At 73.8% G+C, this 57671-nt stretch carries 41 protein-coding genes and 1 rRNA gene (1 of these 42 running past the window's edge); 12 read left to right on the top strand and 30 right to left on the bottom strand.

All coding sequences use genetic code 11. From position 1 onward, the window contains the following. From ABTY56_RS14905 to ABTY56_RS14890, 4 genes are all read right to left on the bottom strand, one after another. Window positions 1–1509, bottom strand: partial view of an IucA/IucC family protein gene (locus ABTY56_RS14905; RefSeq protein WP_350629164.1) — the 5' portion only. Its footprint begins 315 nt before the window's first position; the window shows 1509 of its 1824 coding nt (coding positions 1–1509); the start codon lies at window positions 1507–1509; its stop codon lies off the left edge, out of view. Then, entirely contained in the window at window positions 1487–2923 is a 1437-nt protein-coding gene (locus ABTY56_RS14900; RefSeq protein ID WP_350629163.1) for a lysine N(6)-hydroxylase/L-ornithine N(5)-oxygenase family protein, read from the bottom strand. The genes ABTY56_RS14905 and ABTY56_RS14900 overlap by 23 nt, the downstream gene beginning before the upstream one ends. Window positions 2924–3070: 147 nt before the next feature. Further along, complete coding sequence (locus tag ABTY56_RS14895) at window positions 3071–3634, bottom strand: GNAT family N-acetyltransferase (protein ID WP_502893119.1); 564 nt, start codon at window positions 3632–3634, stop codon at window positions 3071–3073. Continuing rightward, window positions 3634–5529, bottom strand: coding sequence for an IucA/IucC family protein (locus ABTY56_RS14890; protein WP_502893118.1), 1896 nt, complete (start codon window positions 5527–5529; stop codon window positions 3634–3636). Before ABTY56_RS14890 ends, ABTY56_RS14895 begins: the two co-directional genes overlap by 1 nt. A 386-nt stretch (window positions 5530–5915) precedes the next feature. On the opposite strand from ABTY56_RS14890, the gene ABTY56_RS14885 reads away from it, so the two are divergent. Further along, on the top strand, window positions 5916–7118 hold the full coding sequence (locus ABTY56_RS14885) for a trypsin-like serine peptidase (RefSeq protein WP_350629161.1): 1203 nt from the start codon (window positions 5916–5918) through the stop codon (window positions 7116–7118). Between the two features lie 54 nt (window positions 7119–7172). After that, window positions 7173–8291, top strand: coding sequence for a trypsin-like serine peptidase (locus tag ABTY56_RS14880; protein ID WP_350629160.1), 1119 nt, complete (start codon window positions 7173–7175; stop codon window positions 8289–8291). A gap of 97 nt (window positions 8292–8388) precedes the next feature. Here the strand turns inward: ABTY56_RS14880 and hflX are convergent, their stop codons facing one another. From hflX to miaA, 5 genes are all read right to left on the bottom strand, one after another. After that, window positions 8389–9891: a GTPase HflX gene (gene hflX / locus ABTY56_RS14875; RefSeq protein ID WP_350629159.1), complete on the bottom strand. Its 1503-nt coding sequence runs from the start codon at window positions 9889–9891 to the stop codon at window positions 8389–8391. A gap of 333 nt (window positions 9892–10224) precedes the next feature. Further along, complete coding sequence (locus tag ABTY56_RS14870; protein WP_350629158.1) at window positions 10225–12405, bottom strand: RelA/SpoT family protein; 2181 nt, start codon at window positions 12403–12405, stop codon at window positions 10225–10227. Between the two features lie 189 nt (window positions 12406–12594). Further along, entirely contained in the window at window positions 12595–13506 is a 912-nt protein-coding gene (dapF, locus tag ABTY56_RS14865) for a diaminopimelate epimerase (protein ID WP_350629157.1), read from the bottom strand. 32 nt (window positions 13507–13538) lie between these two features. Beyond that, on the bottom strand, window positions 13539–14051 hold the full coding sequence (locus tag ABTY56_RS14860) for a hypothetical protein (protein ID WP_350629156.1): 513 nt from the start codon (window positions 14049–14051) through the stop codon (window positions 13539–13541). A 227-nt stretch (window positions 14052–14278) separates the two neighbouring features. Further along, on the bottom strand, window positions 14279–15223 hold the full coding sequence (gene miaA / locus ABTY56_RS14855) for a tRNA (adenosine(37)-N6)-dimethylallyltransferase MiaA (RefSeq protein WP_350629155.1): 945 nt from the start codon (window positions 15221–15223) through the stop codon (window positions 14279–14281). A gap of 197 nt (window positions 15224–15420) precedes the next feature. Here miaA and ABTY56_RS14850 point away from each other — a divergent pair, with 197 nt between their 5' ends. Further along, window positions 15421–15666 (top strand): antitoxin, encoded by a 246-nt coding sequence (locus ABTY56_RS14850; protein ID WP_350629154.1) that lies wholly within the window; start codon window positions 15421–15423, stop codon window positions 15664–15666. Between the two features lie 6 nt (window positions 15667–15672). Here ABTY56_RS14850 and ABTY56_RS14845 read toward each other — a convergent pair whose 3' ends face one another. Beyond that, a complete protein-coding gene (locus ABTY56_RS14845; RefSeq protein WP_350629153.1) occupies window positions 15673–16371 on the bottom strand; it encodes a class III extradiol dioxygenase subunit B-like domain-containing protein in 699 nt (232 codons plus the stop codon). 78 nt (window positions 16372–16449) lie between these two features. Continuing rightward, window positions 16450–17952, bottom strand: a complete 1503-nt coding sequence (miaB, locus tag ABTY56_RS14840) for a tRNA (N6-isopentenyl adenosine(37)-C2)-methylthiotransferase MiaB (RefSeq protein WP_350629152.1) — start codon at window positions 17950–17952, stop codon at window positions 16450–16452. A 140-nt stretch (window positions 17953–18092) separates the two neighbouring features. Between miaB and ABTY56_RS14835 the strand changes: the two genes are divergently transcribed. After that, window positions 18093–19112, top strand: coding sequence for a TAXI family TRAP transporter solute-binding subunit (locus ABTY56_RS14835; RefSeq protein WP_350629151.1), 1020 nt, complete (start codon window positions 18093–18095; stop codon window positions 19110–19112). A gap of 112 nt (window positions 19113–19224) precedes the next feature. Here ABTY56_RS14835 and ABTY56_RS14830 read toward each other — a convergent pair whose 3' ends face one another. Together ABTY56_RS14830 and ABTY56_RS14825 are read right to left on the bottom strand one after the other, a co-directional pair. Further along, complete coding sequence (locus ABTY56_RS14830) at window positions 19225–20649, bottom strand: sensor histidine kinase (protein WP_350629150.1); 1425 nt, start codon at window positions 20647–20649, stop codon at window positions 19225–19227. Between the two features lie 6 nt (window positions 20650–20655). After that, window positions 20656–21414, bottom strand: a complete 759-nt coding sequence (locus tag ABTY56_RS14825) for a response regulator transcription factor (RefSeq protein WP_350629149.1) — start codon at window positions 21412–21414, stop codon at window positions 20656–20658. A 390-nt stretch (window positions 21415–21804) separates the two neighbouring features. On the opposite strand from ABTY56_RS14825, the gene ABTY56_RS14820 reads away from it, so the two are divergent. The 5 genes from ABTY56_RS14820 to ABTY56_RS14800 all read left to right on the top strand — a co-directional run bounded on the left by ABTY56_RS14820 (window position 21805) and on the right by ABTY56_RS14800 (window position 27016). After that, window positions 21805–22578, top strand: coding sequence for an amino acid ABC transporter ATP-binding protein (locus ABTY56_RS14820; protein ID WP_350629148.1), 774 nt, complete (start codon window positions 21805–21807; stop codon window positions 22576–22578). Between the two features lie 118 nt (window positions 22579–22696). Beyond that, window positions 22697–23596 carry a glutamate ABC transporter substrate-binding protein gene (locus ABTY56_RS14815; protein WP_350629147.1) on the top strand — a complete coding sequence of 300 codons (900 nt, stop codon included), beginning with the start codon at window positions 22697–22699 and terminating at the stop codon, window positions 23594–23596. A gap of 50 nt (window positions 23597–23646) precedes the next feature. Next, window positions 23647–24297 carry an amino acid ABC transporter permease gene (locus tag ABTY56_RS14810; protein ID WP_350629146.1) on the top strand — a complete coding sequence of 217 codons (651 nt, stop codon included), beginning with the start codon at window positions 23647–23649 and terminating at the stop codon, window positions 24295–24297. Continuing rightward, complete coding sequence (locus ABTY56_RS14805; protein WP_350629145.1) at window positions 24294–25142, top strand: amino acid ABC transporter permease; 849 nt, start codon at window positions 24294–24296, stop codon at window positions 25140–25142. The genes ABTY56_RS14810 and ABTY56_RS14805 overlap by 4 nt, the downstream gene beginning before the upstream one ends. 122 nt (window positions 25143–25264) lie before the next feature. Continuing rightward, window positions 25265–27016, top strand: coding sequence for an FAD-dependent monooxygenase (locus tag ABTY56_RS14800; protein ID WP_350629144.1), 1752 nt, complete (start codon window positions 25265–25267; stop codon window positions 27014–27016). Window positions 27017–27150: 134 nt separating this feature from the next. Here ABTY56_RS14800 and rny read toward each other — a convergent pair whose 3' ends face one another. The 6 genes from rny to ABTY56_RS14770 all read right to left on the bottom strand — a co-directional run bounded on the left by rny (window position 27151) and on the right by ABTY56_RS14770 (window position 34409). Beyond that, window positions 27151–28620, bottom strand: coding sequence for a ribonuclease Y (rny, locus tag ABTY56_RS14795; protein ID WP_350629143.1), 1470 nt, complete (start codon window positions 28618–28620; stop codon window positions 27151–27153). Between the two features lie 132 nt (window positions 28621–28752). Beyond that, window positions 28753–29880 carry a recombination regulator RecX gene (recX, locus tag ABTY56_RS38835; RefSeq protein WP_502893117.1) on the bottom strand — a complete coding sequence of 376 codons (1128 nt, stop codon included), beginning with the start codon at window positions 29878–29880 and terminating at the stop codon, window positions 28753–28755. A 4-nt stretch (window positions 29881–29884) separates the two neighbouring features. After that, window positions 29885–30997, bottom strand: coding sequence for a recombinase RecA (recA, locus tag ABTY56_RS14785; RefSeq protein WP_350629142.1), 1113 nt, complete (start codon window positions 30995–30997; stop codon window positions 29885–29887). A 194-nt stretch (window positions 30998–31191) separates the two neighbouring features. Then, complete coding sequence (locus ABTY56_RS14780) at window positions 31192–32481, bottom strand: AI-2E family transporter (protein ID WP_502893116.1); 1290 nt, start codon at window positions 32479–32481, stop codon at window positions 31192–31194. A 47-nt stretch (window positions 32482–32528) separates the two neighbouring features. Continuing rightward, entirely contained in the window at window positions 32529–32723 is a 195-nt protein-coding gene (locus ABTY56_RS14775) for a DUF3046 domain-containing protein (RefSeq protein WP_350629141.1), read from the bottom strand. A gap of 114 nt (window positions 32724–32837) precedes the next feature. Beyond that, a complete protein-coding gene (locus tag ABTY56_RS14770) occupies window positions 32838–34409 on the bottom strand; it encodes a S8 family serine peptidase (protein WP_350629140.1) in 1572 nt (523 codons plus the stop codon). Window positions 34410–34617: 208 nt separating this feature from the next. On the opposite strand from ABTY56_RS14770, the gene ABTY56_RS14765 reads away from it, so the two are divergent. Further along, window positions 34618–39354, top strand: coding sequence for an ATP-dependent helicase (locus ABTY56_RS14765; protein ID WP_350629139.1), 4737 nt, complete (start codon window positions 34618–34620; stop codon window positions 39352–39354). A 75-nt stretch (window positions 39355–39429) separates the two neighbouring features. Here ABTY56_RS14765 and ABTY56_RS14760 read toward each other — a convergent pair whose 3' ends face one another. The 9 genes from ABTY56_RS14760 to ABTY56_RS14720 all read right to left on the bottom strand — a co-directional run bounded on the left by ABTY56_RS14760 (window position 39430) and on the right by ABTY56_RS14720 (window position 52752). After that, window positions 39430–39714 carry a hypothetical protein gene (locus ABTY56_RS14760; RefSeq protein WP_350629138.1) on the bottom strand — a complete coding sequence of 95 codons (285 nt, stop codon included), beginning with the start codon at window positions 39712–39714 and terminating at the stop codon, window positions 39430–39432. A 68-nt stretch (window positions 39715–39782) separates the two neighbouring features. Then, window positions 39783–40151: a helix-turn-helix domain-containing protein gene (locus tag ABTY56_RS14755; RefSeq protein WP_049660741.1), complete on the bottom strand. Its 369-nt coding sequence runs from the start codon at window positions 40149–40151 to the stop codon at window positions 39783–39785. Window positions 40152–40468: 317 nt separating this feature from the next. Beyond that, on the bottom strand, window positions 40469–40951 hold the full coding sequence (locus ABTY56_RS14750) for a CinA family protein (RefSeq protein ID WP_465731727.1): 483 nt from the start codon (window positions 40949–40951) through the stop codon (window positions 40469–40471). Window positions 40952–40968: 17 nt separating this feature from the next. After that, window positions 40969–41607 carry a CDP-diacylglycerol--glycerol-3-phosphate 3-phosphatidyltransferase gene (gene pgsA, locus ABTY56_RS14745; RefSeq protein ID WP_350629137.1) on the bottom strand — a complete coding sequence of 213 codons (639 nt, stop codon included), beginning with the start codon at window positions 41605–41607 and terminating at the stop codon, window positions 40969–40971. Beyond that, window positions 41604–43094: a 30S ribosomal protein S12 methylthiotransferase RimO gene (gene rimO / locus ABTY56_RS14740; RefSeq protein ID WP_350629136.1), complete on the bottom strand. Its 1491-nt coding sequence runs from the start codon at window positions 43092–43094 to the stop codon at window positions 41604–41606. The genes pgsA and rimO overlap by 4 nt, the downstream gene beginning before the upstream one ends. 97 nt (window positions 43095–43191) lie before the next feature. Further along, window positions 43192–44055: a helix-turn-helix domain-containing protein gene (locus ABTY56_RS14735; protein WP_350629135.1), complete on the bottom strand. Its 864-nt coding sequence runs from the start codon at window positions 44053–44055 to the stop codon at window positions 43192–43194. A gap of 298 nt (window positions 44056–44353) precedes the next feature. Then, complete coding sequence (locus ABTY56_RS14730; protein WP_350629134.1) at window positions 44354–47035, bottom strand: FtsK/SpoIIIE family DNA translocase; 2682 nt, start codon at window positions 47033–47035, stop codon at window positions 44354–44356. A gap of 147 nt (window positions 47036–47182) precedes the next feature. Continuing rightward, window positions 47183–47821, bottom strand: coding sequence for a response regulator (locus ABTY56_RS14725; RefSeq protein WP_350629225.1), 639 nt, complete (start codon window positions 47819–47821; stop codon window positions 47183–47185). 347 nt (window positions 47822–48168) lie between these two features. Beyond that, complete coding sequence (locus ABTY56_RS14720; RefSeq protein WP_350629224.1) at window positions 48169–52752, bottom strand: HAMP domain-containing protein; 4584 nt, start codon at window positions 52750–52752, stop codon at window positions 48169–48171. A gap of 508 nt (window positions 52753–53260) precedes the next feature. Here ABTY56_RS14720 and ABTY56_RS14715 point away from each other — a divergent pair. Both ABTY56_RS14715 and ABTY56_RS14710 read left to right on the top strand, forming a co-directional pair. Further along, the gene (locus tag ABTY56_RS14715) at window positions 53261–55822 is read left to right on the top strand and encodes a SpoIIE family protein phosphatase (RefSeq protein WP_350629133.1); all 2562 of its coding nucleotides are present in this window, start codon (window positions 53261–53263) and stop codon (window positions 55820–55822) included. Between the two features lie 269 nt (window positions 55823–56091). Further along, window positions 56092–56655 (top strand): acetate uptake transporter, encoded by a 564-nt coding sequence (locus ABTY56_RS14710; RefSeq protein WP_350629132.1) that lies wholly within the window; start codon window positions 56092–56094, stop codon window positions 56653–56655. Between the two features lie 21 nt (window positions 56656–56676). Here the strand turns inward: ABTY56_RS14710 and ABTY56_RS14705 are convergent, their stop codons facing one another. Both ABTY56_RS14705 and rrf read right to left on the bottom strand, forming a co-directional pair. Then, window positions 56677–57522, bottom strand: coding sequence for a phosphatase PAP2 family protein (locus tag ABTY56_RS14705; RefSeq protein WP_350629131.1), 846 nt, complete (start codon window positions 57520–57522; stop codon window positions 56677–56679). A 61-nt stretch (window positions 57523–57583) separates the two neighbouring features. After that, window positions 57584–57671 (bottom strand): 5S ribosomal RNA (gene rrf, locus ABTY56_RS14700); the annotation flags it as partial.

Below are 57671 nucleotides of genomic sequence, written 5' to 3'. Positions count from 1 at the left end.
GACGCCGATGAACAGCCCGGAGTGGATGAACTGGCAGAGCCCCTGCGCTCCCTCCCGCAGCAGCACGTCGGCGACCTCGGCGGGCAGGTCGCGCAGCTCGGGCAGGTCCTGCGAGCTGAGGTTGACGTCGTCCACGAAGTCCTTGACCGCGAGCCGGGTCGGGGTGTCCCGCTCGTCGAAGACCACGATGGCGTTCTCGCCGTGCGGGGAGAAGACCAGCCCGTACCGGTAGAGGAAGTGCAGCAGCGGCGGCAGCATCGCGGCGAACAGCCGGCCGGTCCACCCGGCCGGGGTGAGGCCGGAGCGGGCGATCAGCTCGGCGGCGAGCGCCCGCCCGTCGGAGCCGGTCTGCAGCAGGGCGGCCAGGGTGCGGGCGCGCTCGCCGCCGTCCAGGAAGGGGCCGAGCGGTTCGCGCCAGATCGCGCCGAGCAGTTCCTTGTACTGGTACGGGGCGTCGGGCATCGCGCCGTAGACGGGGTGGTCGACGGTGACGGAGGCGATCTCGCCGAGCAGGATCACCCGGCACTCGTCGCGCAGGAACGGGTCGGCGTCGCGCAGGCCGTGCAGCCAGGCGGTGACGGCGGGCGCGGCCAGGGTGCGTTCGGTGGGCAGGCCGCGCCAGACCAGGGTGTTGAGGATGGACAGCGGCAGCTTGACGGTGCAGCGCTCGGGGTGGGCGGTGTTGAAGAAGGAGCGGATGGACTGCTGGGGCAGCCGTGGGTCGCCGTCCGAGGGCAGCGGGACGATCTCGCCGGAGGCGATCCAGGGCGCGAACAGGGTCAGGATCGTCTCCTCCCACTGCCAGGGGTGGACGGGCAGCAGCAGGTAGTCGTCGGCGTCCGGGCCGAGGGCTGCGCGCAGCGCGTGCACGTCGTCCAGCTCGCGGGCGTACAGCTGCTCCGGGTGTTCCAGGCCGGGCACGCCCCGGTACTCGGCGAGCCGGCGGTGGACGGCGATCCAGGGCAGCGGGCGCGGGCTGCGGGCCTCCGGGGTCCAGCGGGCGGCGTCGCCCGCGGAGAAGCCGATCCGGCCCTTGTTGGGGACGATCCAGGGGTGGCCGCCCTGCCGGCCCTCCAGCGCGGTGTGGTCGAGCTCGGCGAGTTCGGCGGCGGTGAGCGCGGTGGCGAGCTGGCGGGCGTCGGAGGTCAGGGTGGCGGAGAGTTCGCGGATCAGGTGGGCGGTGGTCTCGCCGCGCATGCCGAGGGTCTGCCAGGCGTACGGCAGGAAGCGCAGCGGGTCCAGTCCGTCCGGGCGGGAGCAGTAGATCGAGTCGGGCTCGACCTGCCAGCCGTCGTAGGCGCCGCGCCGGGCGGTGAAGCGGTACTCGACCTCGGGCAGCTTCAGCAGGTACTCGCCGTCGAGGGCCCCGGGGACGGGTTTGAGCAGTTCCTCGTAGGCGAACTCGCCGAGCATCTTGGCGAGCAGGGCGCGGCCGGCCCGCTGCCAGTGCCCGGCGGTCAGGTGCGGGGGTAGGTAGAGCGGCGGTTCAGCGGCCGACGGTTGCGGCACGGGTCAGCTCCTGGGGGCGGGGGAGGACGGGGGTCTGTTCGAGGGGTGCGGGGACGGGCGATGAGGGGACGGGCGGCGCGGGGACGGGCGGCGCGAAGCCGGTCCAGGCGGTGCGGTCGGGCAGCCGGTGGACGGTCCGCCCGGTGACGGCGTTGAGGATCACGGCGGCGCGGTGGGCGCCGAGTCCGAGGTCGGGGGTGCCGACGCCGTGGGTGTGCAGTTCGGCGTTCTGGACGTAGAGGCCGCCGGTGAGCCCGGGCCGGGTGGCGACCCGGTGGTCCAGGTCGACCCGGTAGCGCCCGGCCTCGTCCCAGTCGATGAGGTCGGCGAGCGGTTCGAGCGCGGCCGGGCGGGCGGCCCGGTAGCCGGTGGCGAGCACGACGGCGTCGGTGCGCAGGAGGTGCTCGGCGCCGGAGTCGGTGTGCCGGCAGTGCAGTTCGAGGCCGCCGCAGGGGCCGGGACGGGTGTCGGTGACGGCGGTGCCGGGGGTGATCTCGACCGGGGCGGTGTCGATCGGGCGGCCGATGGTGCGCTCGTAGAGGTGGTCGTGGATCTCGGCGAGGGTCTCGGCGCTCGCGGCCTTGTGGAGCTGCCACTGGGCGGTGACCAGGGCGTCCCGGACGGGTCCGGGCAGTCCGTGGAAGTAGCGGGTGTAGTCGGGGGTGAAGTGCTCCAGGCCGAGCTTGGAGTACTCCATGGGTGCGAGTGCCCGGGTCCGGGTGAGCCAGCGCAGCCGGACGCCGTCGCCTTCGTGGCGGCGGAGCAGGTCGAGGAAGACCTCGGCGCCGGACTGCCCGCTGCCGACGACGGTGATGTCCCGGGCGCCGGCCAGGTCGGCGCGGCGGTCCAGGTAGTCGGCGGAGTGGAAGGCCCGCGGGTGGCCGGCGAGGCCCGCGAAGGCCTCGGGCAGCACCGGGCGGGTGCCGACGCCGAGGGCCAGGTTGCGGGCCCGTACGGTGGACCGCCGGCCGGTCGCGGTGTCGGTCAACTCGACCCGGTAGCAGGGGTCCTCCCCCGGCGCGGCGGCCCAGTGCAGGGCGGTGACCTCGGTGCCGAAGCGGCAGTTGGCCAGCCGCTCGGCGGCCCAGCGGCAGTAGTGGTCGTACTCGCGGCGCGGCAGCTGGAAGCGCTCGGCGAAGTAGAACGGGAACAGCCGGTCCTGCTCGCGCAGGTAGTTGAGGAAGGACCACGGGTTGGTCGGGTCCACCAGGGAGACCAGGTCGGCGAGGAACGGCACCTGCATCCGGGCCCCGTCCACCAGCATCCCGTGGTGCCAGCGGAACTCCGGGCGCTGGTCGCAGAAGAGGGTGCGCAGGCCGGGGACGGCGTCGGCGAGCGCGGCGAGCGAGAGGTTGAACGGACCGATGCCGACGCCGAGCAGGTCGTAGGGCGGCGGCGATGCTGGGGTGTCCACGGGGTGTCCTAGGCGGGGTCGGGGCCGGGCGGATCGGTCGGGGCCGGGGCGGTTCGGGGCCGGGGGATCGGGGGCCGGACGTGGGAGGGGCCGGGCGGGTCGGCCTGGGCGGTCGGGTCGGGGCTGCGCGGGCCTCGCGGGTCGGCGCTACGCCGCCCGGGGTGCCCGGACCCGCACCATCAGGGCGGCGCGCTTGTCGGGCAGGTCGAGTTCGGCGGCCGCCCGGAACCCGGCCCGTTCGAAGGCCCGGACCGAGCGCCGGTTGCGGACGTCCGGTTCGGCGACGACCCGTTCGCAGGCCGGGCGGCGGCGCAGGATCCGCTCGGCGAGCGCGGCCAGCAGGACGGCCCCGAGTCCCCGGCCGCGGCTGGCGGCGGGGCCGAGCAGCAGGTGGACGCCGGTGTCGTGCGGCCGGGCCGGGTAGTGCGCGGCCAGCGGGTCGAGGTCGGCGCGGTAGACCTCCCAGTAGCTCATCGGCTCGCCGTCGAGCAGACCGAGGCAGGGGACGCTGCGGCCGTCGCCGTCCAGCTGCGCCCGGACGTGCCGGCCGGTGGTCTCCGGCGGCCCGGCGAGTTCCCAGAAGGCGGCGACCTCGGGGTCGTTCATCCACCCCACGAGCAGCTCCAGGTCGGCGGGCAGCCGGACCGGGCTGAGCCGGAACTCGCCGGCCGGGGTGGGGATCGCGCCCCACCCGGGCAGGTCGTCCAACATCAGCCACCCGCCACCGGGTTGGGGATGTCCACGTAGACGGACTGGCTGGCGACCGGACCGACCAGTTCGTCCATGCCGTTGATCCGGGTGAGCAGGTTGGCCTTGCAGGGCAGCGTGGGCGCGTCCAGCAGCAGGCCGGGCAGCGCCGAGCCGGTGGCGGCGACCCGCGGCCCGGCCAGGAACCGGCGCAGCGCGGCCAGCAGCACCGTCTCGTCGGCCAGTCGCTGGGAGCCGAGGGCGCCGATCAGGCCGAGGACGTGGTTGATGCCGAGGTAGTAGGCGAAGTGGTGGTCGATGACCGGGTCCGGCAGGAAGGTGTCGCTGTCGGCGCCGAGCCCGGGCAGCCGGGCGGTGAGCCGCTCGGCGGCGCTCTCCCGGTAGTAGTAGCCCTGGTTGTCGCGGTAGCGGCCGCCGCTCGGCCAGCCGTCGCCGTCCAGCAGGACGAGGCTGTTCTGCTGGTGCGCCTCCAGGGCGATGCCGCCCCGGCCGTCCAGCCACAGGATGGGCAGCACCACGGCGTCCAGGTAGCGCAGGAACCATTCGGCGGCCACGGTCGGCAGCGGGCGGCCGCAGCGCGCGGCGAGCGTCCGCAGGGTGTCGCCGAGCCGGGAGGGCACGGTGTCGCCGGTGCCGAGCGGCTGTTCGGCGACCAGTCCGGCGACGCACAGCGCGCGCTCGGCGGGTGCGAAGGGCTGGGCGCGCAGCACGGTGTCCAGGCCGCCCGGGTCGCCCAGCGCCGGGTGGTCGACGCCGATCCAGGCCGGGTCGCGGACGATGTCGAAGCCGGGGTGGGCGGCCCGCCACTCGGCGGCCAGCCCGCGCTCCAGCAGCCGGTGCATCTCCAGGCCGCGGTGCAGTTCCTTGCGCAGGTTCTCCCGGCGGGAGTTGGTGATCCGCAGGCCGAGCGAGAGCTTGAGCATCCAGGGGGTGCCGGGCCGGTAGACGGTGCGCACCGAGGAGGTGGGGTGCCAGGGTTCGCCGGCCGGGCCGAGGTCGTGCAGCAGCCCGTCGGCGAGCAGCGCGGCGACGGCCGGGCGGTGGGCGAGTTCGCGGGCCTGCCAGGGGTGCAGGGGCAGGGCGGCGGTGCCGGGCGGCAGGGCGAGGCGGCCGTCGAGCAGACCGGCGGTGAGCCGGTCGGCGCTCTCGGCGACGGCGGATCCCGCGGCGAGCAGCTCGCGGTCCACGGCGTACCAGTGGAGTTGGAAGGAGCCGTGCAGTTCGGGCGAGTAGGCGGCGCTCTGTGCGGGGCCGAGTCCGTCGCGGCTCTTCGGGGTGGGGTGCAGCGGGTGGCCGAGCAGCAGGGACTGCTCGGCGGCGAGGAAGTGCGAGCGCTCCGGCCCGCCGGGCACGGCGTCGGTGCGGCGGTGGGCGAGGATCTCGGCGGTGCGGACGACCGAGTCGGCGACCCGGGCGGCGAGGTCGGCGACCTGCCCGGGGTCGGGTCGCTCGGCGGCCGCGGCGGCGAGCAGCGCGGCGGCGGTGACGGCGTCCACCGGGGCGTCGGCCCCCTCCCCCACGACGCCGCCCGGGCCGGCCGCGAGGGCGGCCGGGCCGAAGCGGTGCCAGCCGCCGGGCGACCAGTAGCGGACCGGGGCGGTGAGCCGGGCGGCGCCGCCGAGGACGGCGATCCGCAGTCGGCCGTCCGGGCCGGGCCGGGCCCCGGTCTCCCGCGTCCAGCAGCGCAACAGGGCTTCCACGGCGGCCTGTTCGGCGGCGACGGCGGGATCGGGGTGCAGCAGCGGGTCGGGCCCGGGCTGGTGCTCCTCGCGCACGGGCTCCGCCGGCTGCGGCGGTTCGGGCGGGGCTCCGGTGAGGGCGGTGCTCAAGGCTGCTCCTTGGGGCGCGTGGGGGTGCGGACGCGCACTGTGGTGGAGGGGGTCGGCGGGCACTCGCACCGTCGCGTCAGGTAAGGGTTACCTATCCCTGATGGGTGATCACAAGGACGGCTCACTCGTCCGGGTGAAGATCGGGGATTGTCCACCATCGGGGCGAAATGCCCTGCTGTGCCAACGAGTCGACCGGTCCCGCGTCACGGATCGGTGACCTCCGGGCGGGCCCGCAACCGGGGGGCGGACACGGCCGTCCTCGTCCGCGATGGAAGACTCCAGGACGGCGGGCCCGCCCACCGCGGACCGGCCGCGCACGGACGACCCGGCACCGGACGGGCCGGCACGACCGGTCGGCCCGGGACAGCCCGACCGGGCCCGGCACGGACCGACCCGGCAGACCCAGCACAGACCGACCGAGCAAAGACCGACCGAGCACAGGGGGAAGCGCACAGATGCCTACGATCCACCGGTCAGCCCTGGCCGCCGCCGTGGTCGCCGGAGCCCTGCTCGCCGTGAGCGCCTGCGGGCCGGACGGCCCGGCGGGCGACGGCGGAGGCAGCGCCGCCCCGCCGCCCTCCTCGGCCGCGGCGAACGGCGGCAGCGGCGCGGGCGGCGTGATCGGCGGGATCACCCTCCCGTCCGGCCTGCCGACCAGCCTGCTGGAGGGCCTGCCCAGGACCTGGGACGACCTGAAGAAGTGGAAGTTCGAGGACTGGGACGCGTGGGCGTCCAAGCACGTCTTCGACAACCCGGTGGTGAAGGACTTCTGGGACCCGGACAAGATGGGCGACTCCAAGCCCGCCGACCCGGCCCCGCCCGCCACCAAGCCCTCCCCGGCCACCCCTGGGCCCGCCACCGACGACGGCGTGACCGACCCCGAGCCGCCGGTGGTCAACGCCGTCGCGCTGCCCCGCCCGTACACCAAGCAGCCCTCCGGCAAGGTGTTCTTCTCCGCCAAGGGCGGCCGCGGCAACTGCTCGGCGACGGTGATCGCCGACCCGCAGCACCCGGGAAAGAGCAACCTGGTCTGGACGGCCGGCCACTGCGTGCACGAGGGCAAGGGCGGCAGCTTCTACAAGGACCTGGTGTTCGTGCCCGCCTACAACAACTCGGGTGCCTCCAGCGGCGGCAAGCGCGCGCCGCTGTCCGAACTGGCCCCGCTGGGCACCTGGTGGGCCGACCAGGTCACCACCTCGCCGCAGTGGATGGTCGAGGGCGGCGGCACCGGCGACGCCGCCAACCAGTACGACTTCGCCGTCATGCGCGTCCACAACCAGAACGACACCGGCAAGTCCCTGGAGGAGACGGTCGGTTCGGCCGTCCCGGTGTGGTTCGACGCCCCGCGCGACAAGCTGAACGTCTCGGCCGTCGGCTACCCGCTGCTCAAGCCGTTCGACGGCCAGGAGCTGTACAAGTGCGACGGCGGCAAGCCGACCCGGCTCTCCTTCGACGCCAAGCGCCCGTCGATGCTCACGATCGGCTGCACCATGACCCAGGGCTCCAGCGGCGGCGGCTGGTTCGCCACCATGCCCGACGGGAAGACCGCCCTGGTCAGCAACACCTCGATCGGCACCCAGGACCACACCTCGCTCAGCGGCCCGTACCTGGAGACGGTCGCCAAGCAGGCCCTGGACTGGATCTCCAGGAAGCAGTAGCCGCCACCGGGGGGCGGAACGGAAACACCAGCACAGCACGGGGGACGATCCAGCATGCCGAGGAACACCAGCCGGGGGCGCCGCGCCAGGACGGCCGGCGCCGCACTGTTCGCCGCGACCGCCCTGGCCGCGGCCGCCTGCGGCCCGGACGGCCCCGCCCGGCCGGTCGCCCCGCCCCCCGCACTCCCCACCTCCGCTCCCACCAGCCTGGGCGACCTGACGGGCTGGAAGCTGGAGGACTGGACGAAGTACGTCGCCGACAGCAGGTTCAGCGACGAGGCGGCCCCGGGCTTCTGGTCGGCCGCCCGGATGGACGCCGCCAAGCCCCGGCCCACCCCCGAGTACTCGCTCACCGCCCCCGCCGCCCCCGGCGTCGAACGGGACGCCCCGCCCGCCGCCGTCCCGGCCCAGCCCCAGCCGCACCCGTACGGCCAGGCCACCGCCGTGGTCGGCCGGCTCTTCATGACCACGCCGCAGGGCGACGCGGCCTGCTCCGCCACCGTGGTCGCCGACCCGGTCAACCCCGGGCGCAGCAACCTCGTCTACACCGCCGCGCACTGCCTGCACGACGGCAAGGGCGGCGGCTGGCTGAAGAACCTGGTCTTCGTGCCCGCCTTCAACCGGGACGGCCAGGCGAGCCGCGGCAAGCCGCACACCGACGCGCAGAGCGCCCCGTACGGCCGGTGGACGGCGGTGCGCGCACTGGTGTCGCCGACGTGGCTCCAGGAGAGCGGCGTCGGCGCCCACAACCAGTTCGACTACGGGATCCTCCGGGTGCGCGCCGAGAACGGCTCCGGCACGTCCCTGGAGGAGACGGTCGGCGGGTCGGTCCCGATCTGGTTCAACGCCCCGCGCGACCGGATCACCGCGGCCGCCGCCTACGGCTACCCGGCCGAGCGGCCCTTCGACGGCACGGAGCTGGAGCACTGCGACTCCCCGGCCCCGCCGGGCCGGCTCTCCTTCGACCCGACCCGCCCGCCGATGTACGTGATCGGCTGCGCCATGACCGCCGGATCGAGCGGCGGCGGCTGGTTCGTCACCAGGGACGGCAAGCCCAACCTGATCAGCGTCGGCGCGATCGGCGACCGCAGTCCGGCCGGGTACCAGGCCGGCCCCGCGCTGCAGGACCAGGCGAAGCAGGCCTTCGACTTCTTCGCCAAGAACGTCCGGTAGCCCCGGCCTGCGGCCGCCGCCGGGGGCCGCAGGCCGGTGCGGGTACGCGGAAGGGCCCCGGACCGCTGCGGTCCGGGGCCCTTCGTACGCTTCCGCGTCAGCCCTGCAGGGCCACCGCGAAGTGCTCCAGCTCGGCGGCCAGCTCGGCCGGCACCTTGGCGTGCAGCAGCGTGCCCTCGCCGGTGTGCTCGGTGGAGAGCAGCTCGCCCTCCGCGTGCACCCGGGAGACCAGCGCGCCCTGGGTGTAGGGCACCAGGGCCCGCACCTCGACGGCCGGTCGCGGCAGCTCGTCGTCGATGAGCTTGAGCAGCTCCTCGATGCCCTCGCCGCTGCGGGCCGACACCACGATGGCGTGCGGCTCGCGGCGCAGCAGGCGCTGCAGCACGTGCGGGTCGGCGGCGTCCGCCTTGTTGATCACCACGATCTCCGGCACGGCCTGCGCGTCGACCGAGACGATGACCTCGCGGACGGCGGCCAGCTGGGTCTCCGGCTCGGGGTGCGAGCCGTCCACCACGTGCAGGATGAGGTCCGCGTCGGCGACCTCCTCCATGGTCGAGCGGAACGCCTCGACCAGGTGGTGCGGCAGGTGCCGGACGAAGCCGACGGTGTCGGCCAGGGTGTAGACCCGCCCGCTCGGGGTCTGGGCGCGGCGGACCGTCGGGTCCAGGGTGGCGAACAGCGCGTTCTCCACCAGCACGCCCGCGCCGGTGAGCCGGTTGAGCAGGGAGGACTTGCCGGCGTTGGTGTACCCGGCGATGGCCACCGACGGCACCTGGTGGCGCTTGCGCTCCTGGCGCTTGGTGTCGCGGCCCTTCTTCATGTCGGCGATCTCCTTGCGGAGCTTCGCCATCTTCTCGCGGATCCGGCGCCGGTCGGTCTCGATCTTGGTCTCGCCGGGACCACGGGTGGCCATGCCGCCGCCGGACGAGCCGGAGCCACCACCACCCATCTGCCGGGACAGCGACTGACCCCAGCCTCGCAGCCGCGGCAGCATGTACTGCATCTGCGCGAGCGAGACCTGCGCCTTGCCCTCCCGGGACTTGGCGTGCTGGGCGAAGATGTCCAGGATCAGGGCCGTCCGGTCGACGACCTTGACCTTGACCACGTCCTCCAGGTGGATCAGCTGGCCGGGGGTGAGTTCACCGTCGCAGACCACGGTGTCGGCGCCGCTGGAGGCGACGATGTCGCGCAGCTCCTGCGCCTTGCCGGAGCCGATGTAGGTGGCCGCGTCGGGCTTGTCGCGGCGCTGGATGACGCCGTCCAGCACCTCGGAGCCGGCGGTCTCGGCGAGCGCGGCGAGCTCCGCCATGGAGTTCTCCGCCTCCTCCAGCGTGCCGTCGGTCCAGACGCCGACGAGTACCACGCGCTCCAGGCGGAGCTGGCGGTACTCGACCTCGGTGACGTCTTCGAGTTCGGTGGAGAGGCCGGCGACCCGGCGCAGGGCGGCTCGCTCGCTGCGGTCGTACTGGTCGCCGTCGTAGTGGTGGCCGCGGTCCTCGTCGATGGCCGCGAGGTCCTCGTCCATGAGGGCTTCCGCCCGCAGACCGTCGAAGCGGCGCGGAGCGTCGGCGTGGTCGCGGGTGTCGAACGTGGAGGTCATTCTGTCCTTTGGCTCGCTGGTACGGGTGGCTCGGGGGACCGCCGAACGGTCCCCTCAGGAGTCTGCCCAGCTGCCGCCCCGGCTACCGTCCGGGCGGGGTGAGCTACCCCTCGGGTCCTCGGGTGACACCCGGGGCTCCTGTGCCCTGGGAACGCCGCGGACCGGCCGTGAATTCCCCATGATGGTCGCACGCCCGGCGCGGACCGGTCATCCCCATTTCCCCGCAGGACCGCCCGGCCCGGGGCGGGTCGCCTCCGACCGCCCTCCGACGGCCTTCCGAGCCGTCCGGGGGGCGGCGCCCACCCGCCCTCCGGGCCGTACGCCGGCCGGCGCCTACCCGCCCTCCGGCCCGTGCGGACGGCTGACGTCGAACACCCCGGAGACCCGCAGCATCGCCCGCATCAGCCCCGGCAGCGCGCCCGGCTCGGGCAGCTCGACCGTGTAGGTGTGCCGGACGCGTGACTCCTGCGGCGGCTCGACCTCGGCCGACACGATGCCGACCCCCGCGGCGGAGATCGCCGCGGTGAGGTCGGCCAGCAGTCGGGGCCGGTTCAGCGCCTCGGCCCGCAGGGTGGCGCGGTGCCCGGCCGCCGGGGCGTCCTGCGGCTGCCAGCGCACTTCCAGCGCGACCCGCCCGTCGGCCCGCATCCGCTCCCCCGCCGGGCAGCCGGTGCGGTGCACGGCCACCGCGCCGCCGCGGATCGGGTAGCCGGCCACCTCGTCCGGCGGGACGGGCGTGCAGCAGCGCGCCAGCCGCACGGTCACCCCGGGCCGGCCGGCCACCGCGACCGGGGCGGCCCGCTTCTCGGCCGTGCGCCGGCCGGACGGGGCGGGCTGGGCCGCGGCCGGGCCGGTGCGGACCGCCGGCAGCCGGGCCGGCGGGTCGGCCAGCCACCGCTCGATGGCCAGCCGGGCGGCGGGGGTGCGGGCGTGCGCGAGCCATTCGGGGGCGGGGCCGGAGGGCTGGCCGCCGCCGGCCGGGAGGGTCTCGGTGAGCACCGCGATCAGGTCGCCGTCCTCCAGCACGGTGGAGAGCGCGCTGAGCCGGCCGTTGACCCGGACGCCGATACATCGGTGGCCGGTCTCCTCGCCGAGCAGGTAGGCCGCGTCCACACAGGTGGCGCCGGCCCTCAGCTGAAGCGTTTCGCCGCTCTCCGTCACCACGGTGATCTCGCGGTCGCCCGCGAGGTCGGCGGTGAGCGCGGACCAGAAGGCGTCCGGGTCGGGGGTCTCCTGTTGCCACTCCAGCAGTCGGCTGAGCCAGCCGGGCCGGGCCGGGTCGGTGCGGTCGAGCTCGTCGGCGTCCTGGGCGGCGGCGGCCGGGGACGGGTCGCCCAGCGCGACCACCCCGGTCTCGGCGACGTCGTGCATCCGGCGGGTGCGGACCAGCACCTCGACCACCGCGCCGCCGCTCAGCGCCACGGCGGTGTGCAGCGACTGGTAGAGGTTGAACTTGGGCGCGGCGACGAAGTCCTTGAACTCCCCGGGCAGCGGCGTCCAGCAGGTGTGCAGTTCGCCGAGCACGGCATAGCAGTCCGCGTTCTCCTCGACCACCACCAGCAGCCGTCCGAAGTCGGCCGGGCGGGGCCCCTGCGGCCGGCCGTCCGGTCCGGGCGCGCCGGACCGCCTGAGCAGCACCCGGTGCAGCGAGACGCAGTGCCGGGGCCGGACGGTCACCTCGGCGGCCACGCCGGCCTCGGCCAGCTGCCGGGCCAGCTGCTTGGCGAAGGGCTCCAGCACGGTGTCCGGCCCCGCCTCGTGACCGGCCATCAGGGCTCGGGTGCGGGCGTGCTCCTCGGGGTGCAGGGTGGCGAAGACGATGTCCTCCAGCTCCGCCTTGAGCACCTGGATGCCGAGCCGTTCGGCCAGCGGGATCAGCACGTCCCGGGTGACCTTGGCGATCCGCACCTGGCTGGCCGGCTTCATGTGCCGGATGGTGCGCATGTTGTGCAGCCGGTCGGCCAGCTTGATCACCATCACCCGGACGTCGTCCCCGGTGGCGACCAGCATCTTGCGGAAGGTCTCCGCCTCGGCGGCGGCGCCGAAGTCGACCTTCTCCAGCTTCGTCACCCCGTCGACCAGGTAGGCGACTTCGGGCCCGAAGCTCGCGCCCACCTGGTCCAGCGTCAACTCGGTGTCCTCGACGGTGTCGTGGAGCAGCGAGGCGACCAGGGTGGTGGTCCCGGCGCCGAGTTGGGCCAGGATCATGGTGACGGCCAGCGGATGGGTGATGTACGGCTCGCCGCTCTTGCGCTTCTGGCCGCGGTGGCTGGCCTCGGCGAGCCGGTACGCCCGGGCGAGCAGGCCGAGGTCGGCCTGCGGGTGGTGTCGGCGGTGGACCCGGACGAGCGGTTCCAGGGCGTCCGGCACGAGCGGCCGCCCGGTGGCCAGTAACGCGGCCCGTCCGGCCCGGCCGAGGGCGGCCAGGCCGAGCTCCCCGAGGGGCCGCCTGGCCCCGGCCTGCCGTACGGTCGTCGGCTGCCCCGTCAGGGACTGCCCGGCTTCGATGGTCATCGGCACCTCCGGCAACGTCGCCGGGCGCCCCTCCAGAGGGGGTGATCCTGCTACCCCTCCCAGGGGTGATCGACCCGGTGGTCCATGCTACCGAGCAGAGCACGTTCCGCGACGCCGTGGTTCCCGTCCGCGACCGGTATCACCCGATCGGGGGGATTCGTCACCGCACGAAGTGGGCAAACCGGGCCGTCAGCCGCGGCGTACGGACTCCCACCAGCGCCCGTCCAGCCGTCCCTCGGCCACGATCACCGCCGGCCCGGTCATCTCCACCCGGCCGTCCGGGTGCTCGGTGATGACCAGTCGGCCGCCCAGCACGTCCACGGTGTACGCGACGGCCTCGCCGGTGACGGCCGGGTCGACGCCGTCCCGGCGGATGGCGGCCACCGCGACGGCGCAGGCGCCGGTGCCGCAGGAGCGGGTCTCGCCCGAGCCGCGCTCGTGCACCCGCATCGCGACGTGCCGCGGCCCGCGGTCCACCACGAACTCGACGTTGACGCCCTCCGGGTAGACGCCCTCGGGGCTGGTGAGCGGCGCGTCGAGCAGCTTCCCGGCCTGGTCGAGGCTCTCCACGAAGGCCACCGCGTGCGGGTTGCCCATGTTGACGTTCAGCGCCGGCCAGCGCCGCTCGCCGACCGCGACCTCGATGCCGTCCGGCCCGGGCAGCCGGGCGCGGCCCATGTCGATGGTGACGTCGCCGGGCGTGCCGTCCTCGGCGGCCTCCGCGACCGTCGCGGTGAGCACCCCGGAGCGGGTGGCGACGGCCAGCTCGCCGGGCTTGGCCAGGCCGGCCTCGACCAGGAAGCGGGCGAAGACCCGCAGGCCGTTGCCGCACATCTCGGCGATGCTGCCGTCGGAGTTGCGGTAGTCCATGAACCACTCGGCCCGGTCGGCCATCCCCGTCGCGGCCGGGTCGGCGGCCGAGCGCACCACGCGCAGCAGCCCGTCCCCGCCGATGCCGGCCCGGCGGTCGCACAGCGCGGCGACGGTCTCGGGACCGATCTCCAGCGCGCCGTCCGGGTCCGGGACGATGACGAAGTCGTTCTGGGTGCCGTGCCCCTTGAAGAAGGGGATGCCGCCGTGCTGAGGAGAGGATGCGCTCACCCTCCCGATGGTACTGAGCCGGGCGGAGGTGCTCAGCGCAGGTAGGCGACCCGCCAGACGGCGAGCGCGCACGCGGCCAGCGCGATCAGGGTGTAGACGACGATCGCCTTCCAGCCGGCCCGCTGCCCGGAGCCCCGGCGCGGCAGCCCCGGCCACGTGTAGCCCGCGTGCCGGGCGGCCATCGCGCCCCAGCCGACCGAGGCGGCGGTGAGCAGCAGCCCGAGCATCCCGACCATGGTGGCGCGCGCGCCGGCCGAGCCGAACGCGAGCGGGAAGGCGAACATCAGCGAGCCGAGGGTGCCCATCAGGGCGATCGGCAGCGTCTGCCACCAGCGCAGCCGGCGCAGCGGGCGGATCTCCCGCTCGTGCACCGCGCCGCCGGGCGGGGTGCGGGTGTCCAGGGCGGGCACCGCGGCCGCGTACGAGGTCGGCGCCTCCAGTCCGGTCAGCACGGGGAGGTCGCCCATCGTCGACTCGTCGAACTCCTCGGCCGGCGCGGTGACGCTCCCGCTCTGACCGGGCTCGGGGCCGGTACCCGTCGACACACGGCCTCCCCTGACTGTTCGACACGAGCGGACTCGCGGCCGGGCACGGTCGGCCCGTTCGGCCGACCCCTATGGCATCGATGATGGCATGTCCAGGGGGGCGTTCCGGGCCTGACCGGGGTCGGCGGGTGATCCGTGGCCATCACGTGATCGGGCCGTGACCGCCGGTTCGTCCTGCACGCCCACCTGCGCGCGCAGGTGCACCGCCGAATTGGCCGGAACCCGTCCTAGACGGCCGGAACTCCCTGACGCTCGATCAGTTCGAGGGAGCGTCCGAGCAGCTCGACGGGGTCGGTGCCGGCCGGTCGGGAGAGCCAGCTGATCCGGTCGTCCCGGCGGAACCAGGACTCCTGGCGGCGGGCGAAGCGCTTGGTCGCCCGGACGGTCTCGGCCCGCGCCTCGTCCTCGGTGCACTCGCCGGCGAAGTGGTCGAGCACCTGCTGGTAGCCGAGCGCCCGGGAGGCGGTCCTCCCGTCCCGGAGCCCCACCCGCTCCAGCGCCCGGACCTCGTCCAGCAGCCCGGCCTCCCACATCCGGTCGACCCGGAGCGCGATCCGCTCGTCCAGCTCGGGGCGCGGCACGGCGACGCCGATCTGCACCGCGTTGTACACGGCGGTGTTGCTCGGCAGGTTGGCGGTGAACGGCTGCCCGGTGATCTCGATGACCTCCAGCGCGCGGACGATCCGCCGCCCGTTGCCGGTCAGGATCGCCTCGGCGGCCGCCGGGTCCAGCTCGGCCAGCCGCCGGTGCAGCGCGTACGGGCCGGCCTGCGCCAGCTCGGCCTCCAGCCGGGCCCGCACCTGCGGGTCGGTACCGGGGAACTCCATCTCGTCGATCGCCGCCCGGACGTACAGCCCGGAGCCGCCGACCAGGACGGGCGTGCGCCCGGCGGCCAGCAGCCGGTCGATCTCGGCCCGGGCCAGCCGCTGGTACTCGGCCACGCTGGCGGCCTCGGTGACGTCCCAGACGTCCATCAGATGGTGCGGCACTCCGCCGCGCTCGGCCTGGGTGAGCTTGGCTGTGCCGATGTCCATGCCCCGGTACAGCTGCATCGAGTCGGTGTTGATCACCTCGCCGTCGAGGCTGCGGGCGAGGGCGACGGCCAGGTCGGACTTGCCGGCGGCGGTCGCGCCGACGATCGAGATGACACGCGGGGTACGGAGGCTGCTCACCGTTCCAGTCTCGCAAAACCCCCGCGGCGCCGGTGACCGGGCTGCCGCTCGCCCGCCGCCGCGCGACGACATGACCGGTCCCGGGACCGTTTTCCGGCCGTTTCCCCAGGTGATGCCCGGTTTGCGAACGCTTCGCGGGGTACGGACGTTGTGCAGGGGACGGGGACCGACGGACGACAGGGAAGGGTGAGACCGCCATGGGTCTGATGGACAACCTCAAGGGCAAGGCCGAGGAGCTCAAGGAGAAGGCCAGCGAGCTGGCCGGCAAGCACAGCGACCAGATCGACCGGGCCGTGGACAAGGCCGGCGGCGCGATCGACAAGGCGACCAAGGGCAAGTACAGCGACAAGATCGAGCACGGCGCCGGCAAGGCCAAGGACGCCGTCGGCGACTTCGCCCACAAGCCGAAGCCCGGCGAGCCGGGGCAGCCCCCGCAGTCGTGATCCCCGTCAGGACCAGGACGCCACGAAGTACCCGACCCCGTACGGCGCCTCCTGGTAGCCGAGCCGCCCGGTCAGGCCGGCGCCCTCCGCGGCGCCGGCCAGCACCTGCCAGGGCGCCCGTCCCTCGGCCTTGAGCTCGGCGGCCAGGCCCGCGTCCAGCCCGGCCAGGGCCGGCAGATCGGCCGAGCCCAGGGCGGCGGCCAGCGCCGCGTCGAAGCCCTCGGCCCGCTCGTCCAGGTAGCCGGGCGCCTTCACCGAGCGGCAGGCGCTGCCGTCGCCGAGCACCAGCAGGGCGACCCGGTCGGCGAGCCCGGCCAGGCCCTGGCCGAGGCCGAGCATCCGGTCGGCCGGGGCGTCGGCGGGCACCGCGCAGGCGTGCGTCGGCAGGGTCACCCCGGCGCGCTCGAGCAGCCAGGCGCCGACGGTCAGCGAGGGCGCCAGCTCCGGCCCCTCGACCCGCTCCCCCGGCAGCTTGGCAACCAGCGGCACCCCGTAGCGGTGGAAGGAGCCGGCCCCGCCCTCGGTCCACACCTCGGCCTCCGCCCCGGTGCCGACCACCACGACCAGCTGCGGCCCGGCCGCGACCAGCGCCGCCAGCGCCTCGTCGCAGGCGGCGCGCAGCGCGTCCAGCTCGGTCGCCGCCCCGGCGGCGACCTCCGGGACGAGCAGCGGCGGACAGGGGCACACGGCGGCGGCTACCAGCATGTGGATCACTCTAGCCAACGACGACGGCGGCCCGGCGGGACTCGGGAGTCCCGCCGGGCCGCCGGTACGGGCAGCGCGTCAGTCGCCGCAGCAGGCCCCACCCGCCGGCGCCGCCGGCGACAGCGCGGCCGGGGCGCCGACGGACGGCAGGCCGAGCATCACGCCGGCCGGCTTGGCGGCGGGCTTGGCCTGGCGCTTCTCCCAGGCGTCACCGGCCCGGGTGCGGCGCACCGCGAGCGCCGGGCCCTCGGCGAGCAGGTGGTGCGGGGCGGCGTAGGTGATCTCGACGGTCACCATGTCGCCCGGGCGCACCGGCTCCTCGGGCTTCGTGAAGTGCACCAGGCGGTTGTCGGGCGCCCGGCCGGAGAGCCGCCGGGTCTGGTCGTCCTTCTTGCCCTCGCCCTCGGCGACCAGGATCTCCAGGGTCCGGCCGACCTGCTTCTTGTTCTCCTCCCAGGAGATCTCCTCCTGGAGGGCGATCAGCCGGTCGTAGCGGGCCTGCACGACCTCCTTCGGCACCTGGTCCTCCATCTCCGCCGCCGGGGTGCCGGGGCGCTTGGAGTACTGGAAGGTGAAGGCGTTGGTGAAGCGGGCCTCGCGGACGACGTGCATCGTCTCCTCGAAGTCCTCCTCGGTCTCGCCGGGGAAGCCCACGATGATGTCGGTGGAGATCGCCGCGTCCGGCATCGCCTCGCGGACCGATCCGATGATCCCGAGGAAGCGCTCCTGGCGGTAGGAGCGGCGCATCGCCTTGAGCACCCGGTCCGAGCCGGACTGCAGCGGCATGTGCAGCTGGTGCATCACGTTCGGCGTCTCGGCCATCGCGGCGATCACGTCGTCGGTGAAGTCGCGGGGGTGCGGCGAGGTGAAGCGGATCCGCTCCAGGCCCTCGACCTGGCCGGCGGCGCGCAGCAGCTTGGAGAAGGCCTCGCGGTCGCCCAGGTCGGAGCCGTAGGCGTTGACGTTCTGGCCGAGCAGGGTGACCTCGATGACGCCCTCGTCCACCAGCGCCTCGATCTCGGCGAGGACGTCGCCGGGGCGACGGTCCTCCTCCTTGCCGCGCAGCGCGGGGACGATGCAGAAGGTGCAGGTGTTGTTGCAGCCGACCGAGATCGAGACCCAGGCGGCGTACGCGGAGTCGCGGCGGGTCGGCAGGGTGGAGGGGAAGGTCTCCAGCGACTCCAGGATCTCGACCTGGGCCTTGCGCTCGATCGCGGCCCGCTCCAGCAGCGCCGGCAGGTGCCCGATGTTGTGGGTGCCGAACACCACGTCGACCCACGGGGCGCGCTTGACGATGGTGTCGCGGTCCTTCTGGGCCAGGCAGCCGCCGACGGCGATCTGCATGCCCTGGTGGCGGCTCTTGACCGGCGCCAGCTGGCCGAGGTTGCCGTACAGCTTGTTGTCGGCGTTCTCGCGCACCGCGCAGGTGTTGAACACCACCAGGTCCGGGTCGCCCTCGGGCCCGGCCTTGACGTAGCCCGCCTCCTCCAGCAGCCCGGACAGCCGCTCGGAGTCGTGGACGTTCATCTGACAGCCGTGCGTGACGACCTTGTAGCTCTTCAATCCGCTCTCACCGCTCACCAGACCAGGGTACGGGCAGCCGCACGGCGCTTTTCCCGAAGCTTCCCCGTCCCGTCCCGGGAGCCTCCCCAGCCCTTTCACCGAACATTCCCCGTCCCGTTCCACTCCCGTTCGGCCGGAGCGCCTGGCAGTATCCCTGCATGACCCCCACCACCCCGTCCCGCCTCGGCGCCGCCGTCCGCACCGCGGCGCGCAGCCCGCTGTGGCGGACGGTGCTGGTGCTGGTGCTGCTGGTCGCCGGCTTCGGCGGCTGGTGGCTGTCGGCGGGCCGCTCGCCCGGGTACCCGCGCGGGGAGATCCGCTTCGCCACCGGCGTGCAGCGCGGCGTCTACGACCGGTACGGGCAGCTGCTGCAGGCGCACGTCTCCGGGACGATGCCGGGGGTGCGGCTGGCCCTGGACAACACCGAGGGCTCGATAGAGAACCTCAACCGGGTGATCACCGGCCGGGACACCTTCGCGATCGCCACCGCCGACGCGGTCGCCGACTACCAGGGCCCGGGCAAGGACCGGCTGCGGGCGATCGCCCGGCTCTACGACGACTACCTGCAGCTGGTCGTCCCGGCCTCCTCCCCGGTGCACCGCACCGCCGACCTCAAGGGCCTGCGGGTCGGCGTCGGCCTGCCGCAGTCCGGGGTGAACCTGGTGACCAAGCGGCTGCTGGCCGCGGCCGGGCTGGACCCGGAGCGCGACATCGTCCCGGTGCCGAAGGGGGTCGGCGAGGCCGCCGACGACCTGCGCGCGGGCGAGCTGGACGCGTTCTTCTGGTCCGGCGGCCTGCCCACCAGCGCGCTCACCGACCTCTCCGACCACGTCAAGATCCGGATCGTGCCGCTGAGCGACCTCTCCGAGGCCCTGCACAGGGCCGAGGGCGGCGGCACCGACGCCTACCGGGCGGCCACCATGCCCAAGGGCACCTATCCGAACGCCGAGCCCACGGACGCCGTGGCCACGGTGGCCGTGCCCAACCTGCTGATCACCCGGAACGACGCGGACCCGGACCTGGTCGAGGGCATGACCCGCGCGGTGATCGACAGCCGCGACCAGATCGGCGCCCAGGTGCACGCCGCCCAGCTGGTCGACCTGCGCACCGCCGTCTACACCGACCCGCTCCCGCTGCACACGGGCGCGGCGCGCTACTACCGCTCGGTGAAGCCCTGACGGTGCCCGAGACCTGACGGCACCCGGGCCGTTATCGGAGCCCCCGGGCCCCAACGGCACCCGGCCCGTTACCGAGCCCCCGGCCCGGGACGGCGCGGGCCGCCGGGCCCGGCTACTTCTCCGGCCGCGGCACCGCGAGCGTCACCGCGAGCCCGGTCGGCTTGACCGGGGCGAAGCCCAGCGAGCCGCCGCCGGCCGTCAGCAGGGTGCGGGCGATGGACAGGCCGAGCCCGGAGCCGTCCACGTTCTGGTGCCGGGGGCTGCGCCAGAAGCGGTCACCGGCCCGGGACAGCTCGTCCTCGGTGAGGCCGGGACCGGCGTCGGTGACGGTGACCGCGACCTCGTCCCGGCGCACCGCGACCCGCAGGCGCACCTCGCTGCCCGCCGGGCTGAACTTGAGCGCGTTGTCCACCACCGCGTCCAGGGCCGAGCCGAAGCCGATCGGGTCCGCCATCCCGATCGCGAGCGCCGGACCGTCCCAGCGCAGTCCGATCCCGCGCTGCTCGGCGACCGGCCGCCAGGCGTCCACCCGGGCCAGGGTGAGCTCGGCCAGGTCGGTGCGCTCGGGTCCGGGGCGGGCGTGCTCGGCGGTGGCCAGCCCGAGCAGGTCGTCCAGCACCCGGGCCAGCCGGGTGCCCTCCTCCCGTACGCCGCTGAGCTCCTCCTCGTGGCCCTCGGGCAGCTCCAGGCCGAGCACCTCGACCCGCAGCAGCAGCGCCGAGAGCGGGTTGCGCAGCTGGTGGGAGGCGTCCGCGACGAAGGCCTTCTGCTGGTCCATCGCGAGCACCACGTGGTCCGCCATCTCGTTGAACGAGCGCGCCAGGCGCTGCAGTTCGGGCGGTCCGCCGCCGGGGGCGACCCGGGCGGCCATCCGGCCGGTGGCGATGTCGTGGGTGGCCCGGTCCAGGGTGCGCACCGGGCGCAGCACCCACTCGGTGAGGCGGACGGCCAGCAGTACGGCGACGATCATCGCGGCGGCCTCGCCCGCGACCAGCACCAGCCACTTGTGCAGCACCCGGGTGCGCAGCGCCCCGGTGGGGGACTCGCTCAGCACCACCGCGACCACGTCGCCGTCGCGCACCACCGGGGCGGCGACGGTGATCGTCCGGTCCGGGGTCCACGGCCAGACCTGCGGCGGGTTGTGGCTGCGCCGCCCGTCCAGCGCCTCCTGGAAGGCCTGGGCGCCCCAGCCGGCGGCGGGCACCCGCCAGTCGGCGGGCGCCGCGGCGATCGGCAGGCCGTCGCGCTGGAAGATGCCCAGGCGCACGCCGTAGAGGTCGAAGTAGCGGCGGACCTCGGCGTCGATCGAGTGCTGCCGGCTGAGGTCCCCGGGGGCGGGTTCCGGATCGCCCTTGCGCGCCGAGTCGGCGGCGCCGGAGGTGGGCAGGTCCTGGGCGAAGCGGGCGGCGTCGTCGAGCCGGTCGACGACGACCCTGGTCTGCTCGGCCGCCGCGACCGCCGCCGCGAGCGGCAGCCCCAGGGCGGCCAGGACGCAGAGCATGAGGGCGATCAGGATGCCGAGCAGGCGGGTGCGCACGTGCGGTCAGTGCTCCGCGGGGGCGTTCGGGGCCGGGTCCGCCGCGGCGGGTGCCGGGGACTCGGGGATCAGGCGGTAGCCGACGCCGCGGACGGCCTCGACCAGGCCGGGCAGCGCGAGCTTGTTGCGCAGCGAGCCGATGTGCACCTCCAGGGTGCGCCCGTTGCCTTCCCAGCCGCTGCGCCAGACCTCGCTGAAGATCTGCTCGCGCCGGTAGACCACGCCCGGGCTCTGCGCGAGCAGGGCGAGCAGGTCGAACTCCTTGCGGGTGAGCGGCACGTCGCGGCCGTCCACGCTGACCCGGCGGCGCTCCCGGTCGATCCGGATGCCGCGGGACTCCAGCGGGCCGCGCTGTTGCGGCACGGTGTCGGGCGCGGGCACCGACACCGAGGAGGGCGCGGTGCCGCGGCGGGCCACCGCGTGGATGCGGGCGAGCAGCTCGCCCATGTCGTACGGCTTGGTGACGTAGTCGTCGGCGCCCAGGTTGAGGCCGTGGATCCGGGAGCGGACGTCGGCGCGGGCGGTGACCATGATCACCGGCACGCCGCTGCCGGCCCTGATCCGGCTGCACACCTCGAAGCCGTCGCGATCGGGCAGCCCGAGGTCGAGCAGCACCACCCGGTACGGCTCGTTGCCGTCCGGCACCAAGGCGTCGAGGGCCTCGTGCCCGCTGCGGGCGTGCCGGACCTGGAAGCCGTGCCGGCCCAGTACCGCGACGAGCGCGGCGGCCACGCGTTCGTCGTCCTCGACGAGCAGAAGTCGCATCCTGTTCTCCTCCTTCCCCCACGTGATCACCGATGATCGCCGGACCGATCGATCCGGTCCCGGTCCTGCGCAGTATGGGCCAGCGGGCGGCCATGCGCCAGGTTCGACCGCGCACCGGGCCCGTGGGGGACGGGGAGCACCGGCACGGATTCCCGCTGTCACATGCCCCGTCGACGCGTTCGCGAACAGTACGTACCGGGCGTGTGGCCGTTTCGTGATCCTCAAGTTCCGCTCAGATCGGCTGACGGCGCGCGGTCTCGGCTCCTATGGTCGGCCCACCGGGGGCTGCGGCTCCGCCGGTCGCGGCTCCCGGATTCGCACCACCATTGCCTCCCACGGGAGTTGAGACTTCTCAGGTAGGCACGATCCGATACAGAGGGAGCAGGCGCGATGACCGAGAGCCCGGTCCAGGACTCCACCCCCGCAGCCGCCCCGCTGGTCGTGCTGAACAACGTCAACAAGCACTACGGCGCGCTGCACGTCCTGCAGGACATCGACCTGCGGATCGCCCAGGGCGAGGTGGTCGTGCTGATCGGCCCGTCCGGCTCGGGCAAGTCCACGCTCTGCCGGACGATCAACCGGCTGGAGACCATCGACTCCGGCACGATCACCATCGACGGCCGACCGCTGCCCGCCGAGGGCAAGGAGCTGGCCCGGCTGCGCGCCGAGGTCGGCATGGTGTTCCAGAGCTTCAACCTCTTCGCGCACAAGACCGTGCTGGAGAACGTGGTCATCGGCCAGGTCAAGGTACGCAAGGTACCCCGCCCGCAGGCCGAGAAGACCGCCCGGGAACTGCTGGACCGCGTCGGCGTCGGCGCGCAGGCGGACAAGTACCCGGCCCAGCTCTCCGGCGGCCAGCAGCAGCGCGTGGCGATCGCCCGCGCACTGGCCATGAAGCCCAAGGTGATGCTCTTCGACGAGCCCACCTCGGCGCTCGACCCGGAGATGGTCAACGAGGTGCTGGAGGTCATGCGCCGCCTGGCCGCGGACGGCATGACGATGGTCGTGGTCACCCACGAGATGGGCTTCGCCCGCTCCGCCGCCAACCGCGTCCTGTTCATGGCCGACGGCAAGATCGTCGAGCAGAACACCCCCGATGCCTTCTTCACGGCGCCGCGCTCCGACCGCGCCAAGGACTTCCTCTCGAAGATCCTGCACCACTGACGCTTCGAGACCACGCGGGGCCGCCACCGGCAACGGTGCCGATCGGCCCTGCCCGCGCACGACTTCCAGACTCCAGAGCCCGGTGGAAACCGCGGCCCAGCCCCAGGAGAACACCCTCATGAGGACTTCCCGCACCCTCGCCGTCGCGCTCTGTGCCGTCGCGCTCACCGCGACCGCCGCCTGCGGCAAGGACGGCAGCCCCGGTGCCGCCGCCAGCGCGAGCAACGCCCCCAAGCTCCCGGCCTACACGGTCAAGACGGACGTCAAGATCGACTCGCCTGTCATCGCCGAGGCCAAGAAGCGCGGCCAGCTGATCATCGGCGCCAAGGCCGACCAGCCGAACCTCGGCTGGGAGGACGTCGCCAGCGGCGACCGCAGCGGCTTCGACATCGAGGTCGCCAAGATGATCGCCGCCGACCTCGGCTTCACCCCGCAGCAGATCAAGTGGCAGACCCTGGTCTCCTCGCAGCGCGAGCCCGCCATCCAGAAGGGCCAGATCGACTTCTACGTCGGCACCTACAGCATCAACGACGAGCGCAAGAAGACCGTCTCCTTCGCCGGCCCGTACTACATCGCCGGCCAGGACCTGCTGGTGAAGCAGGACAACAGCTCGATCACCGGCCCGGAGAGCGTGGGCGGCAAGAACGTCTGCACCGCCACCGGCTCGACCTCGATCAAGAACATCCAGCAGTACAACCCGAAGATCACGCAGTTCGACACCTACTCGGCCTGCGTCGAGAAGCTCCTCTCCGGCGAGGTCGACGCCGTCACCACCGACGACGCCATCCTCAAGGGCTACGCCTCCAAGTACTCCGGCAAGCTCAAGGTCGTCGGCAAGCCGTTCACCAAGGAGAACTACGGCGTCGGCCTCAACAAGGACGACGCGGTGCTGCGCAACGCCATCAGCGACGCCCTGAAGGCCCACGAGGACAACGGCGACTGGAAGAAGGCCTACGACGCGACCCTCGGCGCCTCCGGCTCCGCCGCGCCGGACGTCCCGGCCCTCGACCGCTACTGATCCACCCTCCGCACGACATTCCCGACCCTGATTGAGAGGAGGGCCGCCGGATGGGGTTCCTGTTCGAGGACGACAACTTCGCGTTGTTCCGCGACGGCTTCCTGCAGACGATCGAGCTGAGCGCCCTCAGCGCACTGCTCGCCCTGCTGCTGGGCACCCTGCTGGCGGCCTTCCGGGTCTCCCCGGTGCCGGTCCTGCGCGCCTTCGGCACCGCCTGGGTGACGATCTTCCGCAACACCCCGCTGACCCTGCTGTTCTTCGCCGTCACCTTCGGCCTGCCGCCGCTCGGCGTGCACTTCAGCCACCTGGCGTTCGCGGTGCTGGCGCTCGGCGCGTACACCGCCTCGTTCGTCTGCGAGGTGATCCGCTCCGGCATCAACACCGTGCCGCTCGGCCAGGCGGAGGCCGCCCGCAGCCTGGGCATGACCTTCGGCCAGACGCTGACCCTGGTCGTCCTGCCGCAGGCCGCCCGCACCGTCCTGGCCCCGATGAGCAGCGTGTTCATCGCCCTGCCGAGGAACTCGGCGATCGCCGGCGCCTTCAGCGTCCCCGAGCTGTACAGCGCCCAGCAGACCTTCTCCGAGCGCGGCTACTCGATCTTCGCGATCTTCTTCTGGGTGGCCTGCGCCTACCTGCTGATCAGCGCGACGGTCGCCACGTTCTTCCGCTTCCTGGAATCCCGACTGGCGGTGGCCCGATGAGTGTCTTCCAGCGCACCGCGACGGCCAGTGTCCTCTACGACACCCCCGGCCCCAAGGCCCGCTCCCGCTACCGCCTGTTCGGCGTCCTCTCCCTGATCGGCGTCGCCGGCCTCCTCTGGTACGTCGTCACCGCGCTCGCCGACAACGGCCAGTTCGACGCGGAGATGTGGGACGCGTTCCAGTACAACACCGTCCAGCAGATGATCCTGGACGGCCTGCTCGCCACCCTGAAGGCCTTCGGCCTGGCCGCGGCGTTCTCGCTCACCCTGGGCGCGCTGCTGGCCGCCGGGCAGCTCTCCGACCACCGGCCGGTCCGCTGGGTCTGCGTCGGCTTCGTCCAGTTCTTCCGGGCGATGCCGCTGCTGATCCTGATCGTCGCCCTCTACTACGCGTTCTTCGCCAAGGAACCGATGTGGGCCCTCGTGCTCGGGCTCACGCTCTACAACGGCTCGGTCCAGGCGGAGATCATCCGCAGCGGCGTCAACGCCGTCCCGCGCGGTCAGGGTGAGGCGGCGTACGCCCTGGGCATGCGCAAGACCCAGGTGATGAGCGGCATCCTGGTGCCGCAGGCCGTCCGCACGATGCTGCCCTCGATGATCGGCCAGCTGGTCGTCACCCTCAAGGACACCTCGCTCGGGTACATCATCACCTACAACGAGCTGCTGTTCATGGGCAAGAAGATCGCCAGCCAGCCGCTGAACGCCGCCGGGTTCCCCTACATCCCCGTGGTGCTCGTGATCGGCCCGATCTACATCATCATGTGCCTGCTGCTGACCGCGCTCGCGCGCCGGATCGAGGCACGTGGTCGTCGCGGCGCGAACCGGCGCACTTCAGCTGCTGCTTGACGGACACGCAGGTGAACTGTTGCATTGCTCTTCGTGACACCTCCCGGGAGCATCCACGCGGCATATGCGGCAGCGGTAACTGACGCCGGCCGATCGGCCGGTTCGTGCCCGGAGGTCCCCTCATGGACCCGGTGATCGTGGTCGGGGCCGGACCGGTCGGTCTGGCCCTGGCCCTCTCCCTGGCCCGGCACGAGGTACCGACCATCGTCCTGGACGAGGGCTCCGGGCTCTGCCCCGAAGGCCCGCGCAGCCTCGTCATCGGCGCCGACAGCGCCACCTTCCTGACCCGGATCGGCTACCCGCGGGCCGTCTCGGACTCCGCCCTGTGGGACTCCTTCACCATCTGGCGGCGCCGCCAGGAGGTGCTGCGGATCGACCTCACCGACTCGCCCACCTTCCACCTCCCCCAGCACCGCCTCCAGCGCGGCCTGCGCGACGCCCTGACCGGCACCCCGCTGATCAAGCTGGTCCCGCTCAACCGGGTCGTCGAGCTCGAACAGGACCGGGACGGCGTCAGCATCCGCACCGTGGGCACCCAGAACGGCGCCGCCACCTGGTGGCGCGGCAGCCACCTGGTCGGCTGCGACGGCGCGAGATCCACCGTCCGCAAGCTCCTGAAGATCCGCTTCCCCGGCCGGCCCGCGGTCGACCGCAACGCCATCGCCACCGTCCGGGTCGACCTGCCCTTCGACGGCGCCCGGCTGCACCGCGAGCCCCCGTGGCGGGGCGACCGCGAGGCCTCCGCCCGTCCGCTGCCGGACGGCGTCTGGCGGCTCGACTGGCGGCTGCCCCCGGGCCGCCCCGCCCCCACCGAGACGGTCGACCCGCACGCCACCTGGCCGGGCATCGTCACCGGCGACACCCTGCTCACCCGGGTCACCTCCACCCTCACCGGCTGGTGCGGTGAACTCCCCCGCTTCGAGCTGCTCGCCGCCGCCGACCACACCGCCCAGCAGCGCCTCGCCGCCCGGTTCCGGGTCGGCCGCTGCTTCCTGGCCGGCGACGCCGCCCACCTGCACGGCGCGCTCGGCATGCAGAACCTCACCGACGGGCTGCGCGACGCCGACAACCTCGCCTGGCGGCTCGCCCTCGCCTGGCACCTCCACTCCGGCGGCCCACAGCCCGGCGGCTCGCTGCTGGACGGCTACGAGGCCGAACGGCGCGGCGCGGTCGGCGCCCGGCTGCGCGCCGTCGACCAGTCCATGCCGCTGCTGCGCCCGCTGCGCGGCTGGCAGCAGACCCGGCGCTCGCTGCTGGTCGGCGGCTTCCGCAAGCACGCCCCGCTGCTCGCCGACGGCCAGCTCGGCACCGGCCGCTTCGGCGGTGCGCCCGCCTACCCGGCGGCGCCCTCCGGCGTCCCCGGGAGGGTCCCGGTGCAGCGCGGCGCGCGCGGCACCACCTCACTCAGCGAGCTGCTGCCCGCCACCGCCCCCGGCGTGCTCGTCCCGGACCTGCCGGTGCTCGCCACCGACGGCACCCCCGACCACCTGCACGCCCGCCTCGGCGCCACCTTCCTGCTGCTGCTGGTCGCCCCCGGCACCGCCGTCTGGTCGTCCGAGCACTGGCTCGGCGCCGGGCTGATGCCCCGGCTCGCCGAGGTCGCCGCCGCCCTGCCGGTCCCCGCCGAGGTCCTGGTCACCGAGGACTACCCGGGCGCCGGCCCGCACACCGTCCTGCTGATCCGCCCCGACGGCCACCTCGTCGGCGTCACCCAGGGCGCGGTCGCCGAGGACCTCCTCGCCCTCGCGGACGGCGCCCGCGGCGGCCCTGCCACCCTCGCGCCGGCCCCGGAAACCGAGGCCGAGCCCGGAGCCGAACCCGAACCCCGGCCCGCCGGGCGGCACGCACCGCAGCAGGTCGACAGCCCGAGCTAGCGCCGCCGTCGGGCCCCCGCCCGCGGGGGTCCGACCTCCTGACGGCGAACGGACCCGAGGACCGACCGGCCGAGGCCTCCGACTGCTGTCCCGCCGGCCCCGCCATCCGGCCGGCACGCCATCCCGTCGGCCCGCTAGCTCGCCACCGCCGTCGCGCGGCTCTCGCGGACCACGGTCACCCGGATCTGCCCGGGGTAGGTCAGCTCGGCGGAGACCTGCCGGGCGACCTCCCGGGCGATCAGCTCCGCACCGAGGTCGTCCACCGCGTCCGGGCGGACCATCACCCGGACCTCGCGGCCGGCCTGCATCGCGTAGACGTCGGCCACGCCCGGGTGCGAGCGCGCGATCTCCTCCAGCCTCGCCAGCCGCCGGGCGTACAGCTCCAGCGACTCCTTGCGTGCCCCGGGCCGACCCCCCGAGCACGCGTCCGCGGCCTGGGTCAGCACGGCCGTCACCGTCTCGGGCTCCACCTCGTTGTGGTGGGCGGCGATCGCGTGCACCACTTCCGGGGACTCCCCGTAGCGCCGGGCCAGTTCGGCGCCGACCGCCGCGTGGCTGCCCTCGACCTCGTGGGTGAGCGCCTTGCCGATGTCGTGCAGCAGCGCGGCGCGCCGCACCGGCTCCGGATCCACACCGAGTTCGGCGGCCATCATCCCGGCCAGGTGCGCGGACTCCAGCAGGTGCCCGAGCACGTTCTGCCCGTACGAGACCCGGTAGCGCAACGAGCCCAGGGTGCGGACGAGTTCGGGGTGCATCGCGCCGACCCGGGCGTCCAGGAGGGCGTCCTCGCCGGCCCGGACGCAGCTCAGGTCGACCTCCGCGCGACTGCGCTCGTGGAGCTGCTCGATCCGGGTCGGGTGGATCCGTCCGTCCTCGACCAGACGCTCCAGGGTGAGCCGGGCGGTCTCCCGGCGGACCGGGTCGAAGCAGGACAGCTGCACCGACGCCGGGGTGTCGTCGACGATCAGGTTCACCCCGGTGACGGCCTCGAAGGCGCGGATGTTGCGGCCCTCGCGGCCGATGATCCGGCCCTTCATCTCCTCGTTCGGCAGCCGCAGGACGCTGACGGCGGTCTCCGCGGTCTGTTCCGTCGCGAGCCGCTGGATGGCCCCGGCGAGGATGGACCGGGCCCGGCGCTCGCCCTCCTCCTTGGCCTCACGTTCGATCTCCCGGACGGTGACCGCGGCCTCCAGCCGGGCCGAGGCCTCGGCCTCGCGCAGGAGTTCGGCGCGGGCCTGCTCAGCGGTGAGAGCGGCGGCCCGTTCCAGGGCGGCCGCCCGGCGGATCACCAGCGCCTCGGCCTCGGCCCGGGAGCGCTCCGACTCGGCCGAGCGTTCGGCCAGGTCGTCCTCCCGCCGACGGAGCCTGCGCAGCTCCTCGGCCAACTGCTCCTCACGGAGGGCGAGTTCGGCCCGCTGCCGGGCGGTCTGCTGCTCGCCCCGGTGCCGGGCCCGCTCGGCCTCGGCCAGCGTGCTGCGCCGCTCCGCCCGGAGCCACCTGATGACGAGCCCGGCGAACACCACGAGCACCGCCAGGAGGAGGGCAGCCGAACCGGCGATCACCGGCAGCGGGCCGCTCGGTCCGGCGCCCACCGAGATCGTCATGCCGCCCACTCCCCGTCCCCTGCGCGGGCCGCCGTCCGGAGGCGCCCCGGGCACTGAAGGCGAGGCTAGGTGGGGGTCACGAAACGGTCAAGACTTGGCCTGGTCACCACCAAGAAGCCCACGAAACTGCCACTACTCCCACTCGGTTTCCGACTGGTCGCCAAGCTCCTCGTCCAGCGCCGGCTCCTCGTCCAGCGCGGCGCGCACCACCCGGAACGCCAGCCCCTCCGAGTAACCGCGCCGGGCCAGCATGCCGACCAGCCGCCGGGTGCGGACCTGCCGGTCCAGCCCACGGGTGGACCGCAGCTTGCGCTCGACCAGTGCCCGGGCCGCGTCCGTCTCGTCGTCGTGGTCGAGTTGGGCGACGGCCTGCTCGACCAGGTCGACGGCCACCCCCTTGGTGCGCAGCTCCTGGGCCAGCGCCCGCCGGGACAGGCCCCGGACGGCGTGCCGGGACTCCACCCAGGCGGCCGCGAAGGCCCCGTCGTCGATCAGCCCGACCTCTTCGAGCCGGGTGAGCACCTCGTCGGCGACCTCGTCCGGGATCTCCCGCTTGCGCAGGGCGTCGGCGAGCTGCTTCCGGGTCTTGGCGGCGCCGGTCAGCAGCCGTAGGCAGATGTCCCGGGCGCGGGTCTCCGGGTCGACCGATTCCTCGGCCTGCTTCCGGGAGGTACGACCGGCACGCTCCCGGCCGAACAGCCCGCCCCCCGGCAGTCCACCACCCGCAGGGCCCTCGTCCGCCGGCCCCTCACCCGGCACCCCATCCGGCGGTCCCTCGGCGGAACGCCCGCGCCGGGTACGGCCCCGGCGGGCGCCGGAGCGGGAGGTCGAGGCGGCCACACCCCCGTGACCGGCCGCCTCATCCTCGCCCTGGTTGTGCTCCACGGTCGCCGGCACGGGGCCGGGCAGGCCCGCTCCGGGCTCCTCGGCCGCCAGGGCCGAGCGCCGGCGACGGCGGCCGGAGGGCAGTTCGGAGGCGGAGACGAGCCCGAGCGCCTCGACCGGGACCTCCGCCGGCCCCGGCCCGGGCGCCGCGCCGCGCACCGCCCGGGCCGGGGCCCGGTCGAACTCCGGCGCGAGGCCGGGTGTCCGCTGCGCGGCGGACGGCCGCTCCCGCCGCCCCCGGCGGGGGCGCGACGGCGCGGGAGGCTCCGGCGCGGGCTCCGGCTCCTCCGCGACCGCGGCGAACCAGTCCGGCGGCCCGTGGTCGTCGTCCTCCGGGCCCGCCGGGCCGCCGCCCACCGTGTCGTGCTGCGTCAACGGCTCAGGCCTTGGCCGCCGCCGTCTTCTTCGCCGCGGCCGTCTTGGCGACGGTCGCGGTGATCGGCTTCGCGGCTGCGTCCGCCGCGGCGTCCGCCTCGCCCGCGGCCGGCTCCTCGGTCTTCGGGCCGATGCCGAGCTTGCCCTTGATCTTCCGCTCGATCTCGTCGGCGAGCTGCGGGTTGTCCCGCAGGAAGTTGCGGGCGTTCTCCTTGCCCTGGCCGAGCTGGTCGCCCTCGTAGGTGTACCAGGCGCCCGACTTGCGGATGAAGCCGTGCTCGACGCCCATGTCGATCAGGCCGCCCTCGCGGCTGATGCCGACGCCGTAGAGGATGTCGAACTCGGCCTGCTTGAACGGCGCGGCGACCTTGTTCTTGACCACCTTGACGCGGGTGCGGTTGCCGACCGCCTCGGTGCCGTCCTTCAGGGTCTCGATGCGGCGGATGTCCAGCCGGACCGAGGCGTAGAACTTCAGCGCCCGGCCGCCGGTCGTGGTCTCCGGCGAACCGAACATCACGCCGATCTTCTCGCGCAGCTGGTTGATGAAGATCGCGGTGGTGTTCGACTGGTTCAGTGCACCGGCGATCTTGCGCAGCGCCTGGCTCATCAGGCGGGCCTGCAGGCCGACGTGCGAGTCGCCCATCTCGCCCTCGATCTCCGCGCGCGGGACGAGCGCCGCGACCGAGTCGATGATCACCAGGTCGATCGCGCCGGAGCGGATCAGCATGTCGGTGATCTCCAGGGCCTGCTCACCGGTGTCCGGCTGGCTGACCAGCAGGGCGTCGGTGTCCACGCCGAGCTTCTTCGCGTACTCCGGGTCGAGCGCGTGCTCCGCGTCGACGAAGGCGACCGTGCCGCCGGCCTTCTGGGCGTTGGCCGCCAGGTGCAGGGTCAGGGTCGTCTTGCCGGAGGACTCGGGGCCGTAGATCTCGACCACTCGGCCGCGCGGGATGCCGCCGACCCCGAGGGCGACGTCCAGGGCGGTCGACCCGGTGGAGATCACCTCGACGGGCTCGTTGGCCTTCTCGCCGAGGCGCATCACCGAGCCCTTGCCGAACTGCCGCTCGATCTGGGCGAGCGCGGTCTCCAGGGCCTTCTCGCGGTCCGTACCTGCCATGGCTTTTTCCCTCGGGTTCTGTGCTGTGCGCTTCATCGTCATCGACGCTAGCGCGTCCCACTGACAAACGAGCCCGACGGGCTCGGCCTGTGGAAAACTCTTGGCCGGAGAGTACAAAGAACATCTGTTCGATTCAAGCGTCGCACGTCCGCGCGGTGGCGCCCCGGGTCTCACCCCCAGGGCGCCGCCCCGCCTCACTCCCCGTCCCCGCCGACCATCCGCCGCAGCCGCCGCGCCGCCTCCCGGCGCAGCTCCCGCCGGGCCCGCCGCTGCTCGCCCCGGTCGATCCGGGGATCGGTGGCCACCTCGTAGCGCCGCACGTACGTCCCGACGAAGCCCTGCAGGGTCGCCGCCGCCGGGATCGCGATCAGCGCGCCCACCGCGCCGAGCAGCGCCGCGCCCGCGATCACCGCGCCGAAGGCCACCGCCGGGTGCACGTCCACGGTCCGCGCGGTGATCCTCGGGTGCAGCAGGTAGTTCTCGACCTGCTGGTAGACCACCACGAAGACCAGCACCCAGAGCGCGTCCACCGGCTCCACGGTCAGCGCCACCAGCACCGGCAGCGCCCCGGCCAGGTACGTCCCGATGGTCGGCACGAACTGCGACATGACGCCCACCCAGATCGCCAGCGCCACCGCGTACGGCAGGTCCAGCAGCGCGAACATCACCCAGTGCCCGGCGGCCGACACCACCGCGAGCAGCGCCCGGGAGTAGAGGTAGCCGCCGGTCTTGGCGAGCGCGATCTCCCAGGCCCTCAGCACCTCGCCCTGCTTGGCGGGCGGCAGCAGCGAGCAGACCGTCCGGCGCACCCGCGGCCCCTCGGCGGTGAAGTAGAAGGTGAACAGCCCGACCGTGAAGGCCTGGAAGAGCCCGCCGATCACGGTGGAGGAGACGCCCCAGACGTTGTCGGCGGCCTGCTGGGCGTAGTTCTCGATGGTGCCGGAGTCCTTGAGCAGCCGCTCCTGCAGCTCGTCCAGCGAGAGGTCCTGGTGGAAGGTCCGGTTGACCCAGCCGATCAGGTTGTCGAGCAGGTGCGGCAGGTCTCCGGCGATCTTGCCCACCTGGTCCACCAGCAGCGTCCCGAGCGCCGCGAGGAACCCGGCCACCGCGACCCCGACGGCGACGAACACCAGGAAGGTGCCGACCCCCCGGCGCACCCCGCGCGCCGCCATCCGGTCGACGGCCGGCTCCAGCGCGAGCGAGAGGAAGAACGCCACGAGCAGCATCACGAAGAGGTCGATCAGCTGCCGGAAGGCCCAGTCCGCCAGCTGGAACAGCCCGACCAGCACGAGGAACAGCACCATCGCCCTGGGCAGCCAGCGCGGCATCCCGCCGCCCCACAGGGCGCCGCCGCCCTCCCGCTCGCCACCGCTCCGGGCACCGTCGGCGGGCCCTCCGGCGGCCCGCGCACCGTCGCCGTCCCGCGCACCCCCGGCGGCCCGCACCACCCTGTCCGAATTCTTCTGTTCTGCGCTGCTTGTCACCGGGACAGTCTGTCCCATGCCCGGAGGACCGGAGAGGATCCCGGGCGTCAGCGCAGCAGCGTCGAGACCCCCTGGGTCTCGCAGACCACCCGCCAGACGTCCTTGGCCTCCCAGCCCGCCTCCAGCGCCTGGCGCACCGTCCGCCCGCCCAGCTCGCTCATCACGTGGTCGCTCGCGAACGACTCCGCGTACGTCTCCCCGAAGTGCGCGTGCATCCGTCGCCAGAACTCCGTCAGCCTCATGCCCCAAGTATCCCGGACCGCCCGTCGGCGCCCCGGGCCGGCCACCGCCCGGCCGTCGGCGCGCACCGACCTCGCCCGCCCTCGCCCGACCTCCGCCCGGTGCGGCACCAGGGCTCACCGCGGCAGGGCCAGCATCCCCGCCCCGAAGTACTGCCGGTCCCCGCAGGCGTACGGACCGGACGGGCAGCCCGCGGCCGCCGTGTTCGCGAGCAGGGCCGCCAGCGCGTCCGAGCCGAAGTCCGGGTGCAGCGCGGCCGCGACCGCGACCGCGCCGGTCACGTGCGCGGCCGCCATCGAGGTGCCGGCGAGCGCCGCGTACTGGCCTCCCGGCCAGTCGGAGACGATCGCGTTCTGCGGCCCGCCGTCCGGGTCGCCGCCGGGGGCGGCCAGCGACACCCGACCGCGCCCGAAGTTGGTGTAGGCGGACGGGTGACCGTCCCGGTCGACGGCGGTGACGGTGACGACGCCGGACAGCTCGCCGGGCAGCCGGACGCACTCGGTGCCCAGGTAGCGGGTCTGCGCCGGCCCCGAGACCCGGTCGTTGGGGCTTCGCTCGTCGACCCGGGGGGCGCCGAGGTCCTGCGCGTCGTTGCCCGCCGAGGCGACCACCACCGCGCCCTTGCTCCGGGCGTACCCGGCGGCCCGTCCGACGGCGGCGGTCAGCGCGGCCTGGTCCCGGTCCTCGGGGCAGTTGTACTTCCACGGGTCCGCGAAGTAGCTGTTGTTGATCGCTTTGGCACCGTGGTCGGCGGCCCAGAGCAGCCCGCAGACGATGTTCTCGGTGTAGTACTGTCCGAGCGGTCCGAGCAGCCGGACGGCGGCGATCCGCACGCCCGGCGCGACCCCGGTGACACCGTGGCCGTCCCGGACGGCGCCGACGATCCCGGCGACGTGGGTGCCGTGGCCGCTCTCCCCCACTCCGGGGTCGGGCCGCCAGGCTCCGGTGCGGGCGTCGGGCCGGCCGTCGGCGCAGGAGGCGGAGGCCTTCGGGTCGACGGCGGCGCGCAGGTCGGGGTGGGTGTCGTCCACGCCGGAGTCCAGCACGGCGACCAGCACCCGGTGCAGCGCCTCGGGGGCCGGCACGCCGCCCGCGGGGGCGCTGTTCGGCGCCGGGGAGGCGTCGCCGACACGGAAGGCGGTCGCGCCGAGCATGGCGAGGTTCCAGGCCCCGCCCTCGGCGGGGTCGGGGACGGTGGCGGTGCCCGACCCTGCCGCCCGGTCGTCACCGGCGCGGCCGGCGCCGCGGGCGTCCGCACCGGCGGTCCCGCGCCCGCCCCGGTCCGCGCCCGCCGTGAAGTCCCCGGCCCCTTCCACCGCCCGGGGCGGCGCCACCACCGGCGCGGTGCGGGTCGCACCGACGGCGGCGATCCCGGGCCGACTGCGCACCTTGTCCGCGAACCTCCCGGTCGCGTACGTCAGGACGGCCCCGATCTGCGGGTACTCCTGCACCACCTGCCCGCCCGCCGCCCGGCTCTCCGCCCCGGCCCGGGCCGCCCCGGACGCGTCCTCCCGCTCGGCCAGCACGAGGTAGCTGAGGTAGGGCCGGCCCGGCCCGGACACGGACGGGACGGCCCCGCCCGCCACGAGGGCCGCGAGCAGCATCGCGAGCAGCGCCCGGGCGGGCCCGCGGGCCCGGCGGCGCCGGGGGGCGCGGGCGGCCCTGCCCGGCGGGTGCGCCTGCGCCATCGCACGGTCTCCGCTCGTCGTTCCGGTGGGTCACGGATGGATCAAGCTTCCGAATCATCACCATATGAGCGGATTGTCGTTTCTGCCCCCTGGCTTGCACCCCCACCGGAACCCCTCCCTCCCACCGGCGCCGCCCGCCTCCCGGGACCGCCCCGCCCGACCGCCCGCCCCGCGCCGGTTGTCAGTCCCACCCGGCACCATTGGGGGCATGGCGCCCCAGCACCCGACCCCGCCCGCCGACGACCCGCTCGCCGGCTTCGCCCCGGCCACCCGGGCCTGGTTCACCGGTGCCTTCTCCGCCCCCACCACCGCCCAGGCCGAGGCCTGGCGCGCCATCGGGCGGGACACGGACGTCCTGGTGGTCGCCCCCACCGGCTCCGGCAAGACGCTCGCCGCCTTCCTCTCCGCCCTGGACCGGCTCAGCAGCACCCCGCCGCCGGCCGAGACCAAGCGCCGCTGCCGGATCCTCTACGTCTCACCGCTCAAGGCCCTCGCGGTGGACGTCGAACGGAACCTGCGCGCCCCGCTGACCGGCCTGCGCCAGGCCGCCGTGCGGCTCGGCCTGCCCGAGCCCGAGGTCCAGGTCGCCATCCGCTCCGGCGACACCCCGGCCGCCGACCGCCGCCGCTTCGCGACCCACCCGCCGGACATCCTGATCACCACCCCCGAGTCGCTGTTCCTGCTGCTCACCTCCGCCTCCCGGGAGGCCCTGCGCGGCGTGGACACGGTGATCCTGGACGAGGTGCACGCGGTCGCCGGCACCAAGCGCGGCGCCCACCTCGCGCTCACCCTGGAGCGGCTGGACGAGCTGCTGGACCGCCCGGCGCGCCGGATCGGCCTGTCCGCGACGGTCCGCCCGGTCGAGGAGGTCGCCCGCTTCCTGAGTCCGCAGCGCGGCGCCGTCGTCGTCCAGCCCCCCGCCGACAAGGACTTCGACCTCTCGGTGGTCGTCCCCGTCCCCGACCTGGACGACCTGCCCGCCGCCCCGGCCACCGGCGGCGCCGCCGACAGCGACCCGCAGCGGCAAGCCTCGATCTGGCCGCACGTCGAGGAGCGGATCGTCGACCTGGTCGAGGCGCACCGCTCGACCATCGTCTTCGCCAACTCCCGCCGCCTGGCCGAGCGCCTGTGCAACCGGCTGAACGAGATCGCCCACGAGCGCGCCACCGGCACCGTCGTCCCCGGGGCGCACGCCCCGGCCCAGCTGATGGGCGGCTCCGGCGCCGCCAAGGGCGCCCCCGCGGTCATCGCCCGGGCCCACCACGGCTCCGTCTCCAAGGAGCAGCGCTCCCTGGTCGAGGAGGAGCTGAAGGCCGGCCGGCTGCCCGCCGTGGTCGCCACCTCCAGCCTGGAGCTGGGCATCGACATGGGCGCCGTCGAACTCGTCGTCCAGGTCGAGTCCCCGCCCTCGGTCGCCTCCGGCCTGCAGCGCGTCGGCCGGGCCGGCCACCAGGTCGGCGCCGTCTCCACCGGCGTCTTCTTCCCCAAGTACCGGGGCGACCTCGTGCAGTCGGCGGTGGTCACCGAGCGGATGCGGGCCGGCCGGATCGAGGCGCTGCGCATCCCGCGCAACCCGTTGGACGTGCTCGCCCAGCAGCTGGTCGCGATGACGGCCCTGGACGCCTGGCCGGTGGACGAACTGCTCGCCGTGGTCCGCCGCGCCGCGCCCTTCGCCACCCTCCCGCAGTCCGCCTTCGACGCCGTCCTCGACATGCTGGCCGGCCGCTACCCCTCGGACGCCTTCGCCGAGCTGCGCCCGCGCGTGGTGTGGGACCGGGTGGCCGGCACCGTGACCGGCCGCCCCGGCGCCCAGCGCCTGGCCGTCACCTCCGGCGGCACCATCCCCGACCGCGGCCTGTTCGGCGTCTTCATCTCCGGCAGCGACCCCAAGAAGGGCGGCGGCAGGGTCGGAGAGCTCGACGAGGAGATGGTCTACGAGTCCCGCGTCGGCGACGTGTTCACCCTGGGAACCACCTCCTGGCGGATCGAGGAGATCACCCACGACAAGGTGCTCGTCACCCCCGCCCCCGGCATCCCCGGCCGGCTCCCGTTCTGGAAGGGCGACACCCTCGGCCGCCCGCTCGAACTCGGCCGCGCCCTCGGCGCGTTCACCCGCGAACTGGGCGCGCTCCGGCCCGAGGCCGCCACCGAGCGCCTCAAGCGGGCCGGGCTGGACGACTGGGCCGCCGCCAACCTGCTCGACTACCTCGCCGAACAGCGCGCCGCCTGCGGCCACCTCCCGGACGACCGCACCATCGTGGTCGAACGCTTCCGGGACGAACTCGGCGACTGGCGGATCGTCATCCACTCCCCCTTCGGCGCCCAGGTGCACGCCCCCTGGGCGCTCGCCCTCGGCGCCCGGCTGCGCGAGAAGCACGGCCTGGACCCCCAGGTCATGCACGCCGACGACGGCATCGTGCTCCGCCTGCCCGACGCCGACCTGCTCTCCCCCGACTTCGACTTCGCCGCCCCCACCGCCCCGTCCTCCCCGGCCGGTTCGGACGACGCCCCGGTCGGCGCCGACGCCGCCCTGTTCGAGCCCGGCGAGATCGAACAGCTGGTGACCGACCAGGTCGGCGGCTCCGCCCTGTTCGCCTCCCGCTTCCGCGAGTGCGCCGGCCGCGCCCTGCTGCTGCCCCGCCGCAACCCCGGCCGCCGCACCCCGCTGTGGCAGCAGCGCCAGCGCGCCGCCCAACTCCTCGAAGTGGCCTCCGAGTACGGCTCGTTCCCGATCGTCCTGGAGGCCGTCCGGGAGTGCCTGCAGGACGTCTTCGACGTCCCCGGCCTGGTCGAGCTGATGGGCGACCTCGAATCCCGCGCCGTCCGCCTGGTCGAGGTCACCACCCCCGAACCCTCGCCCTTCGCCCGCTCGCTGCTCTTCGGCTACGTCGCCCAGTTCCTCTACGAGGGCGACTCCCCGCTCGCCGAGCGCCGCGCCGCCGCGCTCTCGCTGGACTCCCGGCTGCTGTCCGAACTCCTCGGCCAGGCCGAGCTGAGCGAACTGCTCGACCCCCGGGTGCTCGCCGAGCTGGAGGCCGAACTGCAGCGCCTCACCCCCGAGCGCCGGATCAAGGACGCCGAGGGCGTCGCCGACGCCCTGCGCCTGCTCGGCCCGCTCACCGAGGCCGAGTTGACCACCCGCGGTGCCGAACCGCTCTGGGCCCTGGAGCTGGAGGCCGCCCGCCGGGTGATCCAGGTCCGGATCGCCGGCGAGCAGCGCTGGGCCGCGATCGAGGACGCCGGACGGCTGCGCGACGCGCTCGGCACCCCGCTGCCGGTCGGCGTCCCCGAGGCCTTCACCGAGCCGGTCAAGGACCCGCTGGGCGATCTGATCGCCCGCCACGCCCGGACCCACGGCCCGTTCACCGCCGCCGAGGCCGCCGCCCGCTACGGCCTGGGCAGCGCCGTCGTGACCGGCGCCCTGCACCGCCTCACTGCCGCCGGCCGCCTGGTCCAGGGCCAGTTCCTCCCACCCGTCGCCCGCCACCACCCTTCGCCGGAGGCGCTTCGCGCTGCCCCTCTCGACCACACCGCCCCGGAGTGGTGCGACGCCGAGGTGCTGCGCCGCCTGCGCCGCCGCTCGCTGGCCGCCCTGCGCCAGGAGGTCGAGCCGGTCCCGCCGCGCGCCCTGGCCGCCTTCCTCCCCCAGTGGCAGCACCTGGCCGGCCACCGGCTGCGCGGCCCGGACGGCCTGCTCCGGGTGGTCGAACAGCTCCAGGGCACCGCGCTGCCCGCCTCCGCCCTGGAGAAACTGGTCCTCCCGGCCCGGCTCGCCGACTACTCCCCCGGCCTGCTGGACGAGTTGACGGCGGCCGGCGAGATCGGCTGGTGCGGCGCCGGGGCGCTGCCCGGCAAGGACGGCTGGCTCAGCCTGCACCTCGCCGAGAACGCCCACCTGCTGCGGCCCGAGCCCGTCCCGCCCGCGCTCACCCCGCTGCACAGCGCCCTGATGTCGGTGCTGGCGGGCGGCTACGGCCTGTTCTTCCGACAACTCGTCCAGCAGCTGCCGGAGGAGACCCCGGAGCCCGAGGTCGTCGAGGCCCTCTGGGACCTGGTCTGGGCCGGTTACGTCACCAACGACACCCTCGCCCCGCTGCGCGCCCTGCTCGGCTCCGGCCGGACGGCGGGCGCCACCGCCCACCGCGCGCCCCGGTCCACCCCGCGCGGCCGCTACGGCACCGCCGGCCGCGCCTTCGGCCGCCCCGGCGCCCTGCGCAGCGGCCCGCCGACGGTGGCCGGGCGCTGGTCGCTGCTGCCCGCCCTCGCCGCCGACCCGACGGTCCGGGCCACCACCCAGGCGCAGAACCTGCTGGACCGGCACGGCCTGCTCACCCGGGGGGCGGTCGCGGCCGAGCGGGTGCCCGGCGGATTCGCCGGGGTCTACCGGGTGCTCGCCGCGATGGAGGAGCGCGGCCGGGCCCGCCGGGGCTACTTCGTCGAGGGCCTGGGCGGCGCCCAGTTCGCCATGGAGGGCGCGGCCGACCGGCTGCGCTCGGTCAACGGCCGGTTGGAGCGCACCGGGGCCACCGAGTGGCCGGCCGCCCCGGCCACCGAGCCACCCCAGACGCTGGTGCTGGCCGCCGCCGACCCGGCGAACGCCTACGGCGCCGCCCTGCCCTGGCCCGAGCCGCCCACCGCCCCGGGCGGCAAGGAGTCCACGGCCCACCGCCCGGGCCGCAAGGCGGGCGCGCTGGTGGTCCTGGTGGACGGCGAGCTGGCGCTGTACGTGGAGCGCGGCGGCAAGTCCCTGCTGGCCTGGCCGGAGGACGAGGCCACCCGGGCGCTCGCGGCCGGGGCACTGGCCGCCGCCGTCCGCGGGGGCGCGCTCGGCAGCGTCACGGTGGAGCGGGCCAACGGCGAGCCCGCCCTCGGCTCGGACCTCGGCCGCGCCCTGGAGGAGGCCGGCTTCCACGCCACCCCGCGCGGCCTGCGCCTGCGCCCGTAGACCGGCGGCACGTCCGCCCCCGGACACGACGGAGGCCGCGGGGTCCAGGACCCCGCGGCCTCCGGCCACGTTCGATCACCCGATCGGCGGCGGCTGTGCCTCCACCGGCCGTACCGCTTCCGCGCTCCGGGGACGGGCCGGTCCGGTCGCGTTCCGGTCGGCGTGGACCGGGATGAGACCGAGGCCCCAGCCTCCGGCCGCGAGCAGCCCCAGCGCCGCGCCGTCGACCGCCTGCCCCCGGAGGACCAGGAGCCACCAGGCGAGCCCGGCCGCCACCGCCGCCAGGACCCACCGCACCGGACGCCGTACCCGGAGCAACAACCGCGCCCGCGCCCGTATTCGGGCTGCCGGGCGCGTCATCGCGTCTCTCCGCACGATCGCCCTCCCTTCGCTCGCCCCGGACGGCGATGCCCGGGTCGAGGCCGGGATCAGGCGGCGACCACGTCCATCGCGGCGGCCTTGGGCGACATGTTCGCCCGGTCGGTGCCGGGGGCGGGCAGCGGAACCGGTTCGAGTACCGGCCTCAGCAGATCACCTTCGGAGAGGGTGGCCATCGCCGCAAGTTCGGCGAGCGACAGTTCGTCGCTGACCTCGCGCATGACCTCGGACATCCGGACGTCGAGTGCGTCGCAGATGGCGGAGAGCAGCTCCGAGGAGGCCTCCTTCTGTCCCCGCTCGACCTCGGAGAGGTATCCGAGCGAAACCCTGGCGGCCGCCGACACCTCGCGGAGTGTGCGGCCCTGGCGCTGGCGCTGCCGACGCAGTACATCGCCCAGTAGGCGACGGAGCAGGATCATCGGTGCCTCCCTCCTCGGACTGCGGATCGAGATGTCACGCCCCCACCGTACCGCCTTGCCCGCTTCGCGTGCGGGGACCCTGGTCGTGTTCACTCTGGGCTGCAAGGCTGTCCCCCTCCTCGTTCCGGTGTCGTACCGGGGTTCACGGGCCCCTCGTGGTACCCGACTCGGGCCACCCGGCCACCGTCACGCAACTCGTTCGCCACCTGGTTTCTGCCCAACCAGGCTGTTGGATGTAACACGATCCTCCAGGTGTGCCATACCCGGGCGCCAGATCGGCAGATCTCGGTTCGGTGGAGATCCGTCGGAGCGGGCCCCTAACGTGCGAGCCGACCGACGAGCAGCTCCAGTGCGGCGGTCACCGCTCCGTGACGGATTGTGGCACGACCGCCTGACAGCAGTGGCGAACTGACCAGAGTTCCCCCCGGGCCGGCGACCGCCAGGTGTACGGTGCCCACCGGCTGTCCGTCCTGCGGGTCCGGACCGGCCACCCCGGTCGTCGCGAGCCCGTACGTGGCCCCCAGCAGCCCGCGCACGCCCTCGGCCATCTGCCGGGCCACCACCGGGTGGACGGGCCCGTGGACGTCCAGCAGGCCCTCGTCCACCCCGAGCACGGAGGCCTTCAGCTCGGTCGCGTACGCGGTGACCGAGCCCCGGAAGGTCGCAGACGCCCCGGGGACGTCCACCAGCGCGGCGGCCAGCAGACCGCCGGTCAGCGACTCGGCGACGGCCAGCGTGCCGCCCTCGGCCCGCAGCGCGGCGTGCGCCCGCTCGGCCAGCCGGTAGTCGTGCTCCGCCACCCGGTCTCCCCCGTCGCTCAACGGCCCGCGCGTTCCGCGGCCCGTCCCTCGCGGCGCAGGCGCAGCGCCTGTCCGACGTAGTCCAGCGCGGTGCCGACGGTCAGCAGCACCGCCAGTCCCATCAGCACGGCCCGCCCGGTGGCCAGCCACCCGGTCAGGGCCAGGACGTACATGCCGACCGCGGTGCCCTGGGTCAGCGTCTTGAGCTTGCCGCCGCGGCTGGCCGGGATGACCCCGTAGCGGATCACCCAGAACCGCATCAGCGTGATGCCCAGCTCGCGGGCCAGGATCACGATGGTGACCCACCAGGGCAGGTCGCCGAGCAGGGAGAGGCCGATCAGCGCGGAGCCCATGATCGCCTTGTCCGCGATCGGGTCGGCGATCTTCCCGAAGTCGGTGACCAGGCCCTTGCGGCGGGCCAGTTCCCCGTCGAACAGGTCGGTGATCATCGCGATGGCGAACGCGGCCCAGGCGACCGAGCGCCACTTGGGGTTGTGCCCGCCGTCGGCGAACAGCAGCAGCACGAAGACCGGCACCAGCAGCACCCGGATCATCGTGAGCACGTTGGCGATGTTCCAGACCCCCGGGGTCGCCGGCGCCGCGGCCACCGGCCTGCCCGGGTGTGCCGCGGCCGGGGCGCCGGGCCCCTTGGTCATTCCCCGGCTCCCGGGACCAAGCGGACCCGCACCTGCTCCAGCGCCTCGGCGATCAGGTCGACGCCTTCGCTGGCGACCACCTTGGCCCGCCAGAACTGCCCCACCTCGGGGGCCTCGACGCCCTCCAGCGTGGTCAGACCGTCGGTCTCCGGGGCCTGGTGGGCGGCCCGGCCCTCGACCACGCCGTCCTCGATCGACTCGATCAGCACCTCGACCTCGGTGCCGATCCGCTGCTCGGCCCGCTGGGCGGTCATCTCCTCGGCCAGCCGGCTCAGCCGGTCCAGCCGCTCGGCGATCACATCGTCGTCGAGCTTGCCGTCGTAGGTCGCGGCCTCGGTGCCGTCCTCGTCGGAGTAGCCGAAGACGCCGATCGCGTCCAGCCCGGCGTGGGTGACGAAGCGCTCCAGCTCCGCGAAGTCCTCCGCGGTCTCGCCGGGGAAGCCGACGATGAAGTTGGACCGGGCGCCGGCCTGCGGGGCCTTGTCGCGGATGGTCCCCAGCAGCTCCAGGAACTGGTCGGTGGAGCCGAAGCGGCGCATCCGGCGGAGCACGGCGGGCGCCGAGTGCTGGAAGGACAGGTCGAAGTAGGGCACCACGTCGGTGGTCCCGGTCATCGCGTCGATCAGGCCCGGGCGCATCTCGGCCGGCTGCAGGTAGGAGACCCGCACCCGCTCGACGCCCTCGATCGCGGAGATCTCGCCGAGCAGCGTCTCCAGCAGCCGGATGTCGCCGAGGTCCTTGCCGTACGAGGTGTTGTTCTCGCTGACCAGGACGATCTCGCGGACGCCCTGCCCGGCCAGCCACTGGGCCTCGTGCAGCACGTCGGAGGGGCGGCGGGAGATGAACGAGCCGCGGAAGGCCGGGATGGCGCAGAAGGAGCAGCGGCGGTCGCAGCCGGAGGCGAGCTTGACGGAGGCGACGGGGTTGTCGTCCAGCCGCTTGCGCAGGGTGCGCGGGCCGGAGGCCGGGGCGAGGCCCTCGGGCAGGTCGGCGATCGGCTCGGCGGCGGCCTCGGCGCCGTGGCCGGGCAGCGCGACGGCCTCGGCGGCGGACTGCCGCTCGGCGGGGCTGATCGGCAGCAGCTTGCGGCGGTCGCGCGGGATGTGCGGGGCGTGGTGGCCGCCGGAGAGGATGGTCTGCAGGCGGTCGGAGATGTCGGCGTAGTCGTCGAAGCCGAGGACACCGTCCGCCTCGGGCAGCGCGTCGGCGAGCTCCTTGCCGTAGCGCTCGGCCATGCAGCCGACCGCGACGACGGCCTGGGTGCGGCCGTGCCCCTTGAGGTCGTTGGCCTCCAGCAGGGCGTCCACGGAGTCCTTCTTGGCGGCCTCGACGAAGCCGCAGGTGTTGACGACGGCGACGTCCGCTTCGGCGGCGTCGTCGACGAGCAACCAGCCGTCGGCTTCCAGTCGCCCGGCGAGTTCCTCGGAGTCCACCTCGTTGCGGGCGCATCCGAGCGTGACAAGGGCGACAGTACGGCGTTCAGGCATAGGCCCAAGATTAACGCGCGGCCTCCGGTGCCGTTCGCCCCGGAGGCCGCGTGCCTCGATTCGGCCGGTCGTCACCGGTCCCCGCCGACCCCTGTGGTCAGCCCGCCTGCGGGTCTCCGGGGGTGTACGTGACGTGCACCACCTGCCCATCCTTGCCGAGGAGACCGAGGTCCTTGCCGTTGACGTACGCGTGCACGGCCCCGCCGTTCCCCAGCACCAGCTTGATCTGCTTGGGGTCGGTGAAGGTCTGGTCCTGGCCGTCGCTGATGTTGTTCTGGAACAGCGACTTGCCGCTGCCGTCCATCGCCGAGACCCAGCTGGTGCCCTCGGCGACCAGCTTCACGGTGACCTTGTCGGCCGGGACGGCGGCGATCGCGGCGGCGCTCGGCGCGGGCGCCGGCGGCTGGACGGTGGGCGTCTCGACGGGGGCGACCGAGCCGGTGCCGGAGCCGCTGGGCAGCGGCGCACTGGCGGAGCCGGTGGTGCCGTGCCCGTCCTTGCCGCTGACCAGGTTGAAGCCGATCAGGGCGACCACCGCGACGATCGCGGCGACCATGGCGGCCGCCCAGTTCGGCCGGCCGCGGCTGGGCACCTTGATCGGGCCGCTGTCGATCAGCTGGCCCGCCGGGCGCTTGGCGGCGGGCGGGCCGCCGTGCGCGGCGTCGTAGCGGGCGACCAGCTCGTCGCCGTCCACGCCGACAGCGCGGGCGATCAAGCGGATGTGCCCGCGGGCGTAGAAATCGCCTCCGCAACGGCCGAAGTCGTCCTCCTCGACGGCATGGACGATCGGCACCCGGATGCGGGTGGCGGTACTCACCTGGTCCACGGTGAGGCCCGCGTCGATCCGGGCGGCGGACAGCACCCGGCCGATGCTCGGGGCATCGGCCGCCTGCGCCGCGTCGTCGGTCGGTTCGACGGACGACGGGGCGTTCTCGCGATCGGAGGACTTGCCGATGGTCACGGGGCACGCCTTTCGAGCGGATGGCCACCTGCTGGGGAACAGTCTAGGGGCGTGGGCGGATCGTTTCTCAAGCGGAACGGGACCGAATGCGTGCACCCGCTCCGCCCGGGGTCCGGCGACCCGCTGAGCGGTCGTCAACGGAGCCGCACGCGGAGCCCCCGGGGTTCGCTTTCCGGCCTGTGACGCGGTGTACGGACGTTCGGTTCCCCGCACCGCGCCCATCCTCCTCCGAACGAGTGACCCCCCGTCCGGGGCGCGGGGGCGTCCGGCGCACCGGGCCACTCTGGACCCGGGCCCGTCAGCCCCGCAGGGTCACCAGCACCCCGTCCAGCTCGTCCGGCTTCACCAGCACGTCGCGGGCCTTGGAGCCCTCGCTGGGGCCGACGATCCCGCGCGACTCCATCAGGTCCATCAGCCGCCCCGCCTTGGCGAAGCCGACCCGGAGCTTGCGCTGGAGCATCGAGGTCGAGCCGAACTGGGTGGAGACCACCAGCTCGGCCGCCTGGACCAGCAGATCCAGGTCGTCGCCGATCTCCTCGTCGATCTCCTTCTTCGGCCCGGCGCCGACCATCACGTCGTCCCGGTAGACGGCGGACAGCTGGTCCTTGCAGTGCTGCACCACCCTGGCGATCTCCGCCTCGGTGACGAACGCGCCCTGCATGCGGATGGGCTTGCTCGCCCCCATCGGCAGGAAGAGCGCGTCGCCCTTGCCGATCAGCTTCTCCGCGCCCGGCTGGTCCAGGATGACCCGGGAGTCGGCCATCGCGGAGGTCGCGAAGGCCAGCCGGGACGGCACGTTGGCCTTGATCAGACCGGTGACCACGTCCACCGACGGCCGCTGGGTGGCGAGCACCAGGTGGATGCCGGCCGCGCGGGCCAGCTGGGTGATCCGGACGACGGAGTCCTCGACGTCGCGCGGCGCGACCATCATCAGGTCGGCCAGCTCGTCGACGATCACCAGCAGGTACGGGTACGGCCGCAGCTCCCGCTCGCTGCCCGGCGGCGGGGTGACCCTGCCGGCCCGCACCGCCGCGTTGAAGTCGTCCACGTGGCGGAAGCCGAACGCCGCGAGGTCGTCGTAGCGCATGTCCATCTCGCGGACCACCCACTGGAGGGCCTCGGCGGCCTTCTTGGGGTTGGTGATGATCGGCGTGATCAGGTGCGGGATGCCCTCGTACGCCGTCAGCTCGACCCGCTTGGGGTCGACCAGCACCATCCGCACCTCGTCCGGGGTGGCCCGCGCGAGGATCGAGGTGATCAGGCAATTGATGCAGGACGACTTGCCCGCACCGGTCGCGCCGGCCACCAGGATGTGCGGCATCTTGGCGAGGTTGGCCATCACGGTGTGGCCCTCGACGTCCTTGCCCATGCCGACGACCATGGGGTGGGTGTCCTCGGCGGCCGTGCGCGAGCGCAGCAGGTCGCCGAGGTTGACCATCTCGCGGTCCCGGTTGGGGATCTCGATGCCGACCGCGGACTTGCCCGGGATCGGGCTGATGATCCGCACGTCCGGGCTGGCGACCGCGTACGCGATGTTCTTGGCGAGGGCGGTGATCCGCTCCACCTTGACGGCCGGGCCGAGCTCGACCTCGTAGCGGGTGACCGTCGGGCCGCGGGTGAAGCCGGTGACCCGGGCGTCCACCTTGAACTCGCTGAAGGTGCCGGTGAGCTGGGCGACCACCTCGTCGTTGAGGGCGCTGCGGGCCTTCGCGGGGCCACCGCGCTCCAGCAGGTCGAGGGAGGGCAGCGCGTAGCCGATGCCCTCGCCGAGCCGGAGCTGCTCCATCCGCACCGGCGCCGGGCCGTGCTCCTCGGGGGCGCCCGGGCCGCCGCTGCGGGCGGCCGGGACGGCGGGCTCCTCCGGCGGTGCGGTGTGGTCCTGCACCTGGTGCATCATGTCCGCCACCGCGGAGGAGGCGGGCACGCCGTAGACCAGCGCGCCGTCCAGGTCGGCGGCCGCGCCGGCGGCGAGGTCGCGGGTGGCGTACGGGTCCAGCGGCTCCTTGTCCAGGGAGACCCGCACGGCCTCCGCCGGGTCGTCCGCGTCGGCGGGCCTGCGCCGGCGGCGGCGCCGGCGGGCGGCCACCTCGTCCGTCGGGTCGTCACCACCGGTGTCCACGGTGAACGGCAGCGCGTCGGGGTCGGCGTCCTCCGGCGGCTCGGTGGACAGCTCGCGCTCCGGCGTACGCCCCCTGCGCAGCTCGTCCTCCGGCCCGGGCTCGACCACGCCGAGCCGTATGCCCATCCACCGGACCCGCTCGCCGATGCGGTTGACGGGCGTGGCGGTGACCACCAGCAGGCCGAAGAAGGCCAGCAGCAGGAGCAGCGGCACGGCGAGCGCCGGCCCCGCGGCGGCCATCATCGGGGTGGACGCGGCCCAGCCGATGATGCCGCCGGCCCCCCTTATCCGGGAGGCGCCGCCGCCCATCATGGGCGCCCCGCAGCCGATGTGGACCAGACCGAGGACGCCGACCAGCAGCGTGCTCAGCCCGATCACGATCCGGCCGTTGGCCTCCGGCAGCTCCGGGTGGCGCCAGAGCCGGATCGCGATCGCGGCCAGCAGGAACGGCACCAGCACGTCGAGCCGGCCGAACAGCCCGGACACCACGGCGGTGGCCGCCTCGCCCAGCCAGCCCTGCGGGCTGAACCAGGTGCCGGCGGCGGTCACCAGCGCGAGCGCGAACAGCAGCAGCCCGACGCCGTCCTTGCGGTGGGCCGGGTCGAGGTTCTTGGCACCGTCGCCGAAGCCCCGGAAGATCGCGGCGATCGGGCTCGCGATCGCGTTGAGGGCGCCCATCAGCACCGACCTGGACGGCGTCGCCGGCGGTGGCGTCGACCTGGCCGCGGCCTTCTTCGCGGGAGCCGCCTTCTTCGCCGCCGCCTTCTTCGCGGGCGGCTTGCCCGGGGCTTTCGCCGCGGCCTTCTTGGACGGTCCCGGACTCGACTTACGTGCTGCGTTCCCGGGCGTGCGAGTGGCCATGGGTCAGCAGCCTACCGGGGTGGACCACCGGTGCACATGTGCCCGAGCCGGGGTGCCCGGACGTGTCGCAGACACACCGTCACGCTGACCGGGATTCACCCGGACGCCGCACGGAACCACCCTGACGGGTGAACGTACGGCAGCGGATCAGGAGCTTCCGGGACGCATCGCGTCCAACGCCCGGCGCAGCGCCACCAGCTTGCGCTCCAGGTGCCCGGCGGTCGCCGCGACCCCCGCGTCCTCGCCCCCGTCCAGCTGCTTGCCGAGCGCCTCCGCCTGCTCCTCGACCGCCGCCAGCCGCGCGGACAGCTCGCCCAGCAACGCCCCGCCGAGGGCCGGCTCGCCGCCGCCCGCCTCCAGCTGCAGCCGCAGCAGCGAGGCCTGCTCCTTCAGCTGGCAGTTCTTCACGTACAGGTCGACGAAGACGGAGACCTTGGCGCGCAGCACCCACGGGTCGAACGGCTTGGAGATGTAGTCCACCGCGCCGGCCGCGTAGCCGCGGAAGGTGTGGTGCGGGCCGTGGTTGAGCGCGGTCAGGAAGATGATCGGGATGTCCCGGGTGCGCTCGCGGCGCTTGATGTGGGCGGCGGTCTCGAAGCCGTCCATCCCGGGCATCTGGACGTCCAGCAGGATCACCGCGAAGTCGTCGGTGAGCAGCGCCTTGAGCGCCTCCTCGCCGGAGGCGGCGCGCACCAGCGTCTGGTCCAGAGCCGAGAGGATCGCCTCCAGCGCCAGCAGGTTCTCCGGTCGGTCGTCGACCAGGAGGATCTTCGCCTTCTGCATCAGGGCTCGCCCTCCTGTCGCCTGCCTGCCGCCCGGTGCAGGCACCCGCGTGCTCCCCACCGCTACCCCGGTCATGCTAGCCGCACCCCCTCGCCCGGCACATCGCTCCGTCGTGACCGATCCGGAACGGCGCACAGCCAGTGCTCCGGCGCACGCTCAGCAGGGCGTCGCCATCCGGTCACTGTTCGCAACGATCGGTGACCCTACCGGGTTCCCGGGCCGGTCCGCCAGCAAACCGACCGACCGGGAGGCGTGAACCCCGGGGCCCGCGACGGGGTTCACGCCTCTCCTGCTTCCCGCGCACCCGCCGGAACGCCCCCGGGCACGGCCGGGAGCACCCCACCGCCCGCTCAGCCGCGGTCGCCGCTCAGCCACTCGCTCATCACCGTCAGCAGGTGGTCGGTCTCCACCGGCTTGGTGATGTGGTCGGTGGCACCCGCCTCCAGGGACTTCTCCCGGTCGCCCTTCATCGCCTTGGCGGTCAGCGCGATGATCGGCAGGCCGGCGAACTGGGGCATCCGGCGGATCGCCTCGGTGGTCGCGTAGCCGTCCATCTCCGGCATCATGATGTCCATCAGGACCAGCGCCACGTTCTCGTGCTGCTCCAGCATCTCGATGCCCTCGCGCCCGTTCTCGGCGTACAGGACGGTCAGGCCGTGCTGCTCCAGCACGCTGGTCAGGGCGAACACGTTGCGCACGTCGTCGTCCACGATCAGTACCTGCTGGCCGTCGAAGCGCCGGTCGCCGTTGACCGGCCGGGGCTGCACGGGCTCCACCGCCCGCGGCCCGGCGGCGCTCTCCAGGGCGGCGCTGCGCCGGCGCTCCACGGCGCCGCGACGGCGCTCCTCGGCCAGCTCGCGGACCTCCTGGGCCCAGTGGTCGGCCGGGTTCTCGCCGACCGGCACCGGCAGTCCCACCGGGGTCACGCCGACCGAGGCGCGCGGCGCCTGGGCGCCCGCCGCGGACTGGCGCTCGCCCGGGCGCGGCTCCCCGGTGGCCTCCGGGGCCTCGGTGCGCAGCGGCAGGTAGAGCGTGAACGTGGAGCCCGCACCCAGCTCGCTCTCGGCGTGGATCTCGCCGCCGAGCAGCCGGGCGATCTCGCGGCTGATCGACAGTCCCAGGCCGGTGCCGCCGTACTTGCGGCTGGTGGTGCCGTCGGCCTGCTTGAAGGCCTCGAAGATCTCCCGCAGCTTGTTGCCGGGGATGCCGATGCCGGTGTCGGAGACGGCGAAGGCGATCAGGGCGTCGTCCGGGTCCTGGATCGAGCCGGACTCCAGCAGCCCCTCGCGCACGTGCGGCGGGACGTCCGAACCGGCCAGGCTGATCTCGAAGTCCACGGCGCCGGCGTCGGTGAACTTGACCGCGTTGGAGATCAGGTTGCGCAGCACCTGCTGGAGCCGCTGCTCGTCGGTGTGCAGGGTGACCGGCAGGGCGGGCGAGACCCGGACGGCGAAGTCCAGGTTCTTGTCCAGCGCGACCGGCTGGAAGGTCGCCTCCACGTAGTCGACCAGCTGGACCAGGGCGATCCGGGCCGGGCGGACGTCCATCTTGCCGGCCTCGACCTTGGACAGGTCGAGGATGTCGTTGATCAGCTGGAGCAGGTCGGAGCCGGCGCCGTGGATGGTGTCGGCGAACTCGACCTGCTTGGGCGAGAGGTTGCCCTCGTTGTTGTCGGAGAGCAGCTTGGCCAGGATCAGCAGCGAGTTGAGCGGGGTGCGCAGCTCGTGCGACATGTTGGCGAGGAACTCGCTCTTGTACCGGGAGGCCAGCGCGAGCTGTTCGGCGCGCTCCTCCAGGACCTGGCGGGCCTCCTCGATCTCGCTGTTCTTGATCTCGATGTCGCGGTTCTGCTGAGCGAGTTGCTCGGCCTTCTCCTGCAACTCCTCGTTGGTGCGCTCCAGTTCCTCCTGCCGCGCCTCCAACTCAGCGGACCGCATGGAGAGTTCTGCGGTCAGGCGCTGGGACTCCAGCAGCAGGCCCTCGGTCTTGGTGTTGACGCTGATGGTGTTGACCGTGACGCCGATCAGGTCGGCGATCTGGTTCAGGAAGTCCAGCGCGACGGTGGTGAAGGAGCTGAAGGTGGCCAGCTCGATCACCCCGAGCAGCCGGCCCTCGAACAGCACCGGCAGCACCACGATGTGGGCCGGAGAGGCCTCGCCGAGGCCGGAGGCGATCTTGAGGTACCCGGGCGGCGCCTCCTTGAGGATGATCGCCCGCTTCTCCACCGCGGCCTGGCCGATCAGCGACTCGCCGGGGCGGAAGGTGGTCGGCATCGCCCGCCGCTGGTAGCCGTAGCTGCCGATCAGGCGCAGCACGGTGTCGTTCTCGTCGTCGTCCTCGGTGATCAGTTCGGCGGTGCGACCGGCCGGCTGGGCGAGGAAGAAGGCGCCGTGCTGGGCGGAGACCACCGGGGTCAGCTCGGTCATGATCAGCGAGGCGACCGCCTCCAGGTCCCGGCGGCCCTGGAGCAGGCCGGAGATCCGCGCCAGGTTGGTCTTGAGCCAGTCCTGCTCCTGGTTGGTGCGGGTGGTCTCGCGCAGGTTGGCGATCATCTGGTTGATGTTGTCCTTGAGCTCGTCGAGCTCGCCCGCCGCGTCGACGTCGATCCGCAGGCTCAGGTCGCCCCTGGTCACCGCCGTGGCGACCTGCGCGATCGCGCGCACCTGCCGGGTCAGGTTGTTGGCCAGTTCGTTCACCGACTCGGTCAGGTCCTGCCAGGTGCCGTCCACCCCGGGCACCCGGGCCTGGCCGCCGAGCCGCCCGTCGGTGCCCACCTCGCGGGCGACCCGGGTGACCTCGTCGGCGAACGCGGAGAGCTGGTCGACCATGGTGTTGATGCTGGTCTTGAGCTGGAGGATCTCGCCGCGCGCGTCGACGTCGATCTTCTGCGAGAGGTCGCCGCGGGCGACCGCGGTGATCACCAGCGCGATGTTCCGCACCTGGCCGGTGAGGTTGTTGGCCATCAGGTTGACGTTGTCGGTCAGGTCCTTCCAGATGCCGGCCACCCCCGGCACGCTGGCCTGGCCGCCCAGGGTGCCGTCGGTGCCGACCTCGCGGGCCACCCGGGTCACCTCCACCGCGAAGGAGGAGAGCTGGTCGACCATGGTGTTGAGGGTCGCGGCGAGCGCCGCCACCTCGCCCTGCGCGTCGATGGAGATCTTCTTGGAGAGGTCACCGCGGGCCACCGCGCCGGCGACCTCGGCGATGTTGCGCACCTGACCGGTCAGGTTGGACGCCATGAAGTTGACGTTGTCCGTCAGGTCCTTCCAGATGCCCGACACCCCGCGCACCCGCGCCTGGCCGCCCAGGATCCCCTCGGTGCCCACCTCCCGGGCCACCCGGGTCACCTCGTCGGCGAACGCCGACAACTGGTCGACCATGGTGTTGACGGTGGTCACCAGCTCCAGGATCTCGCCCCGGGCGTCGACGGTGATCTTCTTCGACACGTCGCCGCGCGCCACCGCCGTGGTCACCTCGGCGATGTTCCGGACCTGGCTGGTCAGGTTGTTGGCCATCAGGTTGACGGAGTTGGTCAGGTCCTTCCAGATGCCGGCCACCCCCGGCACGCTGGCCTGGCCACCGAGGATGCCCTCGGTGCCGACGTCCCGGGCGACCCGCGTGACCTCGTCCGCGAAGGCGCCCAGCTGGTCCACCATCGTGTTGATGGTGTTCTTCAGCTCCAGGATCTCCCCACGGGCGTCCACCTGGATCTTCTGCGACAGGTCGCCCTTGGCGACCGCGGTCGTCACCTGGGCGATGTTGCGCACCTGGTCGGTGAGGTTGTTCGCCATGAAGTTGACGTTGTCGGTGAGGTCCCGCCACACCCCGGCCGCCCAGGGCACCTGGGCCTGACCGCCCAGCCGGCCCTCGGTGCCCACCTGGCGGGCCACCCGGGTCACCTGCTCGGCGAAGCCGGAGAGCTGGTCGACCATCGTGTTGATGGTGTTCTTCAGCTCCAGCATCTCGCCGCGCGCGTCCACCTCGATCTTCTGCGAGAGGTCCCCGCGCGCCACCGCCGTGGTCACCTGGGCGATGTTGCGGACCTGGCCGGTCAGGTTGTCGGCCATGAAGTTCACCGAGTCGGTGAGGTCGCGCCAGACCCCGGCCACGCCGGGCACCTGGGCCTGACCGCCCAGCCGCCCCTCCGTCCCCACGTCCCGGGCCACCGCGGTGACCTGCGCGGCGAAGCCGTTCAGCTGGTCCACCATCGTGTTGACGGTGTTCTTCAGCTCCAGCATCTCGCCGGCCACCTCGACGGTGACCTTGCGGGACAGGTCGCCCTTGGCGACCGCGGTCGTCACCTGGGCGATGTTGCGCACCTGCGCGGTCAGCCGCCCGGCCATGGTGTTGACCGAGTCCGCCAGGTCCTTCCAACTGCCCGACACGCTCCGGACCTTGGCCTGACCGCCGAGCTTGCCCTCGGTGCCGACCTCACGGGCCACCCGGGTCACCTCGTCGGTGAACTCCGAGAGCTGGTCGACCAGTCCGTTGACGGTCCGCCCGATCTTCAGGTACTCGCCGCGCAGCGGGTGGCTCACCCCGTTGCTGTGCAGCGAGCGCAGCTCCATCTTCTGGTCCAGGTCGCCCTCGGCGATCGAGGTCAGCACCCGGCCGACCTCGGCCATCGGGCGGGCCAGGTCGTCGATCAGCGCGTTGCAGTTGTCGACCGCCGCCATCCAGGCGCCCTCGCCCGCACCGGTCTCCAGCCGCTCGTTCAGCCGGCCCTCGCGGCCCACCGCCCGCCGGACCCGGGCCAGTTCACCGGTCAGGTGCTGGTTGCGCTCGGCGACCTCGTTGAACACCGCGGCGATCTCCGCCAGCGGCCCGTCGCCCGGGATCGTCAGCCGACGGCGGAAGTTGCCGTCCCGCATCGCGGTCAGCGCGGACAGCAGCTTGCGCAACTCGGCGGGCTCCGCGCCCCGGTTGTGGCTCACTCGCCGGCCGGCCGCGTTCCGCGGCGCGGTCCCGGAGCGGCCGCCGCGCTGGGCGGGCGGCGTCGTACCGGTTGCGTCCTTGGTGGCCGAACTCAACGGGCCCCTCCCACATCGTGAACTGTCCGGTGACCGCCCGTGCCGGTGCGGCACGCGCCCGGGCACCGGCCCGGCTGGGCTGCGTACCGGCGGCCTGCGGCGCACCGGCACCCACACGACCGTACTGCCCGTACCGGTCATCGCGGACCCCCCAGTCTGGCAGCACTGGCGCCCGGCGCACGGCCGGTTGCGCACGGTTGGTGCCGCACCGTCCGAAACAGGTGGGCAGAATCACCCTCTGGTGCCTGTTTCGGCTCCCGGCCCCCACGGGGAACCAAGCGGAAAGTAGGGTGGAGCGCTGCACCGGGCCACGACCCGACCCAGCGCCGCCGCTCACCCGACGGCGCGCACGGGGAAGTCGGCGCCGCACCCCGGACAGCCAGCGCAAGAGCAGCAGAGGAGAAGTGGCAACGTGGTCACCGCGCGCGCAGCCGCCACCTTCGCCCCCGACGGCCGGTCCGCGGCCGCCGCCCGGGGGTTCGTCCGGGACGCGCTGCTCGGCTGGGGCCTGCCGGAGGTCGTCGACGACGCCATCGTGCTGGTCAGCGAACTGGTCACGAACGCCATCGTGCACGCCGGCACGGCCGCCGAGGTCTGCTGCCTGCGCGAGGAGGAGACCGTCCGGATCGAGGTCACCGACCACCACCCGGAACGCGGCCTGCCCTCCCTCGGCGACGGCCCCGTCACCGCCTCCGACCGCTACGCCGACCCCGACGGCGAGGGCGGCCGCGGTCTGCTGATGTGCTCCGCCCTCGCCGAGCGGTGGGGCGTCGAGTACGCGGCCGGCCGGAAGACCGTCTGGTTCCGCCTCCAGCTGCCCCCACACGTGCTCGGGACCCGCTACGCCGTTCCCGCCACGCCCGGCAGCGACCTGCCCAGCAGCGCCGGCCCGGTGCACGTCGCCGTCGTCCAGATCGACGAGGACGGCCGCGTCCTGGCCTGGAACCCGGACGCCGAGGCCCTGTTCCGGTACCCCGCCGCCGCCGTCCTCGGCCGGCCCTGGGCCGACCTCGCCGTCTGGCCGCAAGCCCCGGGCCGCGGCCTCGGCCTGACCGACACCCTGCGGCTGGCCCGCTGGGAGGGCGGCTACGGGATCCGCCGCCAGGACGGCCGCGAGGTCGAGGTGTACGGCGTCCAGGTGCGCGTGCGCGACACCGAGGGCGTCCCCTCCACCCTCTGTCTGCTCGTCCTCGAACCCGACCGCGCCGTCCTGCGCTCCCCCGCCCGCGCCCTGCCCGGCGAGCGGCCCGACCAGACCGGCCCCCGCCTCGACCTGATGGCCGGCGCGGTCGCCACCGACGACCTCGACACCCTGCTGCAGCGCACCGTCGAACGCGCCCGCGACCTGCTCGACGGCGACGCCGCGTACCTGCTGCTCACCACCGACGACGAGACCGAGTTCGAGGTCCGCGCCGCCACCGGCCTCACCAGCGGAAACCGTCGGCACGCCCGCTTCCCCGTCGAGACCGGCAACCGCTACGACTCCGCCCGACTGCCCTCCGTCCACGAGGACCTCACCGCCCGCCCCACCGGCCTGCCCCTGCTCTCCGACAGCGGCATGCGCTCCCTGCTCACCGTCCCGCTCAAGGTCGAGGGCCGGCTGATCGGCTCGCTCGGCATCGCCGCCACCGCGCCCGGCCGCTACGACAACGAGGACGCGCTGCGCCTGCAGTTCGCCGCCGACCGGGTCGCCCTGGCCGTCGAGAGCACCCGGCTGACCGAGCTCGAACGACTGCGCCGCGGCTCGCTCTCCTTCCTGGTGGAAGCCTCCGACCTGCTGGCCGGGACGCTCGAACACGAGCAGACCCTGGCGCTGATGGCGCAGATGGCCGTCCCCACCCTCGCCTCCTGGTGCGCCGTCTACACCACCGCCGACCACACCTCCCCGGCCCGGCTCGCCTTCGTCCTGCACGAGGACGAGGACCGCATCGACCCCCTGCGCGACCTGCTCGACAAGACCCCCGTCCCCGAGGCCGGCCCCACCCACGGCGTCCGGTTCTGGACGGCGCCCGCCGACACCGCCGCGGCCGGCGGCCTCGGGGACAGCCCCGAACTCGCGGGTCTGCTCGGCGAGACCGTCGTCATCGCACTGACCGCCCGCAACCGCGTCATCGGCCTGCTGGCGCTCGGCGTCCCGGCCGGCGTCCGGTTCCGCCAGGAGATCCTCGAACTCGCCGAGGACCTCTCCCGCCGCGCCGCGCTCGCCCTCGACAACTCCCGCCTCTACTCCGAGCGCACCGCCACCAGCCAGGCCCTGCAGCGCAGCCTGCTGCCGCCGGACCTGCCCGAGATCCCGGGCGTCGAGGTGGACGTCTACTACCAGGCCGCCGGCGAGGGCAACGAGGTCGGCGGGGACTTCTACGACCTGTTCACCATCCGCGAGGGCACCTACGGATTCGCCATCGGCGACGTCTGCGGCACCGGTCCCGAGGCCGCCTCGGTCACCGGCCTGGCCCGGCACTCGCTGCGCCTGCTCGCCCGCGAGGGCCTGGACGCCCCACAGGTGCTCCGCCGCCTCAACGCGGCCATCCTGGACGAGGGTTCGCGCAGCCGCTTCCTGACCCTGCTCTACGGCGAGCTGACGCCCCGTCCGGACGGCAGCACCGAACTCTCCCTGGTCTGCGCCGGGCACCCGCTGCCCCTGCGGCTGCGCACCGACGGCCGGGTCGACCGCGCCGCCACCCCGCAGCCGCTGCTCGGTGTCATGGACGACCTCGACCTGACCGCCGAGACCCTGGTGCTCGCCCCCGGCGAGGTCCTGCTGTGCGTCACCGACGGCGTCACCGAACGCCGCGAGGGCCGGCGGATGCTGGGCGACGACGGCCTCGCCGAGGTGCTCACCGGCTGCACCGGCCTGACCGCCGGCGCCGTGGCGGCCCGCGTCCAGCGCGCGGTCGAGCGTTTCGCCCCCGAGCCGCCGTCCGACGACATGGCGATCCTGACCCTGCGGGTGCCCAACCAGCGCCAGCCGTGAGCGTCCCCCAGCCGACGCGGTAACTGACGCAGTCACAAATTGTTATCTTCACAAGGGTACAAGCGCCCGACGTCGGGTAGACCGATCTCACCGGGGAATCCCCCCGGCGGGGACGTGACCAGCGGGCTCTCCGCTGGCCCATCATTCTGACCGCAGCCCGCGCACGCTCACAGCCGTGCGCCCTCGGCGCGGTCGCGCGCATCCACTCGTCGAAACCACACCACAGCGTCACTGCGCCCTGCGCGCGCACAGAGTGAAAGGAGCCTCCGGTGAGCAACGACGCTACCGGGGCAACGAACGCCCGCTCCACCGGGGCCGACGCGGGTAACCTCGGCTACCTCGCCCTCGGCCTGACACTTCTCGCCTACGGTCTGCTCTCCACCGGCATCCTGCACGGCGCCGGCGTCGGGGACGCAGCCCACCTCGCCCACCTGCTCGGCGGCGTCACCCTCTTCATCGCGGGCCTCTGGCAACTCCGCGGCGGCGAGGGCTTCACCGGCACCGCGTTCACCAGCCTCGGCGCCTTCTGGGCGACCTGGTCGGCGGCTGGCGGGGCGGGCAAGAACGCCGCCGGCCTGTTCCTGCTGCTGTGGGCCCTGCTCGCGCTCACCCTCACCGCGGCCGGCTGGGGCGGCGGGCAGCTCAGCCGTGCCGTCTACGGCCTGCTGACGCTCTCCCTGCTGCTCTCCGCGATCGCCACCTTCGGCGGCTACAGCGGCCTGGCCAAGCTCGCCGGCTGGGTCGCGGCCCTCTCCGGACTCGCCGCCTGGTACTGGGCCACCTCCGCCCTGAGCAACGGCTCCTGGGGGAAGGTCGCCCTGCCGGTCAAGTGACCTGCCGGGTGGCCTGACGCGTCAGCCGACCTGCTCCAACCGCTCCTCGGCAGTACTGCGGGGTCGGGTCCCCGTCTCGACGGAGGCCCGGCCCCGCCGGCGTGCCGCCAACGCCAGGACGGCGTAGGCGAACAGGAGGATCACGACGGCGACGATGCCGTCGGCCCAGAAGTGGTTCGCCGTCACGACGACCACCGCGACCGTCAGCACCGGATGCAGCACCATGACCCACCGCAGCGAACTTCGCGACACCCGGATCACCGCGACCGCGGCCAGCACGCACCAGGCGACGTGCACCGAGGGCATCGCGGACAGCTGGTCCGCCACCACCACACCGCCGACCGCACCCCCGTACACCGACTGCCCGTACTGCGCGGCTACGTCGACGAAGCCGCTCTCCGGCAGCATCCGCGGCGGCGCCACCGGGATGAACTGCACCAACAGACAGACCGCGGTCGTGATCACCACCGTGTTCCGCACCCAGGCGTACCGCTCCCGGTGCCGCACGAACACCCAGAGCAGGACCGCCAGCATCACGGCGAAGTGCATGGCTGCGTAGTAGTAGTTCGCCAGGCGCACCACCACCGGGTACGGCGTGACCGCCGCCTGCCACGAGGCCTCGTCCGGCAACCCGATCACCTGCTCGGTGTGGTGGATCCAGCTCGCCCGGTCCACCGCGTGGTCCGCACTCATCACCGACAGGTGCCCGACCAGCTGCCAGAGCGCGAACAGCGCCAGCAGCGTGCCGGCCTCCCGCAGCAGCGCCGACAGCGACGGCTTCCGGACCCTCGACGCGACGTACGCGCCGGCGTAGAGGCCGGCGGCGGCGCCCCCGGCGGACTGCCAGGTCAGGGTCAGGTTCTGCATTGGCAGAGGGTAACGCAAAAAGCCCCCTTCCCGGACGGGAAGGGGGCTTTTTGGAATGATTGTTCGGCGGCGTCCTACTCTCCCACAGGGTCCCCCCTGCAGTACCATCGGCGCTGTGAGGCTTAGCTTCCGGGTTCGGAATGTAACCG

Origin of the sequence: Kitasatospora sp. NPDC097691, from assembly GCF_040302665.1 — a bacterium.
Classification (GTDB): Bacteria; Actinomycetota; Actinomycetes; order Streptomycetales; family Streptomycetaceae; genus Kitasatospora.
Note: the sequence above shows the minus strand (reverse complement) of the source record. Positions and strands in the feature narration are given on the sequence as shown.

Excerpts from the sequence above, each read along its gene's own strand:
- ABTY56_RS14895 (WP_502893119.1), bottom strand. The coding sequence starts at position 3,634 with ATGTTGGACGACCTGCCCGGGTGGGGCGCGATCCCCACCCCGGCCGGC.
- ABTY56_RS14885 (WP_350629161.1), top strand. The coding sequence starts at position 5,916 with ATGCCTACGATCCACCGGTCAGCCCTGGCCGCCGCCGTGGTCGCCGGA.
- ABTY56_RS14880 (WP_350629160.1), top strand. The coding sequence starts at position 7,173 with ATGCCGAGGAACACCAGCCGGGGGCGCCGCGCCAGGACGGCCGGCGCC.
- hflX (WP_350629159.1), bottom strand. The coding sequence starts at position 9,891 with ATGACCTCCACGTTCGACACCCGCGACCACGCCGACGCTCCGCGCCGC.
- ABTY56_RS14870 (WP_350629158.1), bottom strand. The coding sequence starts at position 12,405 with ATGACCATCGAAGCCGGGCAGTCCCTGACGGGGCAGCCGACGACCGTA.
- ABTY56_RS14850 (WP_350629154.1), top strand. The coding sequence starts at position 15,421 with ATGGGTCTGATGGACAACCTCAAGGGCAAGGCCGAGGAGCTCAAGGAG.
- ABTY56_RS14845 (WP_350629153.1), bottom strand. The coding sequence starts at position 16,371 with ATGCTGGTAGCCGCCGCCGTGTGCCCCTGTCCGCCGCTGCTCGTCCCG.
- ABTY56_RS14835 (WP_350629151.1), top strand. The coding sequence starts at position 18,093 with ATGACCCCCACCACCCCGTCCCGCCTCGGCGCCGCCGTCCGCACCGCG.
- ABTY56_RS14825 (WP_350629149.1), bottom strand. The coding sequence starts at position 21,414 with ATGCGACTTCTGCTCGTCGAGGACGACGAACGCGTGGCCGCCGCGCTC.
- ABTY56_RS14820 (WP_350629148.1), top strand. The coding sequence starts at position 21,805 with ATGACCGAGAGCCCGGTCCAGGACTCCACCCCCGCAGCCGCCCCGCTG.
- ABTY56_RS14815 (WP_350629147.1), top strand. The coding sequence starts at position 22,697 with ATGAGGACTTCCCGCACCCTCGCCGTCGCGCTCTGTGCCGTCGCGCTC.
- ABTY56_RS14810 (WP_350629146.1), top strand. The coding sequence starts at position 23,647 with ATGGGGTTCCTGTTCGAGGACGACAACTTCGCGTTGTTCCGCGACGGC.
- ABTY56_RS14805 (WP_350629145.1), top strand. The coding sequence starts at position 24,294 with ATGAGTGTCTTCCAGCGCACCGCGACGGCCAGTGTCCTCTACGACACC.
- ABTY56_RS14800 (WP_350629144.1), top strand. The coding sequence starts at position 25,265 with ATGGACCCGGTGATCGTGGTCGGGGCCGGACCGGTCGGTCTGGCCCTG.
- rny (WP_350629143.1), bottom strand. The coding sequence starts at position 28,620 with ATGACGATCTCGGTGGGCGCCGGACCGAGCGGCCCGCTGCCGGTGATC.
- recA (WP_350629142.1), bottom strand. The coding sequence starts at position 30,997 with ATGGCAGGTACGGACCGCGAGAAGGCCCTGGAGACCGCGCTCGCCCAG.
- ABTY56_RS14775 (WP_350629141.1), bottom strand. The coding sequence starts at position 32,723 with ATGAGGCTGACGGAGTTCTGGCGACGGATGCACGCGCACTTCGGGGAG.
- ABTY56_RS14770 (WP_350629140.1), bottom strand. The coding sequence starts at position 34,409 with ATGGCGCAGGCGCACCCGCCGGGCAGGGCCGCCCGCGCCCCCCGGCGC.
- ABTY56_RS14765 (WP_350629139.1), top strand. The coding sequence starts at position 34,618 with ATGGCGCCCCAGCACCCGACCCCGCCCGCCGACGACCCGCTCGCCGGC.
- ABTY56_RS14760 (WP_350629138.1), bottom strand. The coding sequence starts at position 39,714 with ATGACGCGCCCGGCAGCCCGAATACGGGCGCGGGCGCGGTTGTTGCTC.
- ABTY56_RS14755 (WP_049660741.1), bottom strand. The coding sequence starts at position 40,151 with ATGATCCTGCTCCGTCGCCTACTGGGCGATGTACTGCGTCGGCAGCGC.
- pgsA (WP_350629137.1), bottom strand. The coding sequence starts at position 41,607 with ATGACCAAGGGGCCCGGCGCCCCGGCCGCGGCACACCCGGGCAGGCCG.
- rimO (WP_350629136.1), bottom strand. The coding sequence starts at position 43,094 with ATGCCTGAACGCCGTACTGTCGCCCTTGTCACGCTCGGATGCGCCCGC.
- ABTY56_RS14730 (WP_350629134.1), bottom strand. The coding sequence starts at position 47,035 with ATGGCCACTCGCACGCCCGGGAACGCAGCACGTAAGTCGAGTCCGGGA.
- ABTY56_RS14705 (WP_350629131.1), bottom strand. The coding sequence starts at position 57,522 with ATGCAGAACCTGACCCTGACCTGGCAGTCCGCCGGGGGCGCCGCCGCC.